44 protein-coding genes are annotated in these 57,671 nt (G+C 48.0%); 15 read left to right on the top strand and 29 right to left on the bottom strand.

The annotated features are described in order from the left end of the window. Positions 1-296: 296 nt before the first annotated feature. The 4 genes from PMIT1303_RS03180 to PMIT1303_RS03165 all read right to left on the bottom strand — a co-directional run bounded on the left by PMIT1303_RS03180 (position 297) and on the right by PMIT1303_RS03165 (position 6,623). Complete coding sequence (locus PMIT1303_RS03180) at positions 297-1,205, bottom strand: hypothetical protein (protein WP_063397480.1); 909 nt, start codon at positions 1,203-1,205, stop codon at positions 297-299. A gap of 117 nt (positions 1,206-1,322) precedes the next feature. Further along, positions 1,323-2,081: an aspartyl/asparaginyl beta-hydroxylase domain-containing protein gene (locus PMIT1303_RS03175; RefSeq protein WP_197459752.1), complete on the bottom strand. Its 759-nt coding sequence runs from the start codon at positions 2,079-2,081 to the stop codon at positions 1,323-1,325. 121 nt (positions 2,082-2,202) lie between these two features. Next, complete coding sequence (locus tag PMIT1303_RS03170) at positions 2,203-4,026, bottom strand: hypothetical protein (RefSeq protein WP_063397478.1); 1,824 nt, start codon at positions 4,024-4,026, stop codon at positions 2,203-2,205. A gap of 575 nt (positions 4,027-4,601) precedes the next feature. Then, positions 4,602-6,623: a hypothetical protein gene (locus PMIT1303_RS03165; protein WP_156486887.1), complete on the bottom strand. Its 2,022-nt coding sequence runs from the start codon at positions 6,621-6,623 to the stop codon at positions 4,602-4,604. Positions 6,624-7,248: 625 nt separating this feature from the next. Here PMIT1303_RS03165 and PMIT1303_RS12750 point away from each other — a divergent pair. Then, complete coding sequence (locus PMIT1303_RS12750) at positions 7,249-9,462, top strand: FAD/NAD(P)-binding protein (protein ID WP_074159193.1); 2,214 nt, start codon at positions 7,249-7,251, stop codon at positions 9,460-9,462. Positions 9,463-9,999: 537 nt separating this feature from the next. Here PMIT1303_RS12750 and def read toward each other — a convergent pair. The 3 genes from def to PMIT1303_RS03145 form a co-directional block, all read right to left on the bottom strand. After that, entirely contained in the window at positions 10,000-10,548 is a 549-nt protein-coding gene (gene def, locus PMIT1303_RS03155; protein WP_063397475.1) for a peptide deformylase, read from the bottom strand. A 128-nt stretch (positions 10,549-10,676) separates the two neighbouring features. Continuing rightward, positions 10,677-11,336, bottom strand: a complete 660-nt coding sequence (locus tag PMIT1303_RS03150; protein WP_063397474.1) for an alpha/beta family hydrolase — start codon at positions 11,334-11,336, stop codon at positions 10,677-10,679. A 364-nt stretch (positions 11,337-11,700) separates the two neighbouring features. Continuing rightward, positions 11,701-12,648: a 3'-5' exonuclease gene (locus PMIT1303_RS03145; RefSeq protein ID WP_063397473.1), complete on the bottom strand. Its 948-nt coding sequence runs from the start codon at positions 12,646-12,648 to the stop codon at positions 11,701-11,703. 41 nt (positions 12,649-12,689) lie between these two features. On the opposite strand from PMIT1303_RS03145, the gene PMIT1303_RS03140 reads away from it, so the two are divergent. Both PMIT1303_RS03140 and PMIT1303_RS03135 read left to right on the top strand, forming a co-directional pair. Then, on the top strand, positions 12,690-13,151 hold the full coding sequence (locus PMIT1303_RS03140) for a peroxiredoxin (RefSeq protein ID WP_063397472.1): 462 nt from the start codon (positions 12,690-12,692) through the stop codon (positions 13,149-13,151). After that, positions 13,148-13,876, top strand: a complete 729-nt coding sequence (locus tag PMIT1303_RS03135) for a DUF1350 family protein (protein ID WP_063397471.1) — start codon at positions 13,148-13,150, stop codon at positions 13,874-13,876. Before PMIT1303_RS03140 ends, PMIT1303_RS03135 begins: the two co-directional genes overlap by 4 nt. 12 nt (positions 13,877-13,888) lie before the next feature. On the opposite strand, the gene acs is transcribed toward PMIT1303_RS03135, so the two are convergent. After that, the gene (gene acs / locus PMIT1303_RS03130; protein ID WP_063397470.1) at positions 13,889-15,865 is read right to left on the bottom strand and encodes an acetate--CoA ligase; all 1,977 of its coding nucleotides are present in this window, start codon (positions 15,863-15,865) and stop codon (positions 13,889-13,891) included. 969 nt (positions 15,866-16,834) lie between these two features. Between acs and PMIT1303_RS03125 the strand changes: the two genes are divergently transcribed. Next, positions 16,835-17,512 carry an HAD family phosphatase gene (locus tag PMIT1303_RS03125; protein ID WP_063397469.1) on the top strand — a complete coding sequence of 226 codons (678 nt, stop codon included), beginning with the start codon at positions 16,835-16,837 and terminating at the stop codon, positions 17,510-17,512. A 5-nt stretch (positions 17,513-17,517) separates the two neighbouring features. Here PMIT1303_RS03125 and sds read toward each other — a convergent pair whose 3' ends face one another. From sds to PMIT1303_RS03100, 5 genes are read right to left on the bottom strand one after another with little or no spacing between them, the layout of a single operon-like run. Then, positions 17,518-18,489 (bottom strand): solanesyl diphosphate synthase, encoded by a 972-nt coding sequence (gene sds / locus PMIT1303_RS03120; RefSeq protein WP_063397468.1) that lies wholly within the window; start codon positions 18,487-18,489, stop codon positions 17,518-17,520. Positions 18,490-18,511: 22 nt separating this feature from the next. Beyond that, complete coding sequence (gene murI, locus PMIT1303_RS03115) at positions 18,512-19,318, bottom strand: glutamate racemase (protein WP_063397467.1); 807 nt, start codon at positions 19,316-19,318, stop codon at positions 18,512-18,514. Further along, a complete protein-coding gene (locus tag PMIT1303_RS03110; RefSeq protein WP_063397466.1) occupies positions 19,315-20,409 on the bottom strand; it encodes an N-acetylmuramoyl-L-alanine amidase in 1,095 nt (364 codons plus the stop codon). The genes murI and PMIT1303_RS03110 overlap by 4 nt, the downstream gene beginning before the upstream one ends. 4 nt (positions 20,410-20,413) lie before the next feature. Further along, the gene (locus PMIT1303_RS03105) at positions 20,414-21,235 is read right to left on the bottom strand and encodes a carbon-nitrogen hydrolase family protein (protein WP_063395465.1); all 822 of its coding nucleotides are present in this window, start codon (positions 21,233-21,235) and stop codon (positions 20,414-20,416) included. A gap of 42 nt (positions 21,236-21,277) precedes the next feature. Beyond that, positions 21,278-22,009 carry a 2-phosphosulfolactate phosphatase family protein gene (locus PMIT1303_RS03100; protein WP_063397465.1) on the bottom strand — a complete coding sequence of 244 codons (732 nt, stop codon included), beginning with the start codon at positions 22,007-22,009 and terminating at the stop codon, positions 21,278-21,280. Between the two features lie 64 nt (positions 22,010-22,073). Here PMIT1303_RS03100 and PMIT1303_RS03095 point away from each other — a divergent pair, with 64 nt between their 5' ends. The 5 genes from PMIT1303_RS03095 (at position 22,074) to PMIT1303_RS03075 (ending at position 31,216) form a co-directional block, all read left to right on the top strand. Next, a complete protein-coding gene (locus tag PMIT1303_RS03095) occupies positions 22,074-23,636 on the top strand; it encodes a UbiD family decarboxylase (RefSeq protein ID WP_063397495.1) in 1,563 nt (520 codons plus the stop codon). 348 nt (positions 23,637-23,984) lie between these two features. Continuing rightward, complete coding sequence (locus tag PMIT1303_RS03090) at positions 23,985-25,007, top strand: cyclic nucleotide-binding domain-containing protein (protein ID WP_063397464.1); 1,023 nt, start codon at positions 23,985-23,987, stop codon at positions 25,005-25,007. Between the two features lie 91 nt (positions 25,008-25,098). Further along, entirely contained in the window at positions 25,099-27,813 is a 2,715-nt protein-coding gene (locus PMIT1303_RS03085; RefSeq protein ID WP_231901275.1) for an ATP-binding cassette domain-containing protein, read from the top strand. A gap of 42 nt (positions 27,814-27,855) precedes the next feature. Then, the gene (locus tag PMIT1303_RS03080) at positions 27,856-28,974 is read left to right on the top strand and encodes an efflux RND transporter periplasmic adaptor subunit (RefSeq protein WP_063397463.1); all 1,119 of its coding nucleotides are present in this window, start codon (positions 27,856-27,858) and stop codon (positions 28,972-28,974) included. A 19-nt stretch (positions 28,975-28,993) separates the two neighbouring features. Continuing rightward, positions 28,994-31,216: an NHLP family bacteriocin export ABC transporter peptidase/permease/ATPase subunit gene (locus tag PMIT1303_RS03075; RefSeq protein WP_063397462.1), complete on the top strand. Its 2,223-nt coding sequence runs from the start codon at positions 28,994-28,996 to the stop codon at positions 31,214-31,216. Positions 31,217-31,555: 339 nt separating this feature from the next. Here the strand turns inward: PMIT1303_RS03075 and PMIT1303_RS03070 are convergent, their stop codons facing one another. Continuing rightward, entirely contained in the window at positions 31,556-32,524 is a 969-nt protein-coding gene (locus PMIT1303_RS03070) for a hypothetical protein (RefSeq protein WP_063397461.1), read from the bottom strand. Between the two features lie 1,008 nt (positions 32,525-33,532). Then, a complete protein-coding gene (locus PMIT1303_RS14285) occupies positions 33,533-34,699 on the bottom strand; it encodes a hypothetical protein (RefSeq protein WP_063397460.1) in 1,167 nt (388 codons plus the stop codon). 213 nt (positions 34,700-34,912) lie between these two features. On the opposite strand from PMIT1303_RS14285, the gene aroA reads away from it, so the two are divergent. The 3 genes from aroA (at position 34,913) to glmU (ending at position 38,968) form a co-directional block, all read left to right on the top strand. Further along, a complete protein-coding gene (aroA, locus tag PMIT1303_RS03060; RefSeq protein ID WP_063397459.1) occupies positions 34,913-36,238 on the top strand; it encodes a 3-phosphoshikimate 1-carboxyvinyltransferase in 1,326 nt (441 codons plus the stop codon). Then, positions 36,213-37,160 carry an MnmC family methyltransferase gene (locus PMIT1303_RS03055; RefSeq protein ID WP_063397458.1) on the top strand — a complete coding sequence of 316 codons (948 nt, stop codon included), beginning with the start codon at positions 36,213-36,215 and terminating at the stop codon, positions 37,158-37,160. Before aroA ends, PMIT1303_RS03055 begins: the two co-directional genes overlap by 26 nt. A 467-nt stretch (positions 37,161-37,627) precedes the next feature. Further along, entirely contained in the window at positions 37,628-38,968 is a 1,341-nt protein-coding gene (gene glmU / locus PMIT1303_RS03050; protein ID WP_063397457.1) for a bifunctional UDP-N-acetylglucosamine diphosphorylase/glucosamine-1-phosphate N-acetyltransferase GlmU, read from the top strand. Positions 38,969-38,994: 26 nt separating this feature from the next. On the opposite strand, the gene murF is transcribed toward glmU, so the two are convergent. From murF to menD, 6 genes are all read right to left on the bottom strand, one after another. Continuing rightward, positions 38,995-40,392: a UDP-N-acetylmuramoyl-tripeptide--D-alanyl-D-alanine ligase gene (gene murF, locus PMIT1303_RS03045; RefSeq protein WP_063397456.1), complete on the bottom strand. Its 1,398-nt coding sequence runs from the start codon at positions 40,390-40,392 to the stop codon at positions 38,995-38,997. Next, positions 40,392-41,111, bottom strand: coding sequence for a hypothetical protein (locus tag PMIT1303_RS03040; RefSeq protein ID WP_063397455.1), 720 nt, complete (start codon positions 41,109-41,111; stop codon positions 40,392-40,394). Before PMIT1303_RS03040 ends, murF begins: the two co-directional genes overlap by 1 nt. Positions 41,112-41,231: 120 nt before the next feature. Further along, positions 41,232-42,731, bottom strand: a complete 1,500-nt coding sequence (glgA, locus tag PMIT1303_RS03035; RefSeq protein WP_063397493.1) for a glycogen synthase GlgA — start codon at positions 42,729-42,731, stop codon at positions 41,232-41,234. Between the two features lie 59 nt (positions 42,732-42,790). Then, positions 42,791-43,369, bottom strand: a complete 579-nt coding sequence (locus PMIT1303_RS03030) for a L,D-transpeptidase (RefSeq protein WP_081215635.1) — start codon at positions 43,367-43,369, stop codon at positions 42,791-42,793. 21 nt (positions 43,370-43,390) lie between these two features. After that, positions 43,391-44,284 carry a 1,4-dihydroxy-2-naphthoyl-CoA synthase gene (gene menB / locus PMIT1303_RS03025; RefSeq protein WP_063397454.1) on the bottom strand — a complete coding sequence of 298 codons (894 nt, stop codon included), beginning with the start codon at positions 44,282-44,284 and terminating at the stop codon, positions 43,391-43,393. Positions 44,285-44,289: 5 nt separating this feature from the next. After that, on the bottom strand, positions 44,290-46,119 hold the full coding sequence (gene menD, locus PMIT1303_RS03020) for a 2-succinyl-5-enolpyruvyl-6-hydroxy-3-cyclohexene-1-carboxylic-acid synthase (RefSeq protein WP_369818698.1): 1,830 nt from the start codon (positions 46,117-46,119) through the stop codon (positions 44,290-44,292). 50 nt (positions 46,120-46,169) lie between these two features. Between menD and lepB the strand changes: the two genes are divergently transcribed. Beyond that, positions 46,170-46,790: a signal peptidase I gene (gene lepB, locus PMIT1303_RS03015; RefSeq protein WP_011826504.1), complete on the top strand. Its 621-nt coding sequence runs from the start codon at positions 46,170-46,172 to the stop codon at positions 46,788-46,790. Between the two features lie 15 nt (positions 46,791-46,805). Further along, positions 46,806-47,156 carry a DUF760 domain-containing protein gene (locus PMIT1303_RS03010; protein ID WP_011826503.1) on the top strand — a complete coding sequence of 117 codons (351 nt, stop codon included), beginning with the start codon at positions 46,806-46,808 and terminating at the stop codon, positions 47,154-47,156. Here PMIT1303_RS03010 and PMIT1303_RS03005 read toward each other — a convergent pair. Continuing rightward, entirely contained in the window at positions 47,146-48,369 is a 1,224-nt protein-coding gene (locus PMIT1303_RS03005; RefSeq protein ID WP_063397453.1) for a DUF4336 domain-containing protein, read from the bottom strand. The two genes, PMIT1303_RS03010 and PMIT1303_RS03005, sit on opposite strands and share 11 nt — an antisense overlap. Before the next feature lie 982 nt (positions 48,370-49,351). After that, complete coding sequence (locus PMIT1303_RS03000) at positions 49,352-49,654, bottom strand: hypothetical protein (protein WP_063397452.1); 303 nt, start codon at positions 49,652-49,654, stop codon at positions 49,352-49,354. 323 nt (positions 49,655-49,977) lie between these two features. Between PMIT1303_RS03000 and PMIT1303_RS02990 the strand changes: the two genes are divergently transcribed. Further along, a complete protein-coding gene (locus PMIT1303_RS02990) occupies positions 49,978-50,715 on the top strand; it encodes a prohibitin family protein (RefSeq protein ID WP_369818700.1) in 738 nt (245 codons plus the stop codon). Between the two features lie 579 nt (positions 50,716-51,294). Here PMIT1303_RS02990 and PMIT1303_RS02980 read toward each other — a convergent pair. The 6 genes from PMIT1303_RS02980 to PMIT1303_RS02955 all read right to left on the bottom strand — a co-directional run bounded on the left by PMIT1303_RS02980 (position 51,295) and on the right by PMIT1303_RS02955 (position 57,330). Next, the gene (locus PMIT1303_RS02980) at positions 51,295-52,389 is read right to left on the bottom strand and encodes a type III polyketide synthase (RefSeq protein ID WP_063397448.1); all 1,095 of its coding nucleotides are present in this window, start codon (positions 52,387-52,389) and stop codon (positions 51,295-51,297) included. Continuing rightward, on the bottom strand, positions 52,380-53,537 hold the full coding sequence (locus tag PMIT1303_RS02975) for an NAD(P)/FAD-dependent oxidoreductase (RefSeq protein ID WP_063397447.1): 1,158 nt from the start codon (positions 53,535-53,537) through the stop codon (positions 52,380-52,382). Before PMIT1303_RS02975 ends, PMIT1303_RS02980 begins: the two co-directional genes overlap by 10 nt. A gap of 1 nt (position 53,538) precedes the next feature. After that, a complete protein-coding gene (locus PMIT1303_RS02970; RefSeq protein ID WP_063397446.1) occupies positions 53,539-54,258 on the bottom strand; it encodes a class I SAM-dependent methyltransferase in 720 nt (239 codons plus the stop codon). Positions 54,259-54,803: 545 nt separating this feature from the next. Then, positions 54,804-55,673 carry a metal ABC transporter permease gene (locus tag PMIT1303_RS02965; RefSeq protein WP_063397445.1) on the bottom strand — a complete coding sequence of 290 codons (870 nt, stop codon included), beginning with the start codon at positions 55,671-55,673 and terminating at the stop codon, positions 54,804-54,806. Continuing rightward, positions 55,670-56,467 (bottom strand): metal ABC transporter ATP-binding protein, encoded by a 798-nt coding sequence (locus tag PMIT1303_RS02960; protein ID WP_063397444.1) that lies wholly within the window; start codon positions 56,465-56,467, stop codon positions 55,670-55,672. Before PMIT1303_RS02960 ends, PMIT1303_RS02965 begins: the two co-directional genes overlap by 4 nt. Continuing rightward, on the bottom strand, positions 56,467-57,330 hold the full coding sequence (locus PMIT1303_RS02955; RefSeq protein ID WP_197459751.1) for a metal ABC transporter substrate-binding protein: 864 nt from the start codon (positions 57,328-57,330) through the stop codon (positions 56,467-56,469). The genes PMIT1303_RS02960 and PMIT1303_RS02955 overlap by 1 nt, the downstream gene beginning before the upstream one ends. Between the last annotated feature and the right edge of the window lie 341 nt (positions 57,331-57,671).

Raw genomic sequence — 57,671 nt, 5'->3', positions numbered from 1 at the left:
CAGCTTTTAACTTGCCTATAAAGCCATTTAAGGATGTGCTGTTCGTTGACACGTGCAGCTCTCGCCTAAATGATTGCTCAATTTGATTTTTCTAATGGATCGCAAGATGCAAAACTGCTTTGGTAAGTTATTGCTAACGTGATAATGTTTCCAATTTAACGGCTGTTGTTCTTTTTGCTGCGTTTATTTTTGCATTAGACTGAAAGAGTTTATGGAGTCTAGAAAGGAAGAATTAATAAGTGAGTTGATATTATACCAGTGCGAATTTTCAGCACATAGAAAAGCTAGTGACAAGCCTAATGAAGGGTTTTGTTGATACGAAGGTCTCTGTAGAATTTTGCTGTTATATTTCCTGATGGCGCTGAATAAAATTTAAGATGATGGAGTTTAGAGTATATTTCATGATTCTTATGATGTAACTTCCAAATAACATCTTTGTACGCTGCATTTGCAAGGTCTTGCTCAAAATACTTTTTCGCCTGATCCCAAAAAACAGTATAACCATCTTCTTCATTAGATGAATAAACTGGCAGCACTTCTAATGCTGCTTTGAATACATCGACGTACAATGCTATAGAGATAGAGACTGTCGTTTTAACTGGTGATGAATATATTAAATCCATGATTGAAGGAATTCTCGAATCTTGCCCTGACTTATGACTATCTTTAGGGAAACAGATTTCAATAAACTTAGGGATATCTAAATCACTCTTTGATGTCAATAGCATCTTTGCATGTTGGTGCATATTTGCTCTGCCCATAAAGCCTATTTGCCCAGTTGTTAAGTCTGAGAAATTACCAAAGATGTTTGTAAGCCTTTCTAAATATGGAGTAGTATTAATCTTAGGCCAACTAAAAGCTTCTCTTAGCTTGTCATGAAACTCCTGGCAATACTCAAGCATTGAAATCTTCTCATCTAGCGTTTGAAATTGATTGTCACTGCCAAGAAAGAAACTTATCGCAGTATTAGGGTTAGAATCAATCTCTACCCACATATGATCACTTAAACATTGTAGCTCTGGCATCCCTTCCAAAATTGATATGGCTTGTTTTAGTATATTCAGATGCTTTGCTCCTTCTTTCGCTGACAAATCACACCTCTCAATTAGGTCTTTAAGATAACTAAGCTCACTGATTGAAAAACAACTAAGAAAATCAGACTTGGGAGAACCAGGTTTAAATTCAAACCCAGAGATGCGCGGCAAGTTGACTGGTAATATTGCTTGAAAATCGAAAGAAGAGCTACAAGAGTTGAGCGGAAATGATCTACTAAGTCTTTCAATACATTCCAGAATAGAAATCATACTTTTAATAGCTCTTGTTTAACCATCTCTAAAATCTTTTAATTGATCTAGTGATGCAGAAGGGTGGGGTAGATCTGCTAAAAGTATTACCCTGTCTCCGTCTGCCTGATTTTTAACTCCATGAATATAAGAGTCATTTAATATTATAGGAGTACCATATTCATAAGATCTCTTCTGATTATGGCAATAAATAAATAGCTCACCGTCTGGAATTATAAGTGGTATCTGAATCCTTACTCGTGTATTTGTAATTCCAAAGTGTGGAAGTATGATCGTATCAGGCTTGAGTGAAGAGATACGAATAAAATAACCACTAAGAGGATTATTTAACTTTGAATATTCGTATAATGTATTGAATACTTTGATTGAGCGCATCAGGTCTATCGTATTTGCAAACATATCTTCAGCGGGTGATTCTTTTTCTCCTGAACTCCATATGTCAAGTGAGCGCCAAGTGCCTGTATAAATAAATTCTCTAGTTTCGGCTCTAATACTTCTACGCACACGATTCAGTTCATCTAGTATGATTTCATATTGCTTCGCAACATTTAAACTACCCTCTATTATTGATATGTCTGGGAAAGGGCCTAAATCTGACAATGAAGCATCGCAGTGTGATGCACCCATTCCAAAGAATGGCCAAATATCATTTTTATAGATATAATCAAATATATTAAACAGTCTATGTGATTCAAGTATCGCTGTAGCCGAACAACCATCAAGCATTGCAGCGTAAACCTCTGCTTCGAGTTTTGATTTTATATTTTGGCGCAACAATCTGATCGAAAGCTCATTATTCCTATGGTTTGGATGGTCTATAATCAACTTGTCGATAAATTCCCTCCAATTTTCAGGAAATGTATCAAAATATGCTGGTGGGGGATCTTTCCTTTGCAAATTAAGCTCCTTGTAGCATATTAACCTTTTCATTGATTTCATTTATATCGTCTACAAACTCTAAGAGCTTTGACTCAACGTTTTCAATAGGTACTTTAGGGCGTTTGGGCATCTCGAGGGTGGGCTTTATATCCATGAGCTTTATATTAGCACTTTCTGGAATAATCAAATTTTTCAGGTCGTCGTAATCAGACAATTTAAAGATATCTAGATTTACATAATCTAGCTTTGGACCCAGATGCTTTTTCCACCCATCTATTATTAATGAATAATCATATGCATAACCTACCAATTCACTCATCGTAGCATTTGCGTGAGAACTATCAAAGCCAAATAATGACATGAAGCTAAATTTAAGATGATCATAGATATTTGGATGGATCGCTATAAACTTTGCCTCTGGGAAAATAAGAGACAGTAATCCAATATGCTTGAACCCCGATGGTATTATGTCTATTATTCTCTCGATTTGCCTGTCCCCATAGCAAAAGGCAAGATGTAGTAAATATATTTTTCTAAGTTGTAAAAGATCATCAGTATCTAACTGTTCTATTGAGCTGGGGTATTTTTCTTCAAACTTGTCATATACATATTGGGCCATGCCTTTCAAGACTTGATCCGAGTACATACACGCCACATCCTCTGAATGTGCTAGCCAACTACGCAGACGTGAAAAATGAGGGCCCGGCAATCCAGTGATAAATGTAATATGGTTAAGTATACTATCTTCATATTCGTTGTAATTAACTGGCATGGCTGACAATCCCTCTAGACGAGTTGCAAATGCAGTCAGGCTAAAGACATCATATTGACTAACCCTTATTAAATTATCATTCAATGCCTCTACTTCCTTCCAAAGTGATTCGTATTTTTCGTCCTGATAATTACACTGAATAGTGAGAAACTGTGCTCTATTGTACAAACTTCTGTCAAATGCTTTCATCGACTTAATATTATTAATGTATTTACGAATATCATCGGTATTTTTATATTTATCCCAGACATCTGCCCAGCTTATTCCAAGAACCTCTGACCCATAAAGCATGAGAGGGTCGATGTCTGGCTTGTCATTCACACTTGATTGATAATGCTCGATTACTCTATTTAGAAACTTTGCTTCCTGTAAATTTGGTAATACCGCCAAAACCTGATTACATATATTCTTTGCATCTGAATACTGCATGTCGTGAATATATGATACTACTTCTACTAATGAGTCAATAGCATCGCTAATTTCTCTCCATGGACTAATAGATTTTTTACATTGGCTGGCTATTCTAAGATTTCTGTGGACTAATGGAGAGCTATATGATGTGATGTAGTGTTGATATGATTCTGACAATCTCGTAGATCCTTTAAGAACCTCTATTACTCTGATAGTTGTTGTATGATCTCTACTGATGAGAGACGTCAAAATATAATTATCAAATGCATCTCGAGGCAATGCCGCTAGTTCTCCAATGTTAGAAGGAAGATCTTTGCCAGCCGTCTGAATATGGTGCAATAGTCCGATTATGCGGCAGTCATCTTTAAGTTCACGTGGTGACTGTATCCGTAATAACTCATCTAGTAGCTCAGAGCTGAACATTTCAAGTTGAACAACTAGATGGTGTTGCTCATTAGATAACTCGACTCCTTTCATCGCTGACTCTGCCTTCAGGCTATGCCAGGCTGTTATAAATCCAAAATCTAATAATACTGACCCTAGTTCGCTTATTGCCTGCTCTATATACTCATCTTCAGGTAATCCCCAAGCTTTTCTGATGTGGTCAGATAAGCTGTTTTTATTCTCTTTAACTGAGGATATTTTTGCAGTGTGAGTCATTAAAACTGATCAACATTAGCAAATTTTAATATGATCAATAGCTTCATGCATGCTCTTTACATTATAATCAGTCACAAACCTTAAATGTGGAGAAAAAAAGACAGTACGTGTTTAATATATTTTGGAGTATCACTTTTAGAATGATATATCAAATTATTATTAATAGAATGTCTTATGATCTCCCTAAGCAAAATGCTTAGTTGAATAATTCAAGCCTATTTTCATTTGCCTGTCATTTTATAATCATCAGTGATGTTGTGAAGGAATAGCCAATACAACATTTCCTCTTTTGTCATTGCATATTACTTAAATTGCCTGTTTGTTAGTGCCTGTATATATATATTTAACGTTTATCTCATGATAGATTTCCTTGATTTAGGGATGCTAGTCAACGAACGAACAACTGTACTTTTAAGCTAGAACAGTTGATTTTGCCATAGTTTATTAGTAATAAGTGTTTTTACCCTGTATGACCTATTAGTGCAATCTATTGGATATTTTTTATGCAGGAGTGGTATTAGGTATAGTTGGTAATTAATTATTTAAATGTTCTGTTCCAATGATCTGCTCGAACATCACGCGAGTGGGTCATTGAAATATCCAATAGAAACATTATCCTTTTCAAGGCTCGCCATTAAAAGATTGGAAACATCATTATAATTATCTCTTAAGCTATAAGCTGTTGTTGCAACATTGCCTATTCTTATTTCTTCTGTTGGGCTAAGATCACCTCCAAGGAAATGATACAATGATCTTCTTATGTTATCTTTGAAATAGGCCTCGTCTGATATGAATTGGTTGTAGTCCGTTATTATATCATTTCCTTTAATACTTGAAACCACAATTTCATCCCACCAACCTTCCAGGTTTTCATTGTTTAATTTCCCACTACTTAACTTGGTTTTGTTCATAACACCAACGTTTAGTAATTCATTGCCTGCGAAGTCAAAGTAAGAAGCATAGTTATGAAGCAATCCAATCTGATCGTCTCCAGCATGCACTTCAACTGTATCTCCAAATGCTTTAATATGGAGTTCTCTGTTGGAGCCATGTATTTTTATAGAGTCTTCTAATGATGCATCTCTAATAATAAAAGCTACTCCGTCAATATTATTGTCTAATTTTATCTCTAGGCTGTCTCTACCGTTTCCAAGTGTAATATCATCAAGCTTTCCAGATTCTCCGCCGACAATAACAGTATCATTACCATTTCCTGCATCTATATATTCTGATCCATCATAACTTTCTATATAGTCATCACCATCGCCAGATAGAATTTCATTACCGCCAATTCCGTTGCCTTGTGAATAAATTCTATCTGCATGTACTGATCCAAGTACGTAATCATTACCGCCAAATGTATAGGCAACCTGATTTTTTCCACCTAGTTCAATCAGGTCTCCTTTATCCGTACCTTTCATAATCTTCCCATTTTCGGTATGATCATTTGCTCTATATTCTCGACCGATATGTGTTAAGACGCCATCGAGATATACAGTTGAGGCTGAATGTGCCTCGTGACTATTTATTGATAATTTAGTATGATCTATATTTTTATCTAAGCTCGATCCTTTCAGCGATGTGGCAGTGTTATTTTGTACGATGTCTCTAGCGCTTACGTTGAAATCGTAATTATGGACATTATGAATCATTCCTGAGGCAACAAAATCAGTGACGTTACCCGTCGTGCCTTTTATTAAATGAGAATCAGGCACGCCAAATTTCTTTGCTATACCCATTGCATCTCCAACTTTGTAATTAATTCTATTCTCATATTTATCCCAGTAAGTAGAACTACCTTCCGCATGAATTGGTGATGTCCATGGAACATTAATCTTTTGAGTGTCCCATGTAAGAAAAACATTTACTGCTTTACCAGGGTCTACAGTTACTGATGTTGCGCGTTCAAAGGTTATAGATGTTGAATTACTTGTTTCTGTAGTAGAGCTGCTGTTTATCTCTGTTGAAAGTGTGTTGTTAATATTAAGTCCGATTTCCGTCTCTGTACTGGCAATTCCTTCAACACCTGCCTTGATCGTTTGTTTTAGCGATGTGCCAATATCCAGTGTATGACCTTGAGTGTAGCCAGAGGTTGTACTGCTTTGTGATGAATCAGAGGTGGTTTTTGTAACCTTTAATGTTGTTGTTATTGGAGAAGAAGAGGTATTTCTGACAGTATTAGCTGAACTAGATGCCATGGATTGACCACCATTAGCTTTAATCTGTCCAGTTGGCTTCCCTAATACAACTGAACCAACATCCTGATTTAGAGTAATAGCGCCATCAATATTTGCATTTAATCCATAACCTCCATTTTCACGAACCTGGTTCCCTCTAATTCCTTTTGTTCCTGCTGCATAAGTGTTCCACATATCCTTGTTAAAGGTATGATTGGCTTCATATTTTATGTTGTCTTCATAAGTGTTTTCTTGGGATGTGGTATCGCTATTATGGTGATGAGCCCAGTGATTATAGTGGTTGTGATGACTAACAGTATGAGTTCCTACGTGCCAGGTATGGTTTAGTTGGTTACCGATCCATGTTGGATTCAAGCCCCATGGAATAAGATCATTTATATTGTTAACTGAATAAGCCATGACGCAAGATCACTTTACTAAAATCAGCATATCTGCTTTGCTCACTGCTACGCACAGCATTGATGCCAATATTTATATTCGGTATAAAATATTCTCAGGGCTTGTCATTATGCCTGGACCTCAATGAAAGTGTTGCAATTCATGATAAGGCCTTTTGCCGAACACAAACAAAGAAGCTGGCGTATTCGTTAAAACTCTGAATAGTTTGCTTTGATCATTGCACACATATACCTAAATGCCTGCACTGTCAAGCTTTTTTAATCAAAAAAATAGATACTCAAATCTGTCAGAGAATGTGAGAAAAAAATTCTTGAGAGTTTATTCAGCGGATCCCACAGGCTGAAGATGGAGGATTGGTCTGGCAGATTGAATACACACTCGGAAATAACGGCATAATATTTATACACCAATGCATATCAATGTATTGATGCCTTTGCTGGGCTGAGATGATTGCTTGAAAAGTTTGCGCATTTTCGTAAATCAATGCTTTGGTCTATAGTTTGTTCTTTGAATAGGTATTAGCTGCTAAAATTACATCTTGACAGTTCTCCATTGCAATAATAATTTTCTTAGCATGGCCCTATATCCATCCTTTTTGATTCCTTAGTCATTTCAACCAAATCTTATGAATTCATACGATGTTATCATAGTTGGAGGTGGATGTGCTGGATTATCCGCTTTAAGCACTTTGGCTAATTATCGGACTTTATTAATAGAGAAAAACTCATTTTTAGGTGGTCGTGTTAAGTCAATAAACCTAGAAGATTCCTCTGCTGAGTTAGGAGCATTATATTCCTTGGAACCGATGCTGCAATTTAATTCTATATCACAAACAGCATGCTTGGATAACACTAATGGCAATGCTCAACACTCATCTATCTTATTTATTATATCTCACTCTCTTCAGTTCGAGTCATTTTCACCTATCGAAGCCTTTGACAGGCTTGCCATAGCAAATCAATCTCCACAAAGTACTAGCTTTTATAAGCGAGTCATAAAAACAGACTCTAGATCTGAACCCACAATCACTAACCCCAACTTTGGCAGGCTTGATTTACTTTCACCTGATCAGTTAAGCCTTGTTGGTTCACTTTTTCAAGTTACTCATCCAGGATCAATTTATGACTGTATTCCATCATTAAGACCATTATGCTTAAATAATTTCCCTTCTTTGACTCGTACGCAAACCAACCAATCAGTTTTGATGAATCTTTTTAGAGTACCTAGCAACGCTCAGGTGGCTTTATCAAGTAATATAATAAGTTTAACCGAGCTCAACTCATCAGTTGAGGTGAAGTTTGAAAGCAATGATAAATGCATTTCTGCCCAAGCAAAATCGGTGATTGTTACTCCACCACCGGCCTCTATTTTTCCGTTTATTAAATCTATCAGATCTCAAAGCCTTAATTTTTATCATTCCGCGCCATATATCAGCGGATATTCTTTCGTCTTTCTTTTTATTGGACCTATTCCAGCGCAATCTGCATTTGTGTCATCTATCCATATATGGAGTGTTTGTTTTTTTACACGAGTTGACGATTCTAGATTTATTGTTAATTGCTATGTCCCATCAACCCGTTTTGGTCAGTTTTTAGCAAAACCTTCCGAGCATGAATTGGCCTCTTCTCTTAAACCCTATCTTTCAGATTCTTGCGTACTGCTACAATCTCGCTCTAAGTTTTGGAGATATCTCGCTCCAGTTCTATCAGATCTTTTAGTTGATAGATACTTTCATGAACATTATGTACTCTCAAATAGGATTTTTTATGGAGGCGAACTTTCAACCTTTACTCCTGATAACTTAAACGCTTACGGAACCCGTAATGCCATCAAAGCTGGCGAAATGGCCGCTAACTTTACCATTGATAATATTTCCTCCTCTCACCGTTTTCTCAATTTTAGGCCATTACCTCCCTTGTTAAATGCTCACGTTTTTACCTTCAATCAACAAATACCTAAATTTTTAGGCTCACAGCCAGAAGGTAACGTTGCTTTTTATGGCCTACTATTGTCTGCTTTTAAAGAACAATCTATTAAGTCATATCTGCTTAAGGCTTCAGTTGAAGGATTATGGGAATATAATCATGGATTTGGCGTTACTCTAGAGGATTCACTCCTTGTTCTCGAGGGGCTGATTGATAATGGTTTGCCGAAGCATCACATTAAACGTATTCTCAACCTCTGCATTGACAAATTTTATGACACAACAACTGGTTTATTTGTAACGGTAAAAAAAGGTCGCTCTAGTTACTGGCAAGGACCCTCTATTCATGGAACTGCCCAGATATCGTATCTAATTCTAAAACACTTTAACTTGTCCGATTCGTTACTAGATAGCCAAAAGATCTTGGATTTTTTGTCAGCCAGTGTAACCTCAGACTCTCTTTGGAAAAGTCGTTGGTTTACTAATTATTATTTTACCAGTTTTTATGTCGTTAGGCTTTTAATGCTTCTGCCAGATGATCATACGACTTATTTATTATTGTCACGTTATTATGAACGGATTCTGCAATCACAAGTTTCCAATGGCTCATGGGAGGACTCCCCAATATCGACCTCTTCTGTAATTCTAACTCTTGCTTTATATCGCAACTCCTTGCCTATTAACTTATCCAATGAAATAATGAATTCTCTAATAAAAGCAACTAATTACCTAAGGCAATTTCAGGGGCAAGAATGTTTTCCTTCTGAACCTCTGCTGTATTACTGGTATGATATTTCTGAAATTGACGATCAATTTACTAAGAGATTTTACCATTGTATGGATAAAGGCATGATCTCAGCAGCTTTAGCATCTTTAGCGCTCCAATCCGCCTCTAGCTATATATTAGACAAGTGAGAAATACAATAGACATTCTTTTTGTCTCTTCAGTTAAGATTAGGTAACTATGTCATTCCCTTGGCAGTCAGCTGATCATTTTTCAGGTTTTAATATTTAACTGACATTAACTATCTTAGAGTATTATGCCTTCCTGCTTTGCTTTTGTTATTCTTTGAGTCTTGATTTGACATATTTTTACAACTCTCTAGTAAATAAGGCATATGGCAACTTATTTGTAATGCCACAATGAGTTTGCTTGCCGTGTTGTGGTGATTAGTATTTGTTTTGTCTATTCGTTCATTTTGTTTACTCCCTTAATAGTTTTTCTTTCCGTTTTTGCAGGCCTTCGACCTTGTTGGTTCCTTTTGTAATTGTTACTGGTATTATCTGCTGAAAATCAAATTCTTTTGACCTTTCGTTTCTTTCAGTCATTGCGAGGGCTTTTCTCGGTATTGATATTGTTTTTTCATGGCTTTTATTGCTCTTTTTATTGTAAATCTATTTGTTTCTAATCAATTCGCAATCTCTTCTTTTGCAGAGGTTGCTTATAGTGATCTAATGTGGATCTGTATTCATAGGGACTAATCCAGCAGTTTTTAACTCCCCTGTGAAGCCAAATGAGGCAGAGTCAACCAGACGATCGGGAAACAAAACCCCGTCTAAGTGGTCACATTCATGTTGGATAACTCTTGCTGGGAATCCCTCAAGGCAATGCTCAATCTCTAAACCATCTTCATTGAGCGCCCTGTAGTGAATCCGACTCCAGCGGGACACCTTGCCCCGCAGGCCTGGCACACTCAAGCACCCCTCCCAACCATCCTCTAGATCAGAGCCGATTGGTGTTAAGACAGGATTAATCAGAAGTTTTTGTGGAATCGATGGGGCCTCGGGATAGCGTGGATTAGGGCCTTCTCCACCAAACAGCACCACTCTTAAAGGGATACCAATTTGGGGTGCGGCGAGTCCTGCTCCTTGATGGGCCTTCATCGTGTCTCGTAAATCCTTGATGAGTGAAATGATCTGCTCAGCAGAGACATCATCGACGACCTTGGACACTTGCCTCAGTTGAGGGTTGCCCATACGCAGGATTTCCTTCACAGCCATGATTATTAACCTCCTTTTCTCTTTGCTGTTGGTCTCGCCAACACAACAGAACCAGCCACAAGGATGAGCATGATTCTGTCAATGGACAAGTGAGTTATCAGGTTCATTGTTTTGGTTTTTGTTCATGTTCAGATGCTTAGCAGTCTCTTGCAAAAATTACTTGAGTGAGTCACTGCGGCGGTCCAGTTTTCGGCTTCAGTGAGTCCAGAGTTTCGGGTGGGTTTGAAGCTGTGATCCCCGGCAGGGATCCATTGCAAACAGACCTTTGGCGACAAAGTGTAGTTTTCCACTTCATCTTGTCGACCCATCCCATCGCGTTCGCCTTGCAAAATCAAGGTTGGCGTTTTTTGCACGGCAAGATGTTCAGTTCTCAACTGCTGAGGTTTCCCCAAGGGATGAAAGGGGTAACCCAGGCAGATGCAGCCAAGTACGTTCATTTTGGCTGAGAGTTCATCTGCCAGAAGACTGGCGACCCTGCCCCCCATGGACTTACCAGCGATGAAGACGGGCCGACTTGCAATTTCTATCTCCACTTGCTCGAGGAAGACTTGCTTCAATTTCGGCAATGGATCAGGTGGAGAGCGTTTGCCATTGATGCGTTGTTTAGCCATGTAGGCGAATTCAAAGCGCACCACTCGCCAACCGACCCCTGCTAAGCCACTAGCTATCGCTGTCATGAAAGGGCTATCCATCGCTGCACCAGCCCCATGGGCTAAGAGCAGGGTGGCAGGAGCATCGCTTGAACCATTCACCAAGCGAGGGGTGGGATCCATCGATGAGTTATTCATCTACGCATTCTCCTGATTTATGCCAGTTAAGTAGACATGCTTGGTGAGTCATCGGTTTTTGTCATGAAGGAACGGAATGGCTCAATGAAAAAATCGTAGGAAGCTAATCAATGGGGTTGTGACCTAGGGCTGATCTAATCCCAGACAAAGAGTCGTAACTTATTAAGTGAAGTGTTTCTAATTGCCTACCGATCAGAACTTGCAAGTTTGATCACCTATTCCAAAGCGGCAGCAAGCAAGTGATGAGACGGTTAGGAGAGTTCAGCTCTTGACTAAGGAAATCAATCAGAATTCAACGCTATCGGAGCAAGGATGTTTGGCAGCTCAACCTTTTCTCAAATGGATGATTCCATCGAAAGCAACGTTATGCACTCAATGGCTGCTCCTCTTGTTGATCAATGGAAACCACTTGGAATTCCAGCTTGGCGGCCTCTCGATTACTTAAGCGTCGAGTCCAGGCACCTTGAATTGGATCATTCCAACGAAACCCAGCTTCCTTGGCTAAGTGTCTTTGTGCATAAGACACCTGGGCACGCATCAAACGCCTTGGCTCTAGCCCATGAAGCAGCAGAGTTTCGAGATCCTTGCAACGGGCGAACACCTCGGCGAGATAAATGCAGTCGGTGAGAGCACGATGTGCGGCCCATACCGGCACGCCATAAGCGAGAGCTAAATCTCTTACAGAAGGCCTGGAACGAAGCTGACGATCAACTGGCCAAGCGATGTCTTCCATCGTGCACAGCCAGGGCTTGGAGACAGCTGGAAGCTGATCCTTCCCGAACCACTGACGATCGAAGCCAGCATTGTGAGCAACTAACAGATCAGCGGCATCCAGTAAGGCTTGGAAATAGTCCAGCGCTTGTCGCCAAGGCTGATCCAAGCGAGTGACCTCAGCGGGGATGCGATTGATTGATTCAGCCGCATTGGTTTCCACAGGTAGCAAAAAGGAATGCTGGGCAAGCACAGCACGCTGCGGTGCATGGAAAAGGATGGCTCCAACCTCTAGGCATTGACCTCGCTTCGGATCCAATCCAGTGGTTTCCGTATCGATGATCAGCAGCATCTCTGGCAGTGAGCTCAAAGCTTCTCGATGCAATGAAGGCAGTGCCACTGGTGCATGAGGTTGCGGTAAAGAGACAGCCTCTGCAGTAGAGACAGCCTTTGAAGTAGAGACAGACTTTGAAGGAGTGACAACTGCCTCTTCTGCATTGAGATCGGGGAGAAGATCCAACTGACCAGCTCCAAAGAGATGCTGCTTTGCTTCCCCCACGCCGAGTTCATCGATCGATTGCTTGTATTCTCCCGCACCCATCAAGGGGCTCTCTAGGGTGCGTCATAGATGCGAGCTTCTGGATGGCCCTTCAAGTTGGTGATAAGGCTCCTGCCATTGATCTGGTCGATCAAAATGGCAACAAGCGGCGTAGTAATGATCTCAAAGGCAAAGTACTCGTGTTGTTTTTCTATCCCAAGGACGACACACCTGGATGTACAGCCGAAGCTTGTAGCTTTCGAGACAATTACTCAGCTTTTGAGAAACTTGGTTCTGAAGTCTGGGGGGTGAGTGGAGACGATGACATCAGTCATCGACAATTTGCAGAACGACATGGCCTGCCCTATGCATTACTGAGCGACAAGGACAACACACTGCGGCGAGCCTTTGAAGTTCCTCGCACCCTTGGGATGTTGCCAAGCCGAGTTACTTACGTGATTGATGGCCAAGGAACAATCCGCAATATTTTTAATAATCTCCTCGATGGTCCTGCTCATATGCGTGAGGCATGTCGTGTCGTGGAGGAAATCAAAAAGAAACGATGACCAGATGGAGACGCCTCGGCAACGTCTGGGGACTATGGCCAGCTCAGCCAATCGCACTTGTCGAGATGGTGGGGGGCAGTTATTTGGCGGCGAGCCCCCAGCTCAGCTACCGACGATTGCTTGAAGGTTTAGCTGACCACAATCTGGCGGTTCATACTTGGGGCTATGTGCCAGGCTTCGACCATCAGGCTCAGGCCAATGAAGCTTGGAAACATTTGCGTCGTTGTCGACAACAACTTGAGGCCAGAGTCGGAGCCCTCCCCACACCCCTTCGCTTGGGCCATAGCCTTGGCTGCAAGTTGCATCTTCTAGCCCCAGATGGAGGTCGTAACAGCAGGGCTTTGGTGGCATTGAGCTTCAACAATTTCACGGCTGATCGTTCGATTCCCATGCTTCGCGAACTTGCACCAAAGTTTGGCTTTTACACAGAATTCAGCCCAAGCCCCAATGAAACATTGCGATTGATCCGCGAGAGTTACCACCAACCTCAGAACTTATTGGTGAGTTTTGGGGATGACAGCCTCGATCAGAGCCCAAGCCTTTTGCATAGTCTCCAGCAGCGAGTGGAAGATGCAACACAAAGCTTGCATCTTCCAGGCGATCACCTCACCCCAGCCAGTGCAGGTTTACGGCAGAACCTTCTCGGCGACTGGGCGGATGACTCCGCCCGGGCCGAGACTCTCAATCAATTGGTGGAAACGATCTCCTCTTGGGCAAGCCCATGAACGAGGTCGTGTTCAGGCTCTAAGCCGATCCAGCACGGAGCGATCTTCCAGGGTGCTGGTATCACCCTTGACCTCCTCTCCAGCGGCCAAAGCCCGCAAGATACGGCGCATAATTTTGCCGCTGCGGGTCTTGGGTAAGGCATCACTGCAACGGATCTCATCAGGTCGAGCAATGGGGCCGATTTCCTTGCCCACATGAACACGAAGCTCCTGAATCAAAGCATCACTCACTTCCCTGCTTCCCTCCAAGGTGACGAAGGCCACGATCGCTTCACCTTTAAGGTCATCAGGCCTTCCAACCACTGCCGCTTCAGACACTGCCGGGTGACTCACCAATGCCGATTCGATTTCCATCGTGCCAAGACGATGGCCTGAAACGTTAATCACATCATCCACCCTGCCCATCACCCAGAAATAACCATCACCATCTCGACGAGCTCCATCGCCTGCGAAATAGATGAAACTGCCATCCTTAGGGCGTAAGTATTCCCAATAGCTCTCTCTAAAGCGTTGAGGATTTCCGTGCACGGTGCGCATCATTCCTGGCCAAGGACGTCGCACGATCAGATATCCACCTTCGTCAACGTCTACCGGCTCGCCTTGTGCGTCAACTACATCAGCCTCAATGCCTGGTAGGGGAAGGGTCGCAGATCCTGGTTTTGTTGGCGTCGCACCAGGCAATGGGCTGATCATCACCCCACCTGTCTCCGTTTGCCACCAAGTGTCGACAATTGGGCAACGATCACCACCGATCACCTCGCGATACCACATCCAGGCCTCAGGATTGATGGGTTCTCCGACGGTACCTAGCAACCGCAGACTGCTCATGTCGTATTGATCGGGTACAGCCCGACCACTTTTCATGAATGCCCGAATTGCCGTAGGTGCGGTGTAAAAAATCGTGATCCCGTGCTTCTGAATTAACTCCCAAAAGGCTCCAGGCTTGGATGGGCGTGGTGCCCCCTCATACATCACAGTTGTCGCCCCATTGGAAAGAGGCCCATAAACAATGTAGCTATGGCCAGTAATCCAGCCCACGTCGGCTGTGCACCAGTAGACGTCTTCGTCGCGAATATCGAAGATCCACTTGAAAGTGAGGTGAGCCCAGAGGTTATAGCCTGCCGTGCTGTGCACAACGCCCTTTGGCTTTCCAGTGGAGCCAGAGGTGTAGAGCACAAACAGGCGATCTTCACTCGCCATGGGTTCCGCCGCGCACTCTTGAGATTGAGCTGACACAAGCTCGTGCCACCACTGATCTCGACCAGGTTCCATCACCACGCTTTCTTTTGTACGTTGCACCACCAGCACCGACGTCACGCTGGGGCAGGCACCCTCGGCTAATGCAGCATCCACTGCCGGCTTCAAGGCAACGGCCTTGTCTTTACGAAAACCACCATCAGCAGTGATCACGGCTTTGGCTTCACCATCCACCAAACGATCTCTAAGGGCTTCAGCGGAAAAGCCACCAAAGACAACAGAATGTGGGGCTCCGATACGGGCGCAAGCCAACATGGCAATGGCCGCTTCTGGGACCATTGGCATATAAAGGGCAACCAGGTCACCTTTGCCAATGCCAAGAGCTTTCAGCGCATTGGCAGCCCTGCACACTTCAGCATGAAGTTCTCGATAGGTGAAGCGCCGCACATCACCTGGCTCTCCCTCCCAGATCAGGGCTGTTTTGTCTGCCTTCGGGCCATTGAGATGGCGATCAAGACAGTTGAAGGAAAGATTTGTCGTGCCTCCTTCAAACCAACGCGCAAAGGGAGGATTCGACCAATCGAGAACGCTATCAAAGGGTTCAAACCATTCCAGCTCAGTGCGGGCGGCTTCACCCCAGAAACTGTCAGGATCAGTTTTGGCTTGCTCTGCCATCCGACGATAGGCTTCCAGGCTGCCAACCATTGACTGTGAGGCCAGCTCTGCGGAGGGGTGAAAGACGCGCTGCTCCTGCAGGACTGACTTAATGGTGCCGGATGGATCAGGAGACATAAGGCAATCAATGACCAGTGATTTTCCGCATTCAAGCGATTAAGAGCAGGGACTACAGCGCTGTGACACGCTTGTTTAAACGAACCCCATAAGCGACAGTCTCTGAAGGGCATCTAAATGAGTACAGATTGAAAGGGTAAAAATCTGAAATAAGATAAAAATACGAAGCACAATGATCAATTCAAAGTCTTTTCCTATCTGCTTGCAGGCCTTCAAATATAGTCATAAAAAATACATTCCTGCTAACGGTGAAAAGAATGCTCATGGCAGCACAACGATGGACCAACTATGCGGGTAATCTATTGACTCGCAATCACTTCAATATGAAACTTGTGATTATGTTGTAAAGTCGATTGTAAAAGCGATGCCGGCTGAGTTAATTTGTGCGATTGATAAACTTGAAAAATGCATTCATCCTCTGACGTAGATACTAATAACACATACAGGTGTCGACCGTCCTCATGTCGGCTTTCTTGCGCTTCCAGAATGTCTTGAAACATCTCGTCTGCATGATTGCTTGGCGGCCATATTCACTGCTTCAGTTGAGTGGAAGCTTAGAGATTTGTTTAATGCCTTGAATGGTAACTTTCTTTGAGTAAGGGGATTGTCTTGCTTAAGTCATCCCATCATGCTTGGCTTGTCTGGCAAGTGTTAGTTTTTGCTTCATGGCAGATTTGTCTTTGGATTGACGATAAGATCCTCTGATAGGTCAATAAGCCGCAAGCCAAGTAGAGCCTACCTCTCAATGCAAAATCGCATGTTTCAGCTAAAAATGCGATGGCTGCTTCTTTTCATGACTCATGAGCAGTCTCTCTTGCCAGGTGAGCCACTTTTCCAGCAAAGGTGTTAAAAGTATGAGTTGGGCCACACAACCTCCTGTTAAACCATTGACAACTTGCATCCAATCGAAAATAACTGAGCTGGATATTGAGTTTTAATCAAGTCAACCGAGAGGGGGCGCATTGGTTCATGTCCTTCCCTGCGGCCTGCTTGTTTGATCTAGATGGAGTGTTGTTGGATACTGAACCTCTACATGCTCAGGCCTGGTCTCAAACAGCGGCTGTCTTTGCTACCAGTCTCAGTACAAGTCAGTTGTCGATGCTAAAAGGTCGGCGTCGTCTTGATTGTGCTCAGCTGGTCAACAACTGGTTGAACACCCCGGTAGGGATCGAACAGCTCTTGGCCGTGCGCCAGCCGATCGCAAAGCACCTGCTCAGTCAGGCCAAAGCCATGCCTGGAGCAGAGGAACTGGTTCTCTGGTGCTACGACCACAGGCTGCCAATGGCCATGGCCTCCAGTAGTACGGCAGATGCCGTGGCATTTAAAAGTATCCATCACAGCTGGCTTGCACTGATTAAGACTCGAGTTCTTGGCGATGATCTATCTCTTACAGCAGGCAAACCCGCTCCAGATGCTTATCTGCTTGCGGCGCGGCGGCTGGCTGTCAAGCCGACTGCCTGTTGGGCATTGGAAGACTCTCAGGCCGGCACACAGGCTGCCCTAGCCGCAGGGTGTCATGTCTGGGTGCTGAGCGAAAATGAAGCCCACATCAATTGCGATGGCAAGTTTAAAGATGAGAATCCTCGTCAAATCGCTCAGTTAAAAACCGTTCTTGACCATCTCCAGCAGGCTTGGGATGCACTCTGAAAAGCTCAGTAGAGACGGCTTAAAACAAAATCAGGTAGTTCCATTAATGCACGCTGGCAAGGTGAATCTGGTAGCCAAGCGATAGCTTCACGAGATTCCCTTGCAAAATCTTCAGCCAACTGCCGGCTGCGTGAAATAGCCTGCGAATTACGCACCAGCTCTAGGGCTTGATCAAGATCGTCCTCTTCGCTGAACTCTCGCTCAATCAGACGAGCTAGAGCCAAATGCTCCTCTAGCGCATAGAGAGCCGGTGCCGTTAGATAGCCACTGGCCAAATCACTCGCGGCAGGTTTCCCTAATTGCTGTTCACTGCCTGTGAAGTCGAGGATGTCATCGACAACCTGAAAGGCGAGTCCAAGCTGGCGACCGAAGTGATGCAGTGATTTCTGATGCTCAACACTCTCACCACTGAGCACGCCGGCAGCCTGCACACTGTTGGCCATCAGAGAAGCCGTCTTGCAATAGCTCTTCTCCAGATATGTCGCAAATGATTGGCCGGTGTCATAGCGATAGAGGCCCTGCTTCACCTCCCCATCGGCGAGGTCCATGATGACCCGACTGAGAAGTTTGACGACAGCTAAGTTATCAAGATTAGCCAGATGCCAACTGGCCTGTGCGAATAGAAAATCACCTGCCAAAACCGCAACGCGATGATTGAAATGGCTATGAACAGTGGCCACGCCTCGGCGAGTGGCCGCCTCATCGACGACGTCGTCGTGAACAAGAGAAGCCGTGTGGATCATCTCGGTAATCTCCGCCAGCCGACGATGACGGGCCGAGAGATCACCATCAGCAGATAAAGCTCTTGAGATCAACAGCACAATGCCTGGGCGAAGGCGTTTGCCCCCGGCACTGAATAAGTGCTCTGCCGCTGCTTGAAGAATGGGATGACCGGCACCAATCAAGCTGCGCAGATCAGTGAGCAGGGTCTCAAGATCCAGCTCGACCGGCTGCAGCAGCTCAGTAACGGTGGCCATGGATTCCCTCGGTGGAGTGATCTTACGAGGCGCAGGCAGGACATTGCAGTGAAACCAACTCAACTTGAGGACGCTCGCCCAACCATGGCGTAGCACGTGTGGCAAAGCCCTCGGGATTGGCAGTCACGCAGAACCGTGTAGAGGTCAGCGACAGTGATGTTCCCAATGGGATCGTTGGGCTACCCAACAGAACATCCAGCTCGCGCGCCACACCGATAGCAGGATCAATCAAGCGCACATCTTGCGGCAAAATCTGACGCAAGATCGGTTCAAGAAGAGGATAGTGAGTGCATCCGAGAACCACTGCTTCCACCTGTGCAGCCAACAGTGGATTCAGATACTCACGCGCCGCCTGATAAAGCTCCTCGCTGCTGAGTTGACCAGTCTCAATCAATGGCACAAAGGCCGGACATCCCTGCTCAATAACCATCGTGCCTGGTCGAGAGATCTCAATTTGTTTGCCATATGCGCCTGATGCAGCAGCAGCAGGAGTGGCCAGTACTCCCACACGCGCTTCCGAAAGCATGTTGGCTGCTGCATCGATCAACCTCACGACAGGGATCCCTCCCGCAACCGCTTCAGCCACATCAGAAGCCAACGCATTCGTGGTGTTGCAAGCCATCACAACCGCAGTCACTTGCTGGTCTCGTAACCACTGGACAACCTCCTTGGCGATCACTCGGATTTCATGCGGCATTCGGTTTCCGTAGGGGACTCGGGCGGTATCACCGAGATAGAGGCAAGACACCTGCCCATGGCGCTCCAGCACTCGCCTGAGCACAGTCAGCCCACCCACGCCGCTATCAAATAATCCCAAGCGAGGCTTCAACGGACCCCCTGCAAATAGTTGAGGATGCCAGTAGCAATAGCCAGAGCCAACTTGCGGCGATGGGATGCTGAAGCCAGCCGAGGTGCATCTAGCCGTCCTGTCAAAAAACCTGTCTCGACAAGGGCGGATGGCATTGTGGTTCGCCGGATGACAAAGAAACGGCCCCGTCTGACCCCTCTGTTGGGGCTCCCAGGGGAGACGTTCAGCACCTGTTGCTGGATATGAGACGCCAACCTGGCTGAACGGGAATCAGAGAAATAGAAGGTTTCGATTCCATTGACCTGTGGTCTGGACATGCTGATGGCATTGGCATGAATGCTTACAAATGCAGTAGCACCTACTCGATTGGCGATCGCCACTCTTGGCGGTAGATCCACATCCACATCAGCCGTGCGGGTCATGATGACCTGCACCCCTCGAGCTTCTAATAGCTGGGCCACCTGAAGGGAAACATCGAGAACAACATCCGTCTCACGCACACCGCGAATCCCTATAGCACCAGGGTCTGGACCACCATGACCAGGGTCAATGACAACTCTAAAGCGCCCGCGGGGGACATTCGGCAAACCAGAGGCATTGATAGGCGTCCGTGTGGGGGTAATCCGGATTCCAGGAGCCCATCGGCTCAAAGTTGATGCTGTCAGGTCTCCTTCACCGATACGGCGAAGCCCACGGGTCGGTAAGCCTTCGAAGTTGAGCTTCCAGCGGTCCGGAGAGGTTCCGATCAGCTTGAGCTGATTTGGATTCAGAGAGATTGATGGTTTGAACTCAATCACCAGTCGAGTTGATCCAGGCGTTGGTTTCCCCAAACGAATCGCACGCACCGGCCCGCTACCCCGCAGGCTGCGGGAGCGGCTCAATTCTCCAGGAAAATCAATCCAGACCTTTGCTCCCTGGGCACCATCCGCTGGTTGAAAGAACGCTTCTAGACGAGCCCCTCTTGATGTACGCAACTGCAACACCCCGTCGCTTCCAAGTGCCCAGGCCGCTAAAGCGCTTGCCGCTCTAGCCGGCAACGCTGCCAAAACCAAAGGGATCTGCAAGGCACCAACCACCAGCAGGATGAGAGGGCGGGACGGAGCCGAGGCCATTGGCTCAGAACAGTGCTGACTGCCGGTGTTGGAGGCTTGGCATTTGCGCGCGTATGCGACCAATGTGCGAGTTATCCACAGGAGCAATGGCTGCACCCTGACTCACCCCTGCATCAGCCAAGACGGTTCCCCAGGGATCAATCACCATGGCATGTCCATGGCTTTGTCTACGGCTGTAATGACGACCTGTCTGGGCAGGTGCAAGCACATAGGAGGTGTTCTCGATGGCCCTGGCCTGAAGTAAGACCTGCCAGTGATCTTTTCCAGTGAAAGCCGTGAAGGCTGCTGGAATCATCAATAACTCGGCGCCAGCACCGACGAGATGGCGATAGAGCTCAGGGAAGCGCACGTCGTAGCAGATGGATAGTCCCACTCGACATAGTCCTGGCACATCCACGACCGGGGGTAGTTCACGACCAGACGTAGTCGTGGCCGACTCCTGATAGGTGTTGCCTTCAGGTAGATCCACATCGAATAGATGAATCTTGTCGTATCTCGCTAGCAGCTGACCATCACGACCGACCAATTCGGCTCTGTTGACAGTGTGATTGCTATCTCCTGCAGGTACAGGGAAGCCCCCGCCCAGAAGCACCACCTGGTAGCGCCTTGCCATGGTGACCAGAAAGCGGCTGCATTGCTGAGCTAAGTCTTGTGCCAGCTCTAGCCGTCGCTCGTCATCACCCATAAAGGCAAAATTTTCAGGTAATCCCACCAATTCCGCACCACGGCGGGCAGCCAGTTCGATCTGCTCCTCGGCAGCAGCAAAATTGAGCTCTGGCTCCGAGGTGCTCGTCAGCTGCAAAGCGGCTGCCAGAAAGTCGGTCACAGGGTTGAAACAGAGAGCGAGACTTTAGATCGCAGTGTGGTTTCAAGAGGCACAAAGGACTCCGGGTTTGACCTGAACAGGAACCACAGAAAGCCGATCCAATTCAGCACAACATCTGAAATCTGCATCGTGATCGCCAAGCCCAATTAAGCGTTGCCCATGGCTGGCTTGACGAAGACAGGCTTCTGGATCGTGCTTCCATTGCTGCCAAAGGGCTAGTGCAGCAGTGAGTTCGTCGTTCACGACACAAGCCTCATCAGCGGCAGCATCCAATAGCAAATCGGCTAATGCTCCGGCCGCCAAAGAATCCTCCAGGGAGTAGGCCCCTTCCCAGCCACTACCAACAATCCAAAGTTGCTCAGGTGGATCCATCAACAAGTGGTCTGCAACAGCTCTGCGGTTTGGTAGTGCCAAAGTGAATAAACGCTGAACCCCACGCACTCGCTGCAAAGAGCGCGTGCCGTTAGTCGTGCTCATAAATAGTCTTTTGCCAGCCACTTGCTCGGGCACCACAGCGACGGGGGAATTCCCCAGATCAAATCCCTCAATGCGCTGTCCGCCTCGCTCACCAAGCATCAAACGGAAAGACTCCGGCCATTGAGCCGCGCTCTGCCTCAGTTGGTCCAAATCAGCAAAGGTTTCAACAGCTTCGGCACCGTTGTTTAAAGCCCAGGCGATGGTGGTGGTGGCTCTGAGAACGTCGATGACGACAGCAGCATCAGGCTCAGCCCCCTGAGGCACATCCGCGGCCACATGGAAATAAGCGAGCTGCATAGCCTCGATAGGGAACGACGTGCGCCACAGTAACTAGATCATTTTGCTGGCTGTCTTACCAACCATGCCCCTGCTTCGTCCCGGACCTGCGTCCCAAGACATGCGGGACTTCCTAGCCCTACTTGAGCAACGTGGCCAACTAAGGCGGATCAGTGCCCCCGTAGATCCAGATTTAGAACTCGCCGCGATTACTGATCGGGTGCTGGGCTTGGGTGGGCCGGCCCTGTTGTTCGAAAACGTGATTGGTTCATCGATGCCAGTGGCAGTGAATCTGATGGGCACCTTGGAGCGAGTGGTGTGGAGCATGGGTATGGACAACGCTCAGCAACTTGAGGATCTGGGAACTCGTCTGGCTCTGCTGCAGCAACCAAGGCCGCCAAAGGGTCTGCAAGAAACCAGACAGTTTGCAAGTGTGTTTTGGGATCTGATCAAAGCGCGACCAGACCTGGATCTCACACCTCCCTGCCATCAGCAGGTGCTGCGTGGAGATGCGTTGAATCTCGACAACCTGCCTTTGATCCGTCCCTGGCCAGGCGATGCCAGTGGTGTGATCACCCTCGGTCTTGTGATTACCAAAGACCCGGAGACGGGAGTGCCGAATGTGGGGGTCTATCGCCTACAACGCCAATCGCCAAAGACTATGACGGTGCATTGGCTGAGCGTTCGCGGCGGAGCCAGGCACCTACGCAAAGCTGCTGCCATGGGCCAGAAGCTTGAGGTAGCCATTGCTATTGGTGTACACCCTCTGCTGATCATGGCCGCAGCAACTCCGATTCCTGTGCAACTCAGTGAATGGCTTTTTGCTGGTCTTTATGCAGGAGAGGGTGTACGTCTCACTGGCTGCAAAACACTGGATCTGAAAGTCCCTAGCCACAGCGAAGTGGTGTTGGAAGGAACCATTACGCCAGGTGAGGAATTAGAGGATGGTCCATTTGGTGACCATATGGGCTTCTACGGAGGAGTGGAGTCCTCACCATTGGTGCGCTTCCACTGCGTAACTCAACGCCGCAATCCGATTTTCCTCACGACGTTTAGCGGCCGCCCCCCCAAGGAAGAAGCGATGCTCGCCATCGCCTTGAACCGCATCTACACGCCTATCTTGCGTCAACAGGTGCCGGAGATTGTTGACTTCTTTCTACCGATGGAGGCCCTCAGTTACAAGCTGGCGGTGATTGCAATCGATAAGTCTTATCCAGGACAAGCCAAGCGTGCCGCGATGGCTTTCTGGAGCGCATTGCCCCAATTCACCTATACAAAATTCGTTGTCGTGGTAGATGCAAACATCAACGTGAGAGATCCACGCCAAGTGGTATGGGCTATCGCTGCACAGGTGGATCCGCAAAGGGATCTCTTTGTACTTGAGAACACCCCTTTCGATAGCCTTGATTTCGCTAGCGAACATCTAGGGCTTGGAGGCAGGATGGCCATCGATGCCACCACTAAGATTGGCCCAGAGAAGCGCCATGAATGGGGCGAGCCACTCAGCAGGGATGCAGATCTAGAAAGCAGGGTGGATGCTCGATGGCAGGAGTTGGGGCTGGAGGATTTGGGCAGCGAAGAACCTGATCCAACTTTGTTTGGCTATGTTTTGGATGAACTCGTAAAATCTAGAGACGTTTTTAGATGATCAGAATAAATTTTTAACTCATGTAAGAGAACAATGATCAAGCCGAAACACGAAGTAAAGTTGTAATGATTAGTTTTCATTTAAGGTATGAGAACTTTTTGCGCATGCCTATTCCACAAAGCTGGAATGTAAGATCTTAGGCTAAATCCAATTGATTATCGATGTAATAAAGTTGTCTTGGATGGGATCATGATGGCAAGTCACTTTTGGCTTTGGGACATCTGTTTAAATTGATAATCCGTGGGACCCGAGAATGGCGCTATATTACTAAAGAAACTTATTAACTAAATCCGTAATCTTAACGAGTTTCTCTAAAATACATTATAATTGGCTTGACCCGAGAAGTTTATGGAATTTAATTTTTTCTTGATTGCGGAAGAGAAATTGATTGAGTGGGTTTTAAGTAATGCCACTGTTGTTTCTGCCAAGCAATCCCTAACGCTGATTCGCGAAGGTGATTATTGTAAGGAGTTTTATATTTTGCGTCATGGTAATTTATTTGTAACTACTTCCAGGCGCAGTGAAGATGATGTTTTGCTTGCCAAGCTTTCTGAAGGCGCACTGGTTGGTGAGATGTCATTTCTTGAGTCACGTCCGCCTGTTGCGACTGTAGTGGCCGAAGCAGGGAGTGAGATCCTTGCCGTCAACAAGGACACCCTAAGTTCTGCGATCAAGAATGATTCTTCACTTGGGCGTGCTCTTTATCACTTGTTGGCGCAAAAGCTCTCGCAACAGATACAGCAGCAGAATTCAATGGTTCATAAGTTCTCGGGAAATGTTGTTGAACCTTTACGCAAGGTATTAACGCTGTTTAGTGATCTTTCGGAATCTGATGTTATTTGGATTTCAAGTAAAGGGCAATTGTATCGCCTTAGGCCGGACCAGGCATTAATCCGACAGGGAGACACTCTTTCAGAAATTTTTCTGATTCTCGCCGGTGATGCAAGTGTAAGTGTTCAGATTGATGATAAGGAGAAAATTGTCGGCAGTTCAACCCGAGGTGAATTACTTGGAGAGATGTCGATGGTCAATAGTCAATACAATCTCACCACGGCTACGGTACGTGCGGCCACTGGTATGGAAACCATTGGTATAGATAAAGCTGCTCTTAAAGATATGATTCAATCAAATACTGGATTTGGCATGCGCTTTTATAGAGGGATGTCCCGTATGCTTTCCCAACGTGGTCGAGATCAGCTGGCCAGTATGGGCTTGGCTTATCGTAGTCAAGAAAAGGAAACAGATGGGAAGGTAAGTAGTTCTGATGATTCCATTGACTTTGACATGCTTTCTGGTATCACAACAGCTGGATCCCGCTTTGACTGGCTTTGTAAGCAATTTCAGAACAAAACTGCTAGTAACCTTCAATAGTTGATTGCTAATGTCACCTCCATCTTTGAATGTTGGCCAATACATTTCGTGGCCAACAAAGGCCTGTTACCTTCGCCAAGGTGAGTTGGCTGTGGTTGCCGAGACAATAGGCAAGGAAGGGATCTTGTTGCAGAGACGTGGTCTACTAAGTTTCAAAGCAGGAGATACAATCCCAGTTCTTTCCTTGAAGCAAACTAGTCTTAAGTTGCAACTCAAGGCTGTTACAACATGCATCTTGGAGGAGATTGATCCAATCAATCTAGAGGCTAATATAGATAAAATTTGGCATATCATCATATATCGTTTGATTCAGCAAAATTTAGATATTAAGACTCAGCAGATAACTGCAAAATCGCAGACTCTAGATAAGCCATCAGAGAATGATTTTTTGTGGTTTGTAAATAATTTAATGTCGGCACATTTGGATCAAAATAAGGAGAAGATACAGCAATCTAATCTCATTGATGATCGCTCAGAGCGGCGACTTTTTCTGTCCTTTGAAGAAGGGAGCTCAACTGAAACTAACTCTGAAGGTCAGCTAGATAGTATTAGTATTATTCATCATCAAAATGATGCACTTCTTTCTGGCCTTGAACTTATCGCCAAACGCTTAAATCGTAGTCTTAAGTATTCAAGTTACGAGCCAAAGGATTCACGCCAAAGATTGATTAGTATTTTGGATCGAAGTGGTTTTATTCATCGAGAAATCCTTTTGAATGAGATGTCACTAGACAAGGATTGTGGCCATTTGATTGGATTTCAGGATGACAATGATCAATCTCCGATAGTGCTTCTTGCTGAGAGCTCTGGTTATCAAGTTTGGCAACCGGCAGTAATGCAGAAACCGCTCCCGATAAAGGAATGTAATCATATACTGAACCAGTTAAATCCTCGTATGATTAATGTCTTTCCAGGATTTATAGAAGAGGATCTTACGACAGTCGGCTTGTTGAAGTTTGCCTATGGAAAGCCTCAACAAACTGAGAAATTCATTATCGGTGGATTATTAACTGGCCTTGCTATTGGCTTTTTATTGTCAATTGGAAAGGATGTTGGGGCAGCAAGGTGGATCTTTGGAATGGGAGCAACTGGATTGTTTATGGGTGGAACACTTGGTGTTCTAAGTGGCGGATTTCGTACAGCTACTGCAGTTGTTTTAGCTTCTACTCTATTAGGCTTGCTAACACCAACTTTTAACACAATAGGTGTTAATCAGGCACTTCCAGATAAAGATTTTGGTCTACTTTTACAGATATCAGGTATTTTAAGTGTCGCTGGTTTGACTAGGGTAACCTTTGAATGGACGAAATCTCGTTCATTACAGATTGCGCAGCAACGTGGCGCGGTGCGATCACAATTTGCAGCCATGAATCGGATGTTGTCATTATCTACTGATTTCTTTCGCAAATATACTTTTGGAGATATCCAACTACGGTTTTCTGCGCTCGAGCAACTGCGAAATGAAATTCAGACCCTACTTGAGGGGGGGCTACTTAGAACCACACTTACCAGTATATACATCCTCTTTATGTTGAGGATTAGTGTTAAATTGACAGTTTTGGCAATTGTTGTAGCCTTAATGTTGATGATACCAACAGCAATTGTAGGGTTACAGTCTAGAGAACTTGCTCGCAAGCAACAAATAGTTGCAGGTGCTGCACAAACTCGCAATTTGGAACTGATTAGTTCTGTTTCAAAACTAAGGATGGCTGGAGCTGAATCGGCTGCAGCTCATTGGTGGGGTGAAAGTTTTAGGCGTATTACCACACTTGAGCAGCTAAGAGATGCTAAGGACGCAATCTCAACATTGCTACAGACGATTATACCTAACCTTGGCAACTTATTGTTATATATAGTAATTACTAAGTTGGCTTCAGAGGCTCTGCAGAATCCCAACATTAGTAGTCCAAATATTGGACAGTTACTTGGTTTTTTCTCAGCCTTTGGAACTTTTATTGGTTCAATGGCGAGCCTGGCTAGTTTGTTTGTTGGTGCTTTTGATATGCCTATTATTTATGAACGTGCCCGTCCAATCCTAGAAGCAAAGCCAGAAGCACTTGATGATCTTGTAGATCCAGGTTTATTGAACGGAGCTGTTTCACTTGACCGGGTTAGTTATCGTTATGAAAGTAATCAGCCTCTTATTCTTGATCAAGTAAGCATCACAGCCAATCCTGGAGAATTTATTGCCCTAGTTGGGCCTTCAGGTTCTGGGAAGAGTACGATTGTACGAATGCTGCTTGGCTTTGGTGATCCTGAGGAAGGGACGGTACGTTTTGATGGTCAACCTTTGAGAGGTCTACGTAAGGATCGGATTAGGGAGCAGATTGGAACCGTAATGCAGAATTCCAGTATCATGGCTGGCAGCTTGTTCGAGTGCATTGCTGGTGGAAGTTTGATTTCACAAGAGCAAGCCTGGAAAGCTGCAGAGCAGGTCGCTATGGCAGATGACATTCGTGAGATGCCCATGGGTATGCAAACTGTTTTACCTGAAGGTGGGGGAACACTGTCAGGAGGGCAAAGACAACGATTATGTATTGCTAGGGCTTTAGTGAGAAATCCCAAGATTCTTATTTTCGATGAAGCGACAAGCGCATTGGACAATCGTACTCAGATGATGGTTACTGAAAGCTTGCAAGCGATGTCAATTACTAGAGTTGCAGTGGCTCATCGGCTGAGTACAATACGTAATGCTGATCGAATTTTTGTTTTGCAGGATGGTCAAATCAAGCAGATAGGTAGCTTTGATCAACTTATTTCTAAAGAAGGCCTTTTTGCTGAGCTAATGAAAAGACAAGTGACATAGCATGCAGTTCAATTAATCCACTCTGTTCCTTGCAAAAGTGTAATGTCAATCTTCCGAAAACAAGCACTTGATGCCCTCAATACTCCTGAACAACTTGACCAGCCTATGCAGCTCTTGAGACCTGGCCAATGGGCATTATTATTCGGTCTGATGAGTTTCGGTGGATATATTGTGATATGGTCGATATTTGGTCGTCTACCTATACGTATCCAAGGTAATGGAGTGTTAACAACTCCAAATACCATTCATTTAATTCAATCAGAAATATCAGGTAGAATAAAAAGTATGCCTTTTGATATAGGTACGTGCATAAAGAAAGGAGAGACTTTGGCGTTGATCGATCCTGTTGATTTGAAATTAGAACAGAAAAAAGCTGAGGATCAGCTTGCCCAACTAATTAATGATGATCGTGGTGAGGAGATTTATGCTCAAAAACGTTTTAAACTTCTAGAGAGAGAGTTGAAACGTGTCACTCAGTATGCCCGTAGTGGTGCTATAAGTGCTGATGATTTTGATAGACGTGAGCAAAAGACTAGAAACTTAGAAGCCCAGATTTTCGCTGAAGATAATCGACGCAATCAAGGCATCAAGCAACAACAGTTGACTTTATTTAAGATTAAAGAAAAAATTAGTCAAATGGCTGCAGTCAAAGCTCTTCATAATGGTTGTATTGTTGGCCGCCAAGTTCAAACTGGTCAATATATTCAGCCGGCCACAATACTATTTGAATTAAATGTTATTGAAGGCAATGATGATCTGATTAGTTTAGGATTCTTTGCTGCTAAAGATGGCAAAAGGCTAAAGTTGGGCCAGCCTGTAAGAGTTACACCGACAACGACTAAACAGCAACGTCATGGTGGTATACAGGGCGTGATTACAGAAATTAGCCCTTTGCCCATAAGCCAAGCTGCCTTGAAACTGAGACTTGGTAATGAAGCGACAGTGAATAGTATCAACCCAAATAATGCGCCACTCATAGAGGTTACTACTTCACTTAAGCTAAGCAAGAATACTCTTAGTGGCTATGATTGGGGTGGAGGGTCTGGACCAGATCTTTTGCTTACTCCAGGTACAAATACTAATATTAGTGTTGTTGTAGAACAACGCCCTCCAATAAGTTATGTCATTCCGTTGCTCAGAGACCTGAGCGGCATCTATTGATCCTTAAGAAGAAAAAGTTATGACGCTATTCAGTGAAATAAAACAGATCTGGCTAACACAAGTTGCAAAGTACGACGGCAGCTGGGTACGCACCCCAACAGTTCTTCAAATGGAAAATACAGAATGCGGAGCTGCCTCATTGAGCATCATCCTACAGCATTTTGGAAAGTATGTTCCCTTGACTCAATTACGTGAATTGTGTGGCGTGTCTAGAGATGGAAGTGACGCAGCAAATCTTATTTTGGCAGCTGAATCTCTTTCCCTAAATGGTAAAGGATTTAAGAAGGGATTGGTTCAACTCCAGAAAGTTAAGCTGCCTGTAATTCTCTTTTGGGAATTTAATCATTTTCTGATTCTTGAAGGATTTGTAGGCGACAAAGTTATGCTTAACGACCCTGCTGTTGGTCCACGCTCAGTAACGAAGGATGAATTTGAAACAAGTTATACCGGTATTGTATTAACTCTAGACCCTACTCCAGAATTCAAGAAAGGTGGTAAGGCTCCTTCGGTTTGGCCAATTGTTTTCCGTAGGATGTCAACAGAAAGATTTACTCTGTTATTTACTTTATTGACTGGTCTTGTATTAGTTCTTCCTCAGCTAGTAATGCCGATTTACGCGCAAATATATATGGACGAGGTAATTGGCAACCAACTACAACAATGGCTTAAGCCAATGCTTTGGGCATTTGCTTTTACGATCATATTTCAAGCCATTGTGCAACAACTTCAGTTGATGAGTACCATTGCTCTCGAAAAGCGACTGACTCGACGTTTTGCAGCACAGTTTGAACGGCATGTTTTATCCCTTCCGGAACGTTTTTTCTCACAGCGCTACTCTGGAGACATTGCACTTAGGATGCAATATAATAACGAAATCTCTGATTTTATTGCTAGCAGGTTAATCCCATTGGCAACTGGTTCGACACTGCTAGTTTTCTATTTGATACTTACTTTTCTCTATAGCCCAATCCTGGGTTCAATTGTAATCACCACTACTACTATTAATGCGATAGTTGTCAGCCTCAACTTGCGATATCTTGAAGATGCTAGCTTGCAAATTAGCAAGGATACCGCTAAGACAGGTTCTGTTGTTGTAGGTGCAGTAAGAGAAATAGAATCGATTAAGTCAGCCGCACTAGAAAATGATATTTTTAAAAGATATAGCGGCTATCAAACACGCTTGCTAAATTTTGGACAGGAAGTAAGCATGCGCAATGCACGCATGGCATTAGTGCCAAGCATGCTGACAACAATTAATGAGGTTTTGATTCTATCTGTTGGGTTCTTACTAGTTATAAAAGGAGAGTTGACAATTGGAATGTTGCTTGCCGCGCAAACAATAGCAATGAGCCTCAAGGGTGAGATCGAAAGTGTTATTAATTTTGTCCGAGAACTGCCTAATTTCTCTGCAAGTGTACTTCGCCTTGAAGATGTCTTAGAACAGCCTGTAGACCCAATACTTAATTCTAATCAAACTCTTACTTCTTTCCCCGATGAACGTAGTCGTCTTTCTGGTGAAATAGAGATTCGTTCACTGAGTTTTGGATATGTTCCAGTTAAAGAGCCACTTATCAATAGTTTAAATGTGTCTATCAAGCCGGGTCAAAGGATTGCTTTTGTGGGTGGTAGTGGTTCTGGTAAGAGTACAGTCGCCCGATTGATTGCTGGCCTATATCAGCCTACAAGTGGCGAGATTCTATATGATGGAATACCTTTAACTGAAATACCGAGAAAAATAGCAGTGGCTTCACTGGGAATGGTGCAGCAGGATATCGCACTTTATGGCTGCAGTGTTAGGGATAACCTCACTCTTTGGAACCAACTGATTTCAGATGCGACACTACAAAAGGCCTGTAAGGATGCACAGATTTTGCAGACAATTTTGCAGTTATCAGATGGATTTGAAACAAAACTCACCGAAGGTGGGCGCAATCTTTCAGGAGGTCAGAGACAACGTCTTGAGATAGCCAGGGTATTAGTTCAAGATCCAGCAATCCTAATTCTTGATGAGGCGACTTCAGCTTTAGATGCTGAAACCGAACGTTTAGTGGATGAGGCATTTCGGCGTAGGGGTTGCACCCAAATTATCGTTGCACATCGATTGAGTACAATTAGAGATGCTGACGAGATTATAGTTTTAGATAAAGGAGAAGTCGTTCAACGCGGTACCCATAGTCAGATGGCTGCTATACCGGGTAGCCCTTATGCCTCTCTGCTTAATGAGGTTGCAGAGAGTACTTGATAAGACAGATCTCATGATAGGTAAAAGTATCTTATCCTGACTTGAAGACTATTAAATGCAAGCATTCACTTTAAATCCTTCAGGAGTCTTAATTAATCTCTTCACTAGATCAAAAAATATCTTTAATCATAGTTTATGAGATGTCTCTTCGCTCTTCGTTCTAAGTCTAATTATTCTTAGGAACATTAACTCCTTTTTTTCTGGCTCTTTCTAGTTTCTAGTTTGTAGCAAGATGATAATTCCACTCATATCATAAGCAATCGAATAGCAGCCATTTCCCTCAGTCAAGCCTGTAACATGTACCAGCTCTCCAGCATCCTTTTCTGCAATCGAGTATTCCTATACTTTTTCAAATGGTTGATCGAGTTTATGCAATGTGAGGTATCTTAGCAGTGCAATACGCTCATGTGGGATTGACCTCGATGTGATTAATTCTTCTAGTTCATAAGCCCGTTGTAGGGCATACTTGCAGACAGTTAGCTGATCTTGCGTATTCACTTCTCTTAAATATGTATGAACCCTACCATTTTTTTCTGTTGTCGAATCCATATTTAGTCCGAGTCCTATTCGGAAAAGATCTGCAGAAAATATCTTTAGTGCTTTGAGCATTCCTAGAGCATCAGCAATCAGCTCATCATAAAGGTTGAGTCGCATTTCACCTACCAATCGTTTAGTGGCCAAATGTGTAAGTTCATGCTCAAGTCGCCAATGTTGGGATAATTCAATCCATTTCTCATTAGTTGGATTTCCTGGTATTAGTCTTGCTGGTAATGAGCTATAAGGAGATCGATGTAATATGATGAGTTTTGCTCTTAGTAGATTGTTTACTTTTCGGATCAAGCCCCAGTGAATTAAGCCACTGATGGCCTGAGCATGTACAGACGGCTGAATTGTATTTAGTTCGCAGCGATAAGCTAGGCAGCGCACCACACTCAGAAAGTCATCACGGTGTTCGATTTCTATTACGGGTAATGTTCCGCATGGGTGCTTCGCTAGTCGAATTGAAAATCCACTTGGATCTCTAAGTTCAAGAATCGCATCTTGCTTGGATTGATTATATGACTCTCCTTTAAGTACTAAACGCTTGTAGGTTTCAGATTTACTTGCTTCTTTTTGTGGTTTAATCCATAGTTGTGGTAGATACTTACGTATACCCTCAAAATGCTTGTTTGGGGGAGTTTCTTTTATCCATTCGCTCCACCAGCTTAGATCTGTTTGTTCTTCAAGTGGTAGCTCAGGCCATTTATTGTCAGCACCAATAAAACCCCTGCAATATTCCTCTAGTGTAATATTTATTTTGTCAGTCATAAGGCATTGTTAGGGCTCATTTGACATTTCCTCCTGAGCAAAACGGCAATTCTCTGACAATCTAATATTGTAGATGTCTTAATCTTTGACGGTACGCTATCTCTACACTTTCTGTTAACTTAACGTTGCATTTAGGTCATGACTAGTTGAGGCTTTGCTAGAGCTTGTAGATAATTGCCCATTAATTCTCCGACATGAAGCTTTATTCAGAGTAATTTTTTGATCTTAGTATGTTGTTTTTTACCCGTTAGATTTGGAGAATTATTTCGCAAGTTTGATGCCAATATTTCGTAACTTTATTTAAAAATCACAGATCTGATTCTGGCTTTCCTCAAGTTGAACCGTATCAGATATTTATCTTCTTTAGCCGTCAATCTTGTTTGGACTATGATTTGGCGAATATGTAATTCATTAATGTTTGCCTTGGCTATTATTTGTAGAGGTAATATTGACTGTAGGCGGTACACGGTTGCTGATTGGTATGTAACTTCTGTTTTGTCTTTGCAAGTCAGCCTGAGCAGACTGCTGGGCAATGCCTTTGCTTAATGAGGCGCTTTGTGAGTGTTGTTATTGTTCCACTTGGCCATTGCTGGGGCTTTACTTAACTCCGCTTGTATATACTAATTGTAATTTCCAATAATTTGATAACCGTCACTTTCTATTCTCTGGAAAAATATTGACGCCTTAGTTAACACCCTGTTTTTCTTGGGCTGACTATCTTGTCTGCAAGTAGTGTGGCTTCCAAGTTTGTTTTTGAGGATTGGCTGATCATTCAGAAGCCATAATAGGCTGTTGAATGATGGGCTAAGGGGTAATTAATGGTCGATACTTGTAATTATTTTCTTAACAGCCTTGGCTTGGTGTTTCACTCTAACTGATGATTTCTTTGGCCATCCACGTATCTATATCATTGTGATATGCAGGTCTCGATATTTTTTACATCGAGACCTGAAGTTTTAACTCGCTCTCGCTATGGGGGTGGGTGGGTGGTTTAGCGCCACCGTCGCCTTAATTACCGCCCATTGGTGGGGCCCCTGGAGGTGGAGTGCCTGGATCACCGCCTGGAGGCGGCATGCCTTGATCACCTTGAGGTGGCATGTTTGGATCACCTGGAGGCGGCATGTTTGGAGCGTCGCCCATTGGCCCGCCCATTGGTGGGGCCCCTGGAGGTGGAGTGCCTGGATCACCGCCTGGAGGTGGCATACCTGGATCACCGCCTGGAGGTGGCATACCTGGATCACCGCCTGGAGGTGGCATGTTTGGAGCGTCGCCCATTGGCCCGCCCATTGGTGGGGCCCCTGGAGGTGGAGTGCCTGGATCACCGCCTGGAGGTGGCATGCCTGGATCACCGCCTGGAGGTGGCATACCTGGATCACCGCCTGGAGGTGGCATGCCCATATCACCACCTGGAGGCGGCATGCCTGGATCACCGCCTGGAGGTGGCATACCTGGATCACCGCCTGGAGGTGGCATACCTGGATCACCGCCTGGAGGCGGCATGCCCATATCACCACCTGGAGGCGGCATGCCTGGATCACCGCCTGGAGGTGGCATACCTGGATCACCGCCTGGAGGCGGCATGCCCATATCACCGCCTGGAGGCGGCATGCCCATATCACCGCCTGGAGGCGGCATGCCTGGATCACCACCTGGAGGCGGCATGCCTGGATCACCGCCTGGAGGTGGCATACCTGGATCACCGCCTGGAGGTGGCATACCCATATCACCACCTGGAGGCGGCATACCCATATCACCACCTGGAGGCGGCATGCCCATATCACCACCTGGAGGTGGCATGCCTGGATCACCGCCTGGAGGTGGCATACCTGGATCACCGCCTGGAGGCGGCATGCCCATATCACCACCTGGAGGCGGCATGCCTGGATCACCGCCCATTGGTGGGGCACCTGGAGGTGGCATACCTGGATCACCGCCTGGAGGCGGCATGCCAGCATCGCCACCGGTTGCGCCGCCATAATCAAAGCCAACCATGCCTTGACCTGGCATTGGTGGCAGAGGTTGCTCTCCTGGGGCGTACTGACTAGGAGGCATCCCTCCGCCTGGCCTACCGGCTGGAGGTGGCACTCCTGCTCCACCAGTGCCACCAGCGACTGCTTTTAATTCGTCTAGGGATAGCTCATCAGAGCTTTCCGTTGAAGCCTTTTTGTCGGACATGCGTTTATTCAAAGGGCTTAACTTTTATTCCTAGGTCGTTATTGAGCTTTCGTCAGCCAATTTGAGCATATTCACTTAGCTGCTGGCCATTTGATTTTTCATCTCAGCTTTGCTTCTTGGTTGTCACTTGGGGAAAAAACCTCAAATCTTCGTTCGATGCGTAAAAAAACTCAATGTGCCCCGATAAAATCCTACTGATTCGGGCCACACCCATTGAGCCTTACTAGTAGTGCCTCATCGAGACGTGAGCTTCGAGCAGGTGGTGTGCTTTCTGGAACGGTGCGAGTCCCTGGTGATAAATCGATTTCCCATCGAGCGCTTTTGTTTGGAGCCATCTCAGAAGGGGGCACCACTATTGAGGGCCTTTTGCCTGCCGAAGATCCCATGAGTACCGCCGCCTGTCTGCGAGCGATGGGAGCCACGATCAGCCCGATTCATGCAGGGCAAATAGTTCGAGTTGAAGGCGTTGGTCTCGATGGACTTCAAGAACCACAAGATGTACTTGACTGCGGCAACTCCGGCACAACAATTCGGCTTATGTTAGGGCTGTTGGCAGCATGCAAGGGCCGCCATTTCGTGCTTAGCGGTGATGCCTCTTTGCGCCGTAGGCCGATGAATCGGGTTGGCCAGCCATTAACAATGATGGGAGCCAAAATCAAAGGAAGATCCAACGGCGATTTCGCACCACTTGCCGTGAGCGGTCAGAAACTTCGTGGTGGTGTTATCGGTACACCTGTTGCAAGCGCCCAGGTGAAGTCAGCCCTGCTGCTGGCAGCCCTTACAGCCGATGGGGCAACGACTGTGATCGAACCAGCCCATTCGAGAGACCACAGCGAACGCATGTTGCGGGCATTCGGCGCTGATCTCGAAGTGGGAGGAGAGATGGGTCGCCATATCAGAGTGAGCCCAGGACAAAAGCTTTATGGGCAAAATATTGTCGTGCCAGGTGATATCAGTTCCGCTGCCTTTTGGCTTGTCGCAGGCGCGCTAGTGCCTGGAGCTGAGCTCGTGGTGGAAAACGTTGGTTTAAACCCCACCCGTACCGGGATTCTGGAAGTGTTGCAGCAAATGGAAGCTCGCATTGAGGTGCTCAACCGCCATGAAGTCGCCGGTGAGCCCGTTGGAGACCTACGGGTGAGGCAAGGACCGTTAAAGCCTTTCAGCATCAATGGGAACATCATTCCTCGCCTGGTCGACGAGGTGCCGATCCTGGCAGTGGCTGCTTGTTTCTGTGATGGCGAAAGCAAAATTACTGACGCCAGTGAACTGCGCGTCAAGGAAACCGATCGGCTCGCTGTGATGACCAGGCAGCTCATGGCTATGGGAGCAGATATCGATGAACATGCCGATGGGCTCACCATCCGCGGGGGAAGGAAACTAAGAGGCACAGACCTCGATAGTGAAACGGATCATCGTGTCGCCATGAGTCTGGCGGTGGCTGCGTTGCTGGCGGAGGGCAATTCTCGCTTGACGGGTAGCGAAGCTGCGGCTGTGTCCTACCCCAACTTCTGGGATGACCTTGAGCGGCTGCATCGCTAATGCCGGCCACTCTCGCCCTTTGGGGGCACTGAATGTTTTCCCAACGGCGGATGGTAGCTTTAGCCTGCATAGTGAGTACTTCGACGAAGCGTTCCACAACTCCGCCGGAGCGCTGAATGAAGCATGCGCGAAATTCGCACAACCGGCAGAGTTGACGCGCTTTAGTGGCGGACAAACTCTTCGGATCCTCGACGTATGCATGGGTCTTGGCTACAACACTGCGGCTGTGCTGGATGCCATGCCAACTCCAGCACCGAATGTGCTGTGGTGGGGTCTAGAGATTGACAGGCGACCACTGGAACTCGCTTTGGCGCAGACGGGGTTCTGTAGTGCCTGGTCAGCATCGGTCCACCAGAAACTTATTTTAATCCGAGATTGTGATGGTTGGGATCAGCCAGAGAGCAGGGGAACAATGTTGTGGGGTGATGCACGCCAAACGCTTCGTCAGCTACCCCAAGATCAGCAGTTTGATTTGATTCTTCACGACGCCTTCTCTCCAGGTCGCTGCCCACAGCTATGGAGTGAAGAGTTTCTGCATGGCCTGGCCATACGATTAGCTCCAGGTGGGAGGCTCCTGACCTACAGCCGTGCAGCGGCCATACGTGCCAGCTTGCAGCGAGCAGGTCTGAAATTATTCTCGCTACTGCAAGTGCCCGGGGAGCGCGGAGGTTGGAGCAGTGGCACCATGGGGATGAAGCAGTTCAAGATCAGCGTTGGAGAGAAAGGGTCTGGTTGGCGGGCGCTTACTGCAATGGAACATGAACATCTACATACACGCGCAGCCGTTCCGTACCGCGATCCAACCGGAGAAGATCAGGCAGAAGTGATCCGGAGGCGGCGCAGCACTGAACAACAGCTCTGCGGATTAGAGGCGACCAATACCTGGCACCACCGTTGGACAGCCAAGCAAAGGCATGGTTGACTTTTGTCAGGAAGAAACGAGTGAAAAATTAGAATAGATAAGACTTGAAAGAGATTGTTTAGAGTCATTCTTGAATCCTTCCAACTCAACGCAAGTTCATTCTTTACAGCTGATTAATCCCAAAGGAGATGTTGTTGCAGCGTTTGATTTAATGGATCCTCTTTTACTGGGTGATTCATACCAATGATTGGCAGCTTGCTTTCACCTGAGATTGTTGATCATGATCTATAGGATTGCTTGAACAATGACTCATCAATATGACTCATCAATAAGGAGGCTTTTTATGTGGGATCATCGTGTGCTTCATTGCCAGCAAAGTGCCAGTGCTAGTGAAAGTAGAAACTTCTCTGGCGCTCTTCTGGCTGAATCATCACCGCTAGAAGCTGAGCTGATCCTGCTTAAATGCTGTTAACTGCAGTGAAGTTGTCGGAATTCAATTAGATTCCGGCCGATTCGCCATTCGCTCGATGCTTGCCGTCGCCATCTTGGCTGCTGGGAAGGGCACCCGCATGAAGAGCTGCCTGCCGAAAGTCTTGCAACCGCTCGCAGGTTCCACATTGGTTGAGCGGGTGTTGACCAGTTGCTCGGGCCTTCAACCTCAACGGCGCTTGTTGATTGTTGGCCACCAGGCGCAAGAGGTGCAACAGCAGCTCACTGATTGGCAAGGCTTGGAGTTTGTTGTTCAACAACCTCAGAACGGCACAGGTCATGCGGTGCAGCAAGTACTGCCCGTATTGGAGGGCTTTGATGGCGAGCTTTTGGTTCTCAATGGCGATGTTCCATTACTTCGACCAAGCACGATCGAACACTTGGTGAACGAACATCGCTCAAGTGGTGCCGACGTCACGCTGCTAACAGCCCGACTCGCAGATCCCACGGGCTATGGAAGGGTGTTTTCAGATCAACAAGGCCGCGTAAGCAGCATCGTTGAACATCGCGATTGTAGTGACGAACAGCGCCACAACAATCTCACTAACGCAGGCATCTACTGCTTCAATTGGAAGAAATTGGCCGCAGTACTACCCCAACTTTGTAGTGATAATGATCAAGGTGAGCTCTACCTCACCGACACTGTGGCCTTGCTACCTATTGCGATGCATGTAGAGGTGGCTGATCCCGATGAGGTGAATGGCATCAACGATCGTTGCCAACTTGCCAACTGTGAGGCGCTGCTTCAAGAACGGCTACGTAACCATTGGATGAAGGAAGGGGTCACTTTTACTGACCCTGCTAGCTGCACGCTTAGTGAAGACTGCAAGTTCGGTAGAGATGTGGTAATTGAACCCCAAACCCATTTGCGGGGCTGCTGCAACATTGGCGATGGCTGCCAGCTTGGCCCAGGAAGCTTGATTGAGAATGCCGAACTTGGCCATGGAGTCAGCGTTCTTCATTCCGTTGTATGTGATGCCAAAGTGGGAAATGAGGTGGCTATTGGCCCTTTCTCACACCTACGCCCTGGTGCAGGCATCGCTGATCAATGCCGTATCGGCAACTTTGTGGAGATTAAAAAAAGCCAAATTGGCGAGGGTTCAAAGGTGAATCACCTCAGTTATATCGGTGACGCACAACTTGGTCGCCATGTCAATGTCGGGGCCGGTACGATCACTGCAAATTACGACGGTGTGAGAAAACATCTCACCGTGGTTGGTGATAACAGCAAAACAGGGGCGAATTCCGTTTTGGTGGCGCCGATTGTTTTAGGGTCGGACGTGACAGTAGGAGCTGGCTCCACTCTCACTAAAGATGTTCCCAATGGTGCTCTCGCCCTTGGCCGCTCCAAACAACTGATTAAAAATGGTTGGCAGTGAAACGAGAGGATTAAGGCTTAGCCCTCTTAGAGCAATGGGATCAATTTCTCTAGAGCGACACCACGACTAGCCTTAAGCAGAACCACATCGCCGGCCTCTAGCCAAGCCTGCAATGGCTGAGCAGCCTGCTCTGGGTTGGCAACGACGGCCAAATGCGGCAAGGACCCTGCTGCTGTTGCCATGGCCTCAGCCTCAGCGCCTGCAGCAACGACGACGAGTCCATCTAAACCAACTTGTACCGCCCGTTCAGCAACTTGGCGATGCAAAGCCACGCTCTGGTCTCCTAGCTCCAGCATGGTTCCGAGGACTGCAAAGTGACGTCCCGGTTGAATTGCTAATAGTTCCAATGCTGCTTGCACGGCTTCCGGCGAAGCGTTGTAGGTCTCGTCTAGAACAGTGAAGTTGCCAACTTTTAGCCGTCGACTACGGCCACCAGGAACGTCTACTTTTAGATTGGATAGCGATTCCTTGCAGACATCTAATTCACGGGCAACTGCGAGTGCCAGCAGCAAATTGCAAGCGTTATGCATCCCTTCTAAAGGCAGGGTGTAGGCATTTCCTTCTAGCAATAGTTCACCCTTGGCCAGGTCAACGCAGCCAATGAGATCAGCCTTGGGTAGAGGTCTTCGATGCAGATCTGCAATCTCTGGTGGCTCTAATTGTTGATTGTCTTGAACTGCCACGCGGATCACCCGCCCCCGCCAGATCCGTTCAAGAGCATCTTCCAGGAGCGAATCCCCTGCTGGGATGACGATCACTCCTCTGGGTTTCAGGCAAGTGGTGATCTCACACTTGGCGGAAGCAATCGCCGCACGACTACCTAAACGACCGACGTGTGCATTGCCGATATTGGTGATCACAGCGACGTCTGGTTGGGTGCAACAGGAGAGACGCTCTATCTCCCCAATTCCACGCATCCCCATCTCCACCACAACTGCGCCATGATCTGAATGCGCCTGCAACAAGGTGAGCGGAACACCCACGTCGTTGTTGTTGTTGCCTGCACTTGCCAAGACCTCACCAAGGGGTGTGAGTGCAGAGCGGATCAACTCCCGAGTCGTGGTTTTTCCTGCTGAACCTGTGACGGCAACCACCGGTACATTCAACTGACGGCGATGCAGCAACCCCAGTTGCTGATAAGCCTCGAGAGTGTCTTCCACAATCCAATGGGGGAGACCCTCGGGCACTGGATGATGATCTTTGCGAGCCACCACAGCCGCCTGGGCCTCAAGCTTCAGAGCTTGAGCAAGAAAGGCATGGCCATTGAAATGCTCCCCCACCAACGGCACAAAGAAGCTGCCTTCGCTCAACTGACGACTGTCTGTGCAGATCGGACCAACAGCTTGGTCAAGATCTAGGTCAGACGCGTGAACATGCATCGGAGCACCCCAAAGCTCGACCAGCTGCCCCAGACGCAGTCTCATCAAGCCAAATCCTGGTCGAAAATGATCATGCCCACACCCACTCTTGCTGTCCTGGCAAGCAGTTGATCATCCTCGCTTTGAAGTTGAAGTTCGTCATAACTGAGCTGTTCAGCAAGAGCCTGCCAACGATCGGCAAGTTCACGCTGTCGAGATGAATTGAGGTTGTTCCAAGCTGGACTAAGTCTCAACACAAGATCATTGTCCAGGGGTCTTGGTTCGGCTGCAAGAAGCAATCCACTGGGGAGATCATTGTCTGCCAGCATCGTTAAGAGAGGCTCAAGCTGAAGAGGTACAGCTAAAGGCGTTGAAAGTTGTGTGGATTCCAGTTCAGAAGGCTCCGACAACGTTGCAACAGGTTCTGACTCCGCAGTGGAGGGGCTAGACATCACAGCCAATGCAGCTGAATTGCTGGGATACGTCTCTGCAGGATCTAGTTGTGCCACAGCTGCAGGTTGGTCAATCAGCAGACTGCTGAGGAACACTCCCAAGACCAGTACTGTTGCAAGTGTCAATGGCCAGAACATTGGTGCCATTGCAGAAGGCCAGAACCTTGGTGTGGAGAATTCGCCTTGCCGGTTGAGACGCCAGAGTTGCCTGAGTCGCAGACCAAGGTCTGCGAAGACATCACGAAATCCCTCTCTCAGGGATACCCAGGGATTGGTATAGGGGACTGGGAGTTGTCCCGTTTGCTTCTCTGGCCGGGGGGGCGACTTTCCCATGCTGATCAGGAGCCCTGACGACCAAGCGGCAGATTGAAAAGATTGGGGCGCAGCAATGGAGTCGTCTGCAAAAGAGCCGCTAAATCTGCAAAACCAACAACCAAGTTTAAACCTCTTTTTTTAATCATTCCCCTTCTTCTTGCGTCTGGTTCTTTTTTTCGCATTGCTGTCCTGGTTCTGACGGGAAGGATCTGAACCCTGGCCGAGAGAAAATTGCTCCACAACCGCCGCATCAGGAGACGGCTCCTTAAAGCCACAGACATCCCGATACATCTGCTCATAGTCGAGAGCGGAGCGATCCCAGCTGTAGCTTTGAGTCATTCCACGTTGCTGCAACTCACGCCAGCAATCACGATGACGGAACGCCTCCCAAGACCTCACTAATGCTGTATAGAAGTCAACAGGCTCAAATCGATCGAAGCAGAATCCAGTACCGGTTTGATGAATAGGGTCGTAGGAAGGCACCGTGTCGACAAGACCACCCACTTTGCGCACCACCGGCACGCTGCCGTAGCGCATGGCCAACAGCTGACTAATGCCACAGGGTTCGAAGCGACTCGGCATCAGAAATGCGTCACTGCCGCCGTAGATCAAACGTGCTAGGTCATCGTCGTAAGTGAGGAAAACCGAGAAGCGGCCAGGGTTCTCAATTGCCAATTGCCACAGGCCGGATTCCAAACCACGCTCACCAGTGCCCAGCACGACGATCTGGGAATCTGTGTAAGCAAGCAATCGCTCTGTCACCTGCAGCAGAAGATCAACCCCTTTCTGATCCACCAACCGACTCACCATCCCCAGTAGATAGGTGTCTGGATTGACCTCAAGCCCCATGCGCTGTTGAAGGGCCTGCTTGTTCACAGCACGACCTGAAAGGTCATCGGCATTGAAAGTGGCTGGCAAAGACTTGTCATTGGCAGGGTCCCAATCCTGCAGGTCAATGCCATTGAGGATCCCACGCAGTTTTCCAGAGATGTAGTTCAACAAGCCATCAAGGCTCTCCCCGTATTCAGATGTACAAATCTCTCTGGCATAGGTGGGGGAGACGGCATTCACCCGATCGGCATAAAGCAAGGCTGCCGCCATGGTGTGATCCCCTTGCATGTACCAGGGGCACCAAGTCATCCGATCAAGTTTCCAGCGCCAGGGGCCCTGATATTTGAGGTTGTGAATGGTAAAGACCGTGCTGATTTCAGGGTCCTGATGCATCCACACAGGAATCATCCCGGTATGCCAGTCGTGGCAATGCAGCACTTGCGGTTTCCAAACGTTCCAGGCAAATTCCGTTGTCGCGCTTGCGAAAAACGTAAAACGCCAATCTTCGTCTTCTCCGCCGTAGATCCTTTCAGGATCAAACACTGGATGCCCCACCAGATAAAGGGGCAAACCATTGCTGGGATGACTTGTCTCATAGATGGCGAACTCGTTGCCCATGGTCTGACCCCGCCAAATCGGATCAGTAGGGATATCCAGCAAGCTCCAGAGCTTGCCGTAACCAGGCATGATCAGACGCACATCATGATCAAGCTTGGCCAGAGCTGGGGGCAATGAGCCCACCACATCACCCATTCCACCGACCTTGACCATCGGCGCGCATTCCGCAGCAGCAAATAGCACGCGCATTTTCAAGTCAGTCGAGAGCCGCGAGACTCTAAATGTGCATCAGCTCAATCAGATCACGATCATGGGAGAACCTTGAGCGGTGTGCCGATTTTGACCAGCCGATAGAGGGATTGGATGTCCTCTTCAAACAGCCGAACACAACCATGGGAAACGGCTCGGCCAACAGTCCAGCGGTGGGGCGTTCCATGGAAGCCAGAGGTGACGCAGCCATCAATGGTTAGCCAACGATCACCATCGTGAGCGTCTCTACCGTTGCAATCTCGATAGAAGCCGATCCAGCGACTACCAAGGGGATTATTCGGCCCAGATCCGATTCGCTTTCCGCTCTGGGGATGCTCCCAAATGGGATGGGGAGTCTTGCTTAAAACTTGAAACTCACCTGTCGGAGTCTCCCAGCCAGGCATGCCAACCGCCACTGAGAAGCTTTTAATTAAGGAGCCATCTTCCAAAACAAGCAGCCGACGGCTACGCCGATCCAAGACCAGATGCCGCCCCTCACGTTCAATCACAGCGACGGGGAAGCTGGCGACGATTTGGGGAAGAGAGTCCTGAACAGCTGCATGAATCAGGGAGGGCAGCAGCGGCAGTGGAAGCGGTAGCAAGAACTCCTTCCCCAAAGCAAACGATGCGTCAATCATGACGCTGCCTAGAGCGGCTGGTTAGGGAAGCCAGCCTGAGCCTGAAAAATCTGGACGTCGTTTTTGTAGAAAAGCATTTCGCCCCTCCTGGGCTTCATCCGTTCGATAGAACAGATGGGTGGCCTGGCCGGCTAGCTCCTGAAGTCCTGTCAAGCCATCGGTTTCAGCATTGAATGCGGCCTTCAGGCAGCGGATGGCTGTGGGGCTGTGTTGCAACACCTCTCTTGCCCAACGCACTCCCTCTGCTTCAAGACCATCAAGAGGAACTATCTCGTTGATTAACCCCATTTTCAGTGCTTCTTCAGCTCCGTATTGACGACAGAGAAACCAGATTTCACGAGCCTTACGTTGCCCCACGACTCGGGCTAGGTAACCAGCACCAAAGCCACCATCAAAGCTGCCCACCTTGGGACCGGTTTGCCCAAACACGGCATTCTCTGCCGCCAGACTGAGATCACATAACAAGTGCAGTACTTGGCCGCCGCCGATCGCATAGCCAGCGACAAGTGCAATCACAACCTTTGGCAAGCTGCGAATGATGCGCTGTAGGTCGAGAACATTGAGGCGCGGCAAACCTTCCTCATCGAGGTAGCCACCGTCGCCGCGCACACTTTGGTCACCACCTGCACAAAAGGCATAGCCGCCATCATCAGCAGGTCCAACACCGGTGAACAAAACCACGCCTAAACGTTGGTCGTCTCGAATTCGGGTAAACGCATCACAGAGTTCCATCACCGTGCGTGGCCGGAAAGCATTGCGCTTGGCCGGACGATCAATCGCAACCCTGGCAATGCCTTCTGAACTGCGATCGAGCAGGACGTCTTGATATTCACCCCATGGTTCCCATTCGATCGTGGGCTTGCCAGGCAAAACCTGTCTTGGCCTCATATCAAACCGATTGGAATCCATAGCCATCGGGATCAAAGATCAATGTGGCCATTTTGGGAAATCGACTGCAGATGCATCACCAATCCCTCGCGAAGCTGTTGCCTCATCGATGAATCTTGACCCCGATGTGTGCATACACGTATCAAAACAGGTCCAGTCTGGAAGAGCCCCCACTCCAAGGCTGCTGGTAGGTCTTCGAGACAGGCCACCTGACGGTGAGGAATGTTATGAGCCGCTGCAAGGGCAAGAGGATCAACCGCCTGAGGCATGGCAAACAGCTGCTCAAATGCTTCGCTCGGAGCTGTCTTCACAAGCAGCTGCTCAAAGATGCCTCCGCCACCATTGTCGATCAACACCACCACCAAAGGCGGGCGCTGGGGATGAGCAAGCAACCAGCCATTGCTGTCATGTAGGAGAGCTAGATCGCCGCTGACAAGCAAAGTGGGCCCAAGGGCCATCGCTAAACCCATGCTTAAAGAAAGGGTGCCGTCGATACCAGACGCGCCTCGAAAACTGAAGCATCGTCTCGAAAATAAGCTCTTGTCGGCATAAGCCAGCCAGTCCCTCACAGGACTACTCGCTGCCAACATGATTGGTAGCTCAGCTGGCAGAAGACGGGATAACCAGCGCGCCAGGGCTGGTTCTGTGATGGCACCCTGCAGGGGTAACTGCTGATCTAGCCAGTCCTGCGCAAAACGATCGATGATCTGCCATTTTTTCAGTAGAGACTGGGTTGCCTGTTGAGAGGCGGCATCAGCATTGATCCAGCGATGGTGATGGTGTTGCCACCAGGTCGTCAATCCATGACTCCATTGCACTGACAAACCAAGGGGATCGAGACAACGGGAGTCTCCCTCTGTAATTAGGAGCTGACCGTCACCAAAGCTTTTCAACCATGCCTCAAGGCTCCGACTGGCTGACATTGGTCCTAGACGCAGCACTTGAAGCTGCTCATGAGAGCCTAAAAGCCCAGCAGCCAAAAGCAGCTCCCAGGAGCGGATTAGACCAGGTTGGTCTGAAGGCAGAGCCGATAGTGGATCGGCCAGCACGGGCCAGCCACTCAAGGCCTGCCACTCCCGCAAGGATTGCTGAAAAGCAAAGAGGTCTTTACTTAGGCCTCGCCAAGCACCAGCTATCACAACGCCGGGTCGGAAAGGATCCAATGCAAAGGGAGCCCGATCGGTAACCCCATCAGTCCCCTCAGCTGCCATTGCCAGATTTGTTGGCGTGATCGGAGCTGAACGTGGAATCTTGGGAGACCACCCCTTCCAGATCACCCTCTGCTCTTCTTCACTGAGATGTAGAGGCTCCTCAAAAGGCAGATTGAGATGAACAACGGCTCCTGAGGGGTGATGAGCTCGTTGCCAGGCCTCCTCTGCGAATGATTCCAGCGTTTCTCTACTGAAAAGATGCAACCCCTCTCTTGGGCCCTGCCCAATCCATCGACAGGCAGGACTCAAGAAAGTCTCCTGATTCACCGTTTGATTGGCACCGCAATCTTTGAGTCGATAGGGACGGTCAGCAGTGAGCAGCAACAGGGGCTGACAGGATCGATCAGCCTCCACCGCTGCAGGCAAAAGGTTGGCTACAGCGGTGCCCGAAGTGGTTACTACAGCTGCTGCAGTGCCAGTAGCAGTGCTAAACCCCAAAGCCAAGAAAGCAGCAGAGCGCTCATCAATGGCAGTGCTAAGCCGCAAGAGATTGGTACGTGCCATTCCTCCTGCAGCAAGTGCAAGGGGCCCCGAGCGGCTGCCGGGACAAAGCACGAGATGGCGCAGCCCCAAGGCATGAAATGCCTCGAGCAAGCTCAGGCAAACCAACAGATTGTTGTGAGCAAGAGACAGAGCTTGAGCCTTAGCCAATGCGATTCTCGGTCAATACCGACCGGCGAGGGCCGGCTTAATCAGTTTCGATGACCCCGACACCATCTCCTCCTCGAAAAGAAGCAAGCGGTAGCTGGCGCAGCTTGCTGCTCTGGTTGGTTCTGGCCTTGTTGATGCGCTGGCAGGTGGTGGAGCCTCGCTGGATTCCCTCCGGTTCAATGCTGCCAACCCTTGAGTTGAAGGACCGCATTCTTGTTGAGAAGGTTCGCCCTCGACTTGCACGTCAACAAGAGCAGCCTTTGCCGCTGGGCAGCGTGGTGGTGTTTCACACGCCACCTGCACTATTGGATGCTGGCTACGACCCCAAAGCGGCCTTGATTAAACGCGTGGTGGGGCGTCCGGGCGATCAACTGGAAGTTCATCATGGTCAGCTCTTGCGCAACGAGATCGCCATCAAGGATGACTGCCGTGATGCACCAATGAACTACGAGATGGCGAAGGTGACCGTTCCTGAGCATGAACTCTGGGTGATGGGGGACAACCGCAATTCCAGTCTTGACTCTCATCTCTGGGGGCCATTACCAGAAGAAGCTGTGATCGGAACAGCTATTTGGAGGTACTGGCCACTCAATCGGTTCGGTCCAATACGGTTCCCCTCCCAAGGCAAGAGTGGATCTAACGACCTAGCTGCGATAGGGTCAACATCGTGACGAAAAGCACACCGGATGTTCAACCCGGAGTTCCTGACCACCGATAACAACGATTGCCAGGACGGTAATGGGCTAATTCAGTACCTTCAGGATCAATCCCCTGATGTATTGCAGCGCGTCGCCAAGTCCGCCAGCAATGATATCCAGGACATCATTCGCCACAATGTTCAGGGCCTGCTGGGCATGCTCCCAGGCGAGCAATTTGAAGTGAAGGTCACAGCCAGTCGAGATAATCTCGCCAGTTTGCTCGCATCAGCAATGATGACTGGATATTTCTTGCGCCAGATGGAGCAACGCAAGGAATTGGAAGAATCGTTGTTTTCAGATGAAGCGATGGCAGTCGACACAGACGATCTCAATCTCTGAAGGCTGCCTGAGGATCTTTCGGCACCACACCAAGGCTGAGCAGGCGTTGATCAACGCTGCCTAGAAAGCTCCAGCTGGCTTGATTGATAGCCCATGGGCGTCTGGAAATAGATTCACTTAAAGCTCGAACGTGATGAGGCTTGAAGGCCACGATGTCGCTGAAGTGAGCAGACACAAGCCAACGCATCCCTTTCAGGCGCCGCATCTCATCCAACCATTCCAACAAGACGTCCTTCGCTCTTGGAAATACGAGCCGTTCCAACACTGGCGCAACTTGTAGAAGCGGGCCGTTCTTTCCGAGACGCTCCTGAGCGGCAGCTTCCCAACCGGGCTGCCAAGCGAATGGAAACAGGCCGAAATGGGCTTTAGGGCTAAGTGTTCCGGGCCTGAAGGCATTGCGCAGCACTTCCAACAGGGGAGGTATCACAAGCGGCCCTGGCTTCAGATAGGTCGCGAACAACACCACACGGGCCCATCCTCGGCGGCGCGCTTGTGGAGAATCCTCAAGGGGTTGATCACCCCGATCACGGGCGTGGAATAACAGGGGTGTGGGGTCTAGATCAAACAGAGCTGGAGGCTCTGCCTCGATCCCTACTAGAGCATCTGTTACCAATACAGCGCCGGAAGCTCGGTGAAAACAAGCCACCTCTTCAAAACGGCCAAGCCCCAAATCCAGGGGGCCTAAAGGGAGCCAAGTACAACTGTCCGGATGGGGGAAGCCGTCCTCCTGCAACACCTTGGTGCGGCGCGCTGGAATGCCTAGCCAAGATGAAGGCAAGGAAATAGGGAAACTCCACTGACCAGGACAAACCCATACCTCTGCCTGTGGGAAGGCTCGTGCCATTGCCGGTAGAGACAGTTTGTGCTCTAGGCCAGACGCGGTGGGAAGCACAATCGTGACCACATTGCCATGGGTGGCCTCCAGATCAGCTAGAGCTCGACGCAACTCGGGAGTAGGAGGAAGGGGATTGAACAACATCAACCCACCTGGCACCTTCACCACGGTGAGCCTGACAGGCACAGCGACGTAATAGAGGCCTTGGAGTTGTTCAAAACTCCAGATCTGATTGGGTATTAGTTCCCGGACCAGGGTGCGGCGCTGACCATAGGGATAGAGAGGTAACAGCGGCCACCAAGGCCACTCTTGATCAAGCCAAGAGACAGTCTTATGTGCACTCACTTGCCCTGCAATAGCTTGATTCTCGGGAGCCATGTCCTCAGTTTGTGCAAGTGGTCAACATCTTGTGCAACTGGCTTTAGGGACAAGCTAGAGATAGAACAGGCGAGCAAGCCAATCTGTCCCTGGATGACGCCCAACTCCGGGATGCGTCGCAACAGCGCGAGGCTGAGGCAGCTTGCCAATTATCTCAGAGGAGTTCACTCTGAGCGGCATGGACTATCTCTGCGCAGCAAGACCAGGCCGAATGGCTAGGGTTTGATCTGTCTGCTCTTCAAGACAAGGCCAGAGGGTGGAGGCGATCAGAAGTGGCTCAACCTAGAAGCGGCTTAACAAGATCAAGATGTTGCAATCTCATCTGCCTGTTTATTCTTCAATATCGCTACTGATGGAAAGGCTCTTAACCCCGGCAAAGAGAACAGTGACAAATAGGCCGCAGCAGGTTAAGGAAAGCTTGTTAATCCAGAACAGACCAGCGCGTGATCATGGCCTTATGGGTTAGAGCAGAAGCTGAAACCTCGTATCCTTGCGCAGCCGCCGCCTAATCTTCGCGACGAGAAGACTAAAATAAAAGCTAATGCTTCTCCTCTTATCCATACATAAGCCTAGGTAAAAAAAACTAAAAATCATTCAAATAGTTTGGACAGAAAGAAGGGGCCGGTTGAGATACTGGAATGATTTAAAGATAAAGGATGAGAATAGTAACTATTGACTTATTTACTGCCCTCTTTCTTACTCGTAGGGATTAGCAACAGGAAGGTGCCAGAAATTACCATTAAGTTTATCATTAACTCTGTTACTTATGAGGTTGCTTTTGACGGCAGGTTATTGATCTAAGTATTGATTGATATGTGAAAATTGCAAAAGAAGATGACCTGAAATGCATGGTTAATATCGTTAACACTAAGGAAGATTCGTCCATGGATGTCTATTTCAAATCTGTAAACTCTAATCAAAGATAGAGATAAAATGAATTCAATCTAAATAGTATTGAACTTTTGGGGTTGACAGAGTTTACTCAGTATTTGAGATTCAAGAAGACACCAACTAAAATCAAAAGCACTGTAAGCAAAGTGCCCCATATGACAATCGGGCTAATGGAGGGATTGTTTCTTTTGCTGAGGGCATCGAAAATCTGGTCTTTAATCTCTTGGTCAGAGAGCTCGACTACAGCTTCTGTCGTGGACTCATTTGAGTCAATAAAGAGTGAAGCGACTTTAGCTGTTGAGACTATATCTGCACCTTCAGCAGTTAATTGACTTTGCAGCAAGGGCTCTGATTTGAGCTTGGCAAGAAAAACTTTGAGCTGTGCTGCTTGCATCGCAATCTTACTGTTATTAATTACTCTATCAAGATCATGTGCAATATCAACCTTTCGTAACTAACCATAATTATAAAAACGCTGCCAATGAACGATGATGAAAAGACTGCAAGGTTTTGACAAAACAAGTGAACTCTCTTGATTGTCTTGCTATGCATTGACCACTTATTAACTCTTGTATCCCAATTCAATTGAACCTTTTGGATTGCCATGGTTTTCCCTCATGTTGATTGATAAACGCCTATGCTTGCTTCTGCTGCAAAGTAGATTCAATGCGTTCACCAATCAACAACATTTCATCAGTCCGAGCAGGCGTTGCTCCTATGGTGATGATTGTAGGAGGCTCAATTGCAGCGATTGTTGGTGTTTCAGCAATATTCGTCGTGCCGGCTGGTGAAGTAGGAGTTGTAACGACTCTTGGAAAGGTTAGTGAAAATCCACGTCTGCCTGGCTTAAACCTAAAGATACCCTTCGCTCAATCAGTTCATTTCTTCAACATAAGAACACAAGTACGTCCAGAAAACTTCTCCAGTTTAACTAAAGATCTGCAAGTTATAGAAGCGACTGCAACCATTAAGTATGCTGTGAAGCAGTCCGAAGCGCCAAGGATTTACAGTACCATCGCAACAGGTAATGCTGAGATTTATGAACGGATCATTCAGCCCTCATTGCTCAAGGCTCTTAAGTCTGTGTTTTCAAAATATGAACTCGTAACCATTGCAACTGATTGGAATAATATCTCTCAGATTGTAGAAACCAATGCATCGGCTGAATTGGCAAAGTTTGACTATGTTGCGGTCAAAGGTCTCGATCTGACTGGGTTGAAAATAGCAGAAGAATATCGTTCCGCAATTGAACAGAAGCAAATAGCCGAACAGCAATTATTAAAGGCGCAAACAGAAGTGAAGATCGCAGGGCAAGAAGCAATCAAGTTTGAAACTCTTAATAGAGGTCTCAATGACAGGGTGCTTTATAAGCTATTTCTTGACAAATGGGATGGCAAAACTCAGGTTGTGCCAGGTTTGAATGGTCGGATGCCTCCAGTCATCGTCGGCCAGTGATAATTTCTTTATATTTATTTGTTGATGATAGTCTGAACTTGTAGGTGCAATTAAAGGCCTAAGCAGGAGTATTCATATTAAGAATAGTTAGCCTTCCTTGACTGCCGCTCTTGCCTGCACTTGATTTCTTTATGGTTAATCTTTAGAAACTGGTTGATTGTGAATGAAAGCAATTTGAATCGGCTGTATTGTTTCCGAACAGGTCGAAAATTTAAGATTTATTCCCAGTCGAACTCCACTACTCAAGCAATATTTGATTAGCTTTTTTCTTGATGTTGAAGTTATTGAGAGGCTTTGTCAACCATGATTCATGATTCAATTTCCTTCTAGCCTTTGACTTAGGCTGAAAACCTAAAACACTTCGCGAGCTTGCCCTGTTTATTTGCTCGGTGCCAATTGCAGTACTTGTTATGTCTTAGTTGCAGCAGATCTTGATCACCTTCAAGATGTGCATTCTCTTGGCTTTTTAGAACCAACTCGATCTACATGCAGTGTTTGCTCCTTCTTCCATCTTGCGCACAATGGATCCTCGATGAAAGAAGAACTGAGTAGCTCTGAATTCTGACTCGAAGTGCGAATTCAGTTTTTGTTGCAAAGATCGAACAACGCGACTTCGGCACAAAGACCGGGACCAAAGGCGAGTGCCAGGCAAGGTCCGCTGCAAGCCTTATGACGCATGCGTTCAAGAATGAAAAGAACGGTGGCCGAAGACATGTTGCCGTGAGCTTCAAGGACGGACCGGGATTCAGCCAGGTGCTCATGCTTGAGGGCCAAGGCGTCTGCGCAGGCCTGCAGGATCCTCGGCCCCCCCGGGTGGAGGGCCCAGCTGCGGATTTCAGTCAGATCAGATCCATGGTCCCTCAACCAACTGCTCAGCCAAGGTTGCAAAGCACCAGCTATCGCCTCTGGCACCTGTGGTGATAAACCCATAGCGAAGCCATGATCTCCGACCTGCCAATGCATCAGACTGCTGGTGTTTGGAATCACGGTGGAGCCAGAAGCCTTCAGTGTCAGGGATTCCTTCGATTGCGCCAAAGCTTGAGAAGCCACCAAAGCTGCGGCTCCATCAGCGAACAGGGCGTTGGCTACCACCTTCTCAGGGTCCCAGCCGTAATGAAGATGGAGACTGCACAGTTCGACAGAACACAGCAGCACGACAGCGTTGGCATCAGCCTCAGCGAACGCCCGCGCCACACGTAGACCGTTCAAGGCACCGTGACAGCCCATGAATCCCACATGGGTCCTCTGAACACCGGGGTCAAGTTCAAGTTGGTCGATCAGAGCAAGGTCAACACCCGGAGCCTTGAATCCGGTACAGCAAACGGTCACAAGATGAGTGATCACATCAGCTGCTAGCTCGGCCTCCTCGAGGGCAAGACGGCATGCATTGATTGCTAGCGCTGAAGCATGGTGATCAAACTCGTTCATCCTTGCGGCAGTCGTGGGGCTTTTGGCCCCGTAGAAGGGCAAACGCTGGCTGATCGGCTCACTCGAGTCGTCTCCCAGCAGAACGCTGCCCCTGTTCTGAACCTGAGTTCGTCGCTGAATCCGGCGGACCAGTGCCGCTCGTTCGGGACTGTCGGCACTGACAAACTCTGCAAGCGCCATGGAATCGCTCTGATTGACTTGTTGTTCGGGCACTGCAGTTCCCATGCCGCGAATGGTCAGAGGCATTGCTGACTTCCAGCGGAGGGGAGGGTCACATGATTCAGGCTGGCAACAATCCGTTCAGACAGTGCCGGCCAGCGGCTGCTCAGTTCAAACAATGCCTTTGTCGGTTTTGGCTGCCTCAGCACCATGGCCAGAGTGCGACAGATTCGCTGGCGACGACCGATCCGCAGCTTCAGCTCTCTCGTCCAGCGTTTCTCCAGATCATGGCTCCAGCGCAGGAGGCCTTCCTGAACGAATGGTGCCACCACGGCACCTGCAGTGAGGGCCCAGGCAATTCCTTCTCCTGTAAATGGCTCCACATAACCTGCTGCGTCACCCATCACCAGAAAGCGCTCTCCGGCAACAACCTCAGCGCCGCGACTAAGAGCTGGCGTCAGCTGCCATCGCCCCTGTCTCAGAGCAGCAGGTGGTGGGAAACCAGCCTGCATAAGCACATCATGGGCCGCTCCGGCCGATCCTTGCCCATGGGCTAGCGCCTGCCGGTCGAAAGCGGCTGCCAGATTGAGTAAACCGTCCTCTCGGCGCACCAGACCCACATAACCACGTTCGCCGATTGCCATGTGAATGGCGCCGGCGGTGTAGTGCTTCTCATCATCAACAAGAACACAACCGGCTCCAACCCTGGAATGACTACGGATCCTGGTGATGCCAGCATCCTGCTCGGGTAAGCAACGCTGGGCAAGCCCAGCTGCGACAAGCACGACACGTGCCCTGACGTGGTTCTGCTGACCGCTGCGCTGATCCTTCAGCCGCACAATCCGCCAGCCTGGCTGGACTTCTTCGACCCCGGCGCTCATTTGACAGCGAACGGAAGCTCCAGCTTCAACGACCGCATCCATCAGTGCCTGGTCGAACCGTTCCCTGGAGAGAGCAAAACCATCGGGAATGGCTAGAGATGTTTGACGCCCATTCAGGCCGAGGCGAAGAGTTTGCAGTCTTACGCCGCCGCGATCAACGATTAGATCGTTCTGTCCCAGAGAGGCGAGAGTCGCCTGAGCCTGTTTGTTAAAGCAGCAACCACACACTTTCCAGCGGGGGAAAGCGCGTTTTTCCACCAGTAACACCCTTAATCCTCGCCTTGCGCAATCCAGGGCGGCTAGCCCCCCTGCAGGACCGGCCCCAACTACAAGTACATCCCACGACTCCTGCATCTCAATGACGCACCCAGCTGAGCAGGTAACGCTCAGGCCAGCAGCGCTTCAGTTGAACACCCTCTAAACCTGCGCGTTGGGCTAAAGCCATGATTTCCGCAGGACGGAAAGCGGCACGAACCGAAAGGGGGCCATCGGTATGGACCACCCAGGAGCGACTCAGAAGACGCGTTCCAGCCCAGGCCATCACGTAGCCCAGACGACTGCGGATCAGATCATTAACCAACACAAGCCTGCGGGCCCTTGTTGCCATTCTGGCGAGAAGCCGTTCCACGTCGCTGTCGTCTAAGTGATGGGTGAACAGGGTGCAGAACACCACATCGAACAAGTCATCATCAACGTTCTCAGAGAGTGCGTCGGCAGAGAAGAATGTCAATTTGGCATTCCGTTTCCGTGCATTGGCACGGGCAATACGTACGGCCTCTGGGTTGAAATCACAGGCTTGAATCTCCAGCTTCAGGCCCTGGCGCTGTGCCATCAGAGCAAGATCGATCGCTGTGTCTCCACCTCCGCAGGCGAGCTCGAGCACCCGTAGGGGAGTCTCGGGCTGAGGGATGGCTAGAGCCTGGATGGATTGGAATAGACCTGCAGAACAGCGGCTGATGGCATTGATGCGACGCAAGCCGTTTAAGGCCCTGGCATGTTCAGTGGGATCGAGCCCTGGCTGATCCATGACTTCCGGTTGACGATCACGCCGGTTGAGAGCCTCACCCCAGGGCATCGGGCACGAACGTGGTGTTCCCTCAACTTAGGCAGAAGGCTGGTGCGGAAATCGTCAGATCATCTTTAATCTCGCTCGAACCGTAGATGCAGGCAATGCGCCCGAACACCTAACCGGCCAAGGCCCCAAAAATCCTCTCAACAACAAGCTGCCGAACATTGTCAGAGAGCACAGCAGAGGACTCATTGCTCAGGTAGACGACGTGTCATTGCAGGAAACATGGCCCCTTGCACAAATCTCTAGGCACATCACAGGGATAAGGCCTGCAAACAAATTGCAACCACAGCTGCAAAGCAGCAGCAGCGGCAATCAAAGCCACTCTTGATCAAGTCAAGTGATTGCTGGAACTTGAGTCTCAGGCGTTATCAGTGGATTCTCTGTTGAAAGTGCAGATCATGAACAGAACGTGCCTGCTCAATTTAAATCTGAAAAGAGATTAGGCATTGAGCAATTGGTGTTCCTCAAACCACATTGAGCGGAGCCGAATTGAAGAGGCCCATAAAAACCACATCCTCTCTGGTCAGAGTTGCGCTGTTCGGCCATGCCTATGGAGCAAGTGAACGCTGAACTTTCAAAATGCCGTATCGAGGGGAGAATAAGAAAGTCAGCAGGAAAAGAACGGTCTGCACCAGCACAATGCAGCCTGCGGTGGAACTATCGCTCCAATAGCTGATGTAGACACCTAGAACACTTGAAAGGGCACTGCTGAGGATTGCGAGCAAAGTCATCCGATCAAAGCGGTCTGTGAGTAGATAGGCCGTAGCACCAGGAGTTATTAACATCGCAACCACCAGAATGATGCCTACGGTCTGTAGACCAGCAACGGCAGCAAGTGATAACACCGATAACAGCAAATAATGCAGTAGCCCTGTATTGATGCCGATCGAACGTGCATGGGTTGGATCAAAGCAGAACAACATAAAATCCCTGCGAAGAACCAATAGAATTGCCACCACAATTCCAGAAATCAAAAGTGTTTGCTGGATATCAGCCATTGAGATTCCCAGTACATTGCCAAAAAGAATATGGGTGAGGTCGATGTTGCTTCTGGTTTTGGATACCAGTACCAAACCGAGCGCAAAAAAGCCTGTAAAGACAAGGCCAATCACAGTGTCTTCCTTGACCCGTGACTTCTGTTTTACAAAGCCAATCAAAGCCACCGACCCCACGCCAAAGACAAAGGCCCCTATCGAGAACGGCAACCCCAGGGCATAGGCCACAACCACTCCGGGCATCACGGCATGGGAGACCGCATCGCCCATCAACGCCCAGCCCTTGAGGGTCATGTAGCAGGAGAGCAGTCCACATACCCCTCCAACAAGAGCACTCACCACCAAGGCACGCACCATGAACTCATGACTAAGGGGTTCCAATAACCAAGACAGTGTTGTCGCTGTTGCCAGAAGCTCTGTCATTGCTTGAAGTCTTCCGTGGAGGTCGGACCACCGCTCAGGACGTTCGGAACCATGCCGCCGAATGTCATGGCGAGGTTCTCTGGAGTAAAGACCTCTGCCGTTTCGCCATAGGCCAACACGGTCTTGTTGATGAGTACCACCAGATCGCAGAACTCACGTACATGACTGAGGTCATGGGTGGAGATCAAGATGGTGTGACCCTCATGACGAAACTGAAGGAACAGCTCCGCCATGAGCTTTTCGGTTCTTACATCAACACCGTTAAATGGCTCATCCAGTAGGAGTACCGAGGCGCGCTGGGCAATTGCGCGGGCCAGGAATGCCCGCTTGCGTTGGCCGCCGGAGAGGGCCCCAATGGGGCGATGTCTCAAGTCGAGGAGCTCCACCCGTTCGAGGGCATGCCAAACCGCCAATCGATCTGATTCCCTAGGGATGCGGAAGAGATTCATGGAGCCATAGCGACCCATCATCACCACTTCCCAGACGCTTATTGGGAACGAGCAGTCGATTTCCTCGCTCTGAGGGACGTAGGCAACAGCCTGATCGCGCTGGGCACGGGGAACTGATAGCCCATTGATTTGGATCGTTCCTCGTGATGGTCTTACAAAACCCATCAGGGCCTTGAAAAGGGTTGACTTGCCAGAACCATTCATTCCAACTAGCCCGCAGATGCAGCCAGCCCGCAAATGCAGGCTGGCGTCATAAAGCGCCACGACGCCGTTGTAATCCACGCAAATTTGATCGGCCTCAATGCGCAGGCGATCGCCGAAAGGAATTGAACGACACTGATCCATTATTTTTCGCGATTGGCTGGTACCAATTCATCCAGAATCAGACCGACGTTATGTCGTTGAAGATCGAGCAAGGTCGAGGCCGGCCCATCGGCTTGCGAAAGAGAGTCAACAAAGAATGTACCGCCAAACCGAGCGCCGCTAGCCCGTGCGACCTCACGCTGAGCCTTGTTGCTGACAGTGCTTTCACAGAAGATCGCTGGCACTTCACGCAGCTTGACGGTCTCGATGAGTTTGGCCATACGTTGAGGTGTGACCTGACTCTCGGCATTGACAGGCCAAAGGTAAGCCTCCTCCATGCCGTAATCCTTTGCCAAGTAGGTGAAGGCTCCCTCACAGGTGACCAGTAAACGACGTTTGGCTGGAATCGTTGCCAGAGATGTCCTTAGTTCATCATCAAGTTTTTGGAGCTGGTCTTTGTAGCGACGACCATTAATGGCAAAGGTCTTGGCACCTTCTGGATCAAGCCTGCTAAAGGCTTTCACCAGTTGATCGACGTATTGCATCGCCCGTTGCGGAGACATCCAGGCATGAGGATTGGGCTTGCCTGCGTAGGCATCCCCCTCAATTAACAGTGGCTCCATACCCTCACTAAGAGTCAGCGTTGAGACCTTGCCAGCAGCGGCAGTGAACTTGCGCGCCCAGAGTTCCAGCCCAAAGCCATTTTCGACAATCAAATCCGCACCAACAGCTTGGGCCAGGTCACTTGGCGTGGGCTGATAACCATGAATTTCAGCGCCCTGCTTGACGATGGAGCGCACCTGTAAACGGTCGCCGGCAACATTGCGTGCCATGTCTGCTAGCACCGTGAAGGTGGTGAGCACAAGAGGTTTGCCTGAGTCTTGGGCCTGGGACTGGATCGCCATCCTGGTTGGTGGTGTGCAGGCACCTAGAAGTGCAAGGCAGCTGAAGGCAAGTAGAAAGCGGACGGCTTGACGCCCAGAGATCAATTGAGACACGTGATAGGTCCGTTCGCGCCAAAGGACTCTCAGGGGTTATTTCATGTTCCCTGAAGCTCCTAATTATGGAATCCTGCTGAGCCCAAAAAGAGGCTTTTCAGAGAAGTTGCGATTTAGCAACAAAAAACCCCCTCTTTAGAGGGGGTTGTGAGGTTCAGCTGCTGCCAAACCTTGTATTGGGGCTGATCAGATCAGCCAATCGCAGGAGCAATCAGAGCCACAGGTGTGGACTCAGCAGCTGCCAGGTC

It is taken from the genome of Prochlorococcus sp. MIT 1303, from assembly GCF_001631965.1.
In the GTDB taxonomy this organism is placed as follows: Bacteria; Cyanobacteriota; Cyanobacteriia; order PCC-6307; family Cyanobiaceae; genus Prochlorococcus; species Prochlorococcus marinus_D.
The sequence above is the reverse complement of the archived record's forward strand: the minus strand, read 5'-3'. Positions and strand labels throughout refer to the sequence as shown.

What these genes read in the sequence shown, in the direction of transcription:
- PMIT1303_RS03170 (WP_063397478.1), bottom strand. Translation starts at nt 4,026, where the DNA reads ATGACTCACACTGCAAAAATATCCTCAGTTAAAGAGAATAAAAACAGC.
- PMIT1303_RS03165 (WP_156486887.1), bottom strand. Translation starts at nt 6,623, where the DNA reads ATGGCTTATTCAGTTAACAATATAAATGATCTTATTCCATGGGGCTTG.
- PMIT1303_RS12750 (WP_074159193.1), top strand. Translation starts at nt 7,249, where the DNA reads ATGAATTCATACGATGTTATCATAGTTGGAGGTGGATGTGCTGGATTA.
- def (WP_063397475.1), bottom strand. Translation starts at nt 10,548, where the DNA reads ATGGCTGTGAAGGAAATCCTGCGTATGGGCAACCCTCAACTGAGGCAA.
- PMIT1303_RS03150 (WP_063397474.1), bottom strand. Translation starts at nt 11,336, where the DNA reads ATGAATAACTCATCGATGGATCCCACCCCTCGCTTGGTGAATGGTTCA.
- PMIT1303_RS03145 (WP_063397473.1), bottom strand. Translation starts at nt 12,648, where the DNA reads ATGGGTGCGGGAGAATACAAGCAATCGATCGATGAACTCGGCGTGGGG.
- PMIT1303_RS03140 (WP_063397472.1), top strand. Translation starts at nt 12,690, where the DNA reads ATGGCCCTTCAAGTTGGTGATAAGGCTCCTGCCATTGATCTGGTCGAT.
- PMIT1303_RS03135 (WP_063397471.1), top strand. Translation starts at nt 13,148, where the DNA reads ATGACCAGATGGAGACGCCTCGGCAACGTCTGGGGACTATGGCCAGCT.
- acs (WP_063397470.1), bottom strand. Translation starts at nt 15,865, where the DNA reads ATGTCTCCTGATCCATCCGGCACCATTAAGTCAGTCCTGCAGGAGCAG.
- PMIT1303_RS03125 (WP_063397469.1), top strand. Translation starts at nt 16,835, where the DNA reads ATGTCCTTCCCTGCGGCCTGCTTGTTTGATCTAGATGGAGTGTTGTTG.
- sds (WP_063397468.1), bottom strand. Translation starts at nt 18,489, where the DNA reads ATGGCCACCGTTACTGAGCTGCTGCAGCCGGTCGAGCTGGATCTTGAG.
- PMIT1303_RS03110 (WP_063397466.1), bottom strand. Translation starts at nt 20,409, where the DNA reads ATGGCCTCGGCTCCGTCCCGCCCTCTCATCCTGCTGGTGGTTGGTGCC.
- PMIT1303_RS03100 (WP_063397465.1), bottom strand. Translation starts at nt 22,009, where the DNA reads ATGCAGCTCGCTTATTTCCATGTGGCCGCGGATGTGCCTCAGGGGGCT.
- PMIT1303_RS03095 (WP_063397495.1), top strand. Translation starts at nt 22,074, where the DNA reads ATGCCCCTGCTTCGTCCCGGACCTGCGTCCCAAGACATGCGGGACTTC.
- PMIT1303_RS03090 (WP_063397464.1), top strand. Translation starts at nt 23,985, where the DNA reads ATGGAATTTAATTTTTTCTTGATTGCGGAAGAGAAATTGATTGAGTGG.
- PMIT1303_RS03080 (WP_063397463.1), top strand. Translation starts at nt 27,856, where the DNA reads ATGTCAATCTTCCGAAAACAAGCACTTGATGCCCTCAATACTCCTGAA.
- PMIT1303_RS03075 (WP_063397462.1), top strand. Translation starts at nt 28,994, where the DNA reads ATGACGCTATTCAGTGAAATAAAACAGATCTGGCTAACACAAGTTGCA.
- PMIT1303_RS03070 (WP_063397461.1), bottom strand. Translation starts at nt 32,524, where the DNA reads ATGACTGACAAAATAAATATTACACTAGAGGAATATTGCAGGGGTTTT.
- PMIT1303_RS14285 (WP_063397460.1), bottom strand. Translation starts at nt 34,699, where the DNA reads ATGTCCGACAAAAAGGCTTCAACGGAAAGCTCTGATGAGCTATCCCTA.
- PMIT1303_RS03055 (WP_063397458.1), top strand. Translation starts at nt 36,213, where the DNA reads ATGACCTTGAGCGGCTGCATCGCTAATGCCGGCCACTCTCGCCCTTTG.
- glmU (WP_063397457.1), top strand. Translation starts at nt 37,628, where the DNA reads ATGCTTGCCGTCGCCATCTTGGCTGCTGGGAAGGGCACCCGCATGAAG.
- murF (WP_063397456.1), bottom strand. Translation starts at nt 40,392, where the DNA reads ATGAGACTGCGTCTGGGGCAGCTGGTCGAGCTTTGGGGTGCTCCGATG.
- PMIT1303_RS03040 (WP_063397455.1), bottom strand. Translation starts at nt 41,111, where the DNA reads ATGGGAAAGTCGCCCCCCCGGCCAGAGAAGCAAACGGGACAACTCCCA.
- glgA (WP_063397493.1), bottom strand. Translation starts at nt 42,731, where the DNA reads ATGCGCGTGCTATTTGCTGCTGCGGAATGCGCGCCGATGGTCAAGGTC.
- PMIT1303_RS03030 (WP_081215635.1), bottom strand. Translation starts at nt 43,369, where the DNA reads ATGATTGACGCATCGTTTGCTTTGGGGAAGGAGTTCTTGCTACCGCTT.
- menB (WP_063397454.1), bottom strand. Translation starts at nt 44,284, where the DNA reads ATGGCTATGGATTCCAATCGGTTTGATATGAGGCCAAGACAGGTTTTG.
- lepB (WP_011826504.1), top strand. Translation starts at nt 46,170, where the DNA reads ATGACCCCGACACCATCTCCTCCTCGAAAAGAAGCAAGCGGTAGCTGG.
- PMIT1303_RS03010 (WP_011826503.1), top strand. Translation starts at nt 46,806, where the DNA reads ATGTTCAACCCGGAGTTCCTGACCACCGATAACAACGATTGCCAGGAC.
- PMIT1303_RS03005 (WP_063397453.1), bottom strand. Translation starts at nt 48,369, where the DNA reads ATGGCTCCCGAGAATCAAGCTATTGCAGGGCAAGTGAGTGCACATAAG.
- PMIT1303_RS03000 (WP_063397452.1), bottom strand. Translation starts at nt 49,654, where the DNA reads ATGCAAGCAGCACAGCTCAAAGTTTTTCTTGCCAAGCTCAAATCAGAG.
- PMIT1303_RS02990 (WP_369818700.1), top strand. Translation starts at nt 49,978, where the DNA reads ATGGTGATGATTGTAGGAGGCTCAATTGCAGCGATTGTTGGTGTTTCA.
- PMIT1303_RS02980 (WP_063397448.1), bottom strand. Translation starts at nt 52,389, where the DNA reads ATGCCTCTGACCATTCGCGGCATGGGAACTGCAGTGCCCGAACAACAA.
- PMIT1303_RS02975 (WP_063397447.1), bottom strand. Translation starts at nt 53,537, where the DNA reads ATGCAGGAGTCGTGGGATGTACTTGTAGTTGGGGCCGGTCCTGCAGGG.
- PMIT1303_RS02970 (WP_063397446.1), bottom strand. Translation starts at nt 54,258, where the DNA reads ATGCCCTGGGGTGAGGCTCTCAACCGGCGTGATCGTCAACCGGAAGTC.
- PMIT1303_RS02965 (WP_063397445.1), bottom strand. Translation starts at nt 55,673, where the DNA reads ATGACAGAGCTTCTGGCAACAGCGACAACACTGTCTTGGTTATTGGAA.
- PMIT1303_RS02960 (WP_063397444.1), bottom strand. Translation starts at nt 56,467, where the DNA reads ATGGATCAGTGTCGTTCAATTCCTTTCGGCGATCGCCTGCGCATTGAG.
- PMIT1303_RS02955 (WP_197459751.1), bottom strand. Translation starts at nt 57,330, where the DNA reads ATGGCGATCCAGTCCCAGGCCCAAGACTCAGGCAAACCTCTTGTGCTC.